Origin of the sequence: Microbacterium sp. NPDC096154 (assembly GCF_040302945.1) — a bacterium.
GTDB lineage: Bacteria > Actinomycetota > Actinomycetes > Actinomycetales > Microbacteriaceae > Microbacterium.
Map to the genome: position 1 here is coordinate 172141 of NZ_JBEOSM010000005.1, position 55213 is coordinate 227353.

Here is a 55213-nt window from a genome sequence, read left to right on the forward strand (position 1 = left end):
CTCGAACCTCCCGCGCCGACCACTCTTCAGTGCGTCACCATCGGCGGCGTCGACTGGATCGTCGACGAGACCGACACGCCGAACCTGCGACTGACCACTTACGGCCGCCAGCCCGCCGCGCAGGCGTACGTCGACACCACCGTCATCTCAGCCGACCAGGTGCTCGGTGCCCTCGCCGGAGCCGTCCACCAACTTCCCACGACGGGAGCGTGCACCGCTCCGGACAGCGACACACCACAAGGGGAGGACGCTCCGTGAAGCCCCAGAGCCTGCGTCTTGCAGGACCGGCGATCCTGCTCCTGGCAGCAATGCTCGCAGTCGTCGTCGCCCTGGTCATCGGCGGGGGTGCCTCACCGCGCCTGACCAGCGACCCGGGTGCGCTCGTAAGGTGGGGGCTGCCGGCGGCGAAGCTGCTCGTCAACCTCGCTGCCGCGGCGATGGTCGGCGCTCTCGTGCTCGCGCTGTTCGGGTTGCGGGCCGGCGAACGCGAGTTCGACACGGCGCTGGATACGGCATCGATCGGCGCGGCCGTGCTGACCGTGGCGAGCGGAATCACCGGGTTTCTGACGTTCCTGTCGTCGTTCAATCCGCAGTTCTCAATCGAGGCGGAGTTCGGTCAGCAGCTGGGCCGGTTCCTCACCGAAACCGAACTCGGACGGGTCTGGCTGATCACCACGACCGCCGCGGCAACGATCACCATGCTCGCGTTCGCGGTGCGGGGTTGGGCGGCGACCTTGCTGACCGGCGTCCTTTCGGTTGCGACACTGGTGCCGATGGCCACTCAGGGGCACTCCGGCAGCCTCGCCAACCACGACGCCGCGGTGATGGCTCTCGTACTGCACGTCGTCGGTGCATCCGTGTGGCTCGGCGGGCTTCTCACATTGGTATTTCTGCGCCCAATCCTCCGCGAGCACCGCGTGCGGGTGCTCGTGGAACGGTATTCGACGCTGGCGCTCGTCGCGTTCATCGTCGTGACCGTGTCCGGCATCGCCCGCACCATGACCTCGCTCAGTGGGTGGCGTGACCTGCTTAGCGCCTACGGGGCCGTACTCGCGATAAAGGTCGGGGCACTGGTGCTGCTCGGCGCCATCGGGGCGGCACATCGGCGGCGGTTCATCGCCAGAAGCGCGACCGGCAGCGGCGTGTTCTGGGTGTTCGTTCTGATCGAGTTCGCTGTCATGGGGTTGGCCAGCGGTGCCGCCGCCGCACTGGCGCGCACGCCCTCTCCCGCCGATGCCACGACACCAGCACTGACCACCGCGGCCGAGATCCTCACCGAAGCGCCCCTCCCGCCCGAGCTGACCCTGAGCCGCTGGCTCACGACCTGGGACCTCGACCTCCTCTGGGCCGTCGTCGCCGGCTTCGCGGCGTTCTTCTATGTTGCCGGAGTCCGGCGGCTGCGCGGGCGCGGTGAGGACTGGGCCTCCTGGCGCACAGGGACGTGGCTGGGCGGCCTGCTGCTGCTCATGTGGGTGACAGGCGGGCCGATCGCCGCGTACGCCGACTACCTCCACAGCATCGACATGCTCGGCCGCCTGTTGCTTGCAACCGTCGTCCCTCTGCTGCTCGTCCTCGGTGCCCCCTTGCGTCTCGCGGACGACACGATCCTGGTTCGCACCGACGACAGTCGCGGTTGCCGCGAGTGGATTCATGCGTTCACACGATCGACCGTCGCGCGCATGCTCGGTCATCCGCTCGCAGGCGTCGGTCTGTTCGTCCTGATCCTGTGGGGCACCTCGGCCACCGGAGCGCTGCGCTGGGCGCTGGCCGACCCGCTCGCGCACGAGCTGCGCGTGGTGCTGACGCTCGCGAGCGGAGTGCTCCTGATTCGGTCGCTGCGCTCGTCGACGCTGCCGCGGGCGATGCGGAGCGTGGTCGCCGGACTCGCCATCCTGACACCGCTCACACTCGGCGCCTGGGTGCTCCTGCAGCCGGGGCTCATGATCGCCGACTGGTTCGGCGCCATGGGACGCGTCTGGGGTCTTGAGCCGATGGGCGACCAACGTTTGGCGGGCGCGATCGCCGCACTCGGGGCGATCCCGATCCTCGCCGCCGCCGTGATCCTCCATCCGAGAGGACGGGTGTGACACCTGCGTACACTCCAGGGGTGAGCGTCCCCCGCCAGCACCGGAGCGCGCGCGTGGTCCGCGGTCTCGCGGCCGCGGTAGTCTCGACGCTGCTGGCGGCGACCTTTCATGGTGCCGCACAAGGCCATGCCGCCCCGCTGATGAGTATCTCGGCGGCGGTCGCGTTCGCCGTGCCGATCGCGACCGTGCTAGTCGGGCGGCGCCTGTCGCTGCCGCGATTGGCGGCAGCCGTGACCGCAAGTCAGGCGCTGTTCCACCTCATGCTCTCCACAGGGTGGGATACCGTCACCAGTCAGGTTCCCACACCGGCCGGACACGTAATGCATGGGGCGGCCATGACGATGCCGGACGCGCCGCTGAGCGCGTCGGCTCACATGGATACGCGGATGGGGTTCTCTCATGTTGTAGCTGCCGTTGTGACCACCCTGGTGCTCGCATTCGGCGAACGGCTGCTGCTCATGCTGCTGGGTATCGTCACGGGGCGCCGTGCACGGCGGTTCGCCATGTTCCTCGAAGCGGCGCGCGTGCAGCGACTGCGCACACGCTTCCACACCCCGGATCTGGCGCGGCACCTGGAAACTCTCGGAGGAGCAAGGAGGCGAGGTCCGCCCGTCCGGGCGTGACCTCCCCCTCTCATCCCGCGCCGGGAGGATGCTCCCGTGCGCCCACAGAAAGATCCAGAACCATGTCACAGACATTCACACGTACTATCCGGCGCGCGTGGCTCGCCCTCGTGGCCGCAGCAGCGGCCACTCTGCTGGCGTCCTCGCCCGCTGCAGCTCACGACAATCTGCTCGACTCGAGCCCTGCCGCGGGAGAGACCGTCACGGCCCTCGACGCGGTCACGCTCACTTTCAGCGGCGAGCTGATCGACTTCGAGCAGACCAGCTATGCGCAGGTTCAGGGGCCTGACGGTCTCTACTACGAGACATCCTGCTCGACCATCGACCTCAACATTCTCACCACCCCGGTCGCGCTCGGCGAAGCCGGCACGTACACGATCGTCTGGAACGCGGTCTCCAGCGACGGACACCCCATCTCAGAGTCGTACGACTTCCAATACGCGCCCCCGGCTGACGCGGAGCCCGCGCTCGGCTGGGACCAGCCCGCCTGCCGCAACGAGGAGACGCGCGTTCAGCCGGGCGCCGAGCCGACACCGGATCCGACGGCCACGGCCGACGATGAGGCGGCGACGCCGGATCCCGAGCCCACCGCGAGCGACGCGGCCACGCCAGCCCCCGACGCTGCCGGTGAGGGCGCGGTCGTCCTCGCCGTCGCTGGGGGCGTCTTCCTCGTCGCAGCTCTCGGGGCAATAGCTGTCTGGGCGGTTCGGGCTCGCGCACGCCGAAAGCACTAGCCCTCGTCGGCGTGAGACCGCGGCGGAGTCCACCTAGACGCGGTCTCACGCCGGACCAAGCCTCCGTCGACATTGCTTCAGTTCGAACCCGTCGGTCTAAAGCACCACGCTCGACGCAGATGATCTGCCCATCGAAGGAGCTGACGGCTGAACTCGGACATCCGCTGACCAGTGGAACGGCGCGATGAATACCCGCGAGCGTCTTTGAAGCGCGCCGGGATGCTGCCGTCGAGTCCGAGGACCAGCTACCCCGAGCCTGTGCGCTATCGCTTCTGACGACCTCAGGCGTTCAAGGGGGTGTACAGGGGCGCAGTCGGAGCGAGGGTCGCGGGTATCACCTATCGCCGGCGTGAGTAGTGGCCGCACACCGAACTGATCTAGCCGACCCGCCGGCCGACGACTCGGGACGGCACGGTGCCTCGCATGTACGCGGCGAAGGACATCGCCGGCTTGCGTGTCATGAAGGATCTCCTTGACATGGGCCTCTCGTCGCAGCAGATCCGTCGGATGGTGAAGACCCTCGAGCCGGAAACGGCTGTCGGATGTGAGCGAGAAGTGCTCGCTGCTCAGCCATCGCGGCAGCCGTCTTGTCGATGCCTTCCCTCAACGCCGAGTCGTCATGGTTGGTTGTCGGGCTAGGAGCCGTCATCGACCGCGTCGTCCACGCAGTGTCGCAGATGGAGGCGGACGACCAGCGGGGTCCCGCTCTGGCCGAGTTAGGACACCAACTCCGCGGCATGCTCACCAGATGACAGTGGCACGCAGGCGTCCCGTGTCGGCTGCCAGCTAGGAGAACTTCACTGGCGGTCCACCGCTTGTAGTCCACGGCTTGATCCGCGTGAGGGCGCGCGTGGTCCACGCCGCAGCGGGCTGCTTCTCGACGGTCACGCCGTTAGCAGCCCGCTAGCACGCTGCTCATGGCCGTTCTTCGCGCGGCAGGGCTGGAGGGTGGGCGTCCAGAGAAGCCGGCTCTCAGGACGATTTTGGGCGTGTGGAGCGGGACGCTGGTTCCCACTTCCCCGCGTTGCACGACGGTGTATGCGACGGGCCACTCGTCCTCTGTCGGCATAGCGAGGGGGGCAGGCACGGTGCGACTACCCCTCTCGCCGGCTGTCTAGCTCGACTGCTTGCTGGCCCTCTGCATCATTCCCTCGACGCCGCGACGGCGGTGCTCGAGCTGTTCCCGCCGGTTGGATTTGCGACTGGCACTGCGACGCGGGATGGCGTCGGTGCCGGTCAGGAGCGCGTCGAGGCTCTGCGTCTCACGCTCGGCTAGGAAGTTGTCGATCTTGATCAGGTTGCCTGCGGCGACTGCGAAGGTCGTGAGCAGGAACTTCGATGCGGCGCCTTGCATCCGCCGGCGGGCTGGGATGTCGAGGCCGATGTGCGCCCCGCTCTTGAGGTGCTGATTGAAGGACTCTACGACGTTGCGGCGGTTGTAGTGCTTCTGCCATTCGGCGGTTCCGTAGGCGTAGTCCTGCCGGTACTTGAGCCATTTGCCGTTGTCGGCGTCGCGGGGGACGCTGATGCTTGACTTGTTGGTGCATGCCGGTCCGGGGTGTTCAGGCGGCGAAAGCACGGGAAACAGGTTCACGTTGGCGGGCATGAACGCCTTGAGCGGGCACGTGAGGGTGGCGCCGGGACCGACGGCGGGACACATCATCGGCGTGTTGCCCTTCGCGTCTGTCTTCTCTTTAGGCCGGAACTCGTACATGGCTCGCACCTCGAAACGCTCCGTGAAGTCGGGCTTCGGCAGGACCTGTCCTCGCTTGATCGCCGCTTCCCAGGCGCGTTTCGCCTTGTACCAGTCCTTACCGAGGTTGCGGAGCTCTTCGGGAAGCGAAGGCGAGTACCAGCGACCATCGACTTGGATCATGCCCTTGTGCTGCGCCTGGACCCCGAACTGGTCTGACTTGTAATCCATGACCACACGGATCCCTTTGTCGAACAGGTATCCCTGCAGGTTCTCGACCGTCGCCCCCGGGAGGTAGAGCCGGTCAGCGACGTACTCCTCGATGATGTGTCCGCGACTGAGCACGTTCTCGAGCACCTTGCGCGCCCAAGGGCCGGTGTCCGCTCCGGGACGGTGTTGTGCGACACCGAGCGCCAGAACGGGCGTTTCCGCTGTCTTGTCGGGATCAGGGTGGATACCGACCAGCAGGTCTAGCTCGTACGCGTACTTCACCTTCGACAGCGGGAGGCTGGGGTCGTCGGCGTGGCTCTCCGTGGTCCGGGCGTAGAAGCCTGCGTCGGGCTCGCTTGAGAGCTTCTCGTGTGGGCGGAGCTTTTCCTTGCGTTCTCGTGCGACCCCTCGTCCGAATACGGGCACCGGCGTCGCGTCGTACACGGCCGTGTAGCTGCCCGGGCGGTACTGTGCGGGCAGTTCGTGGAGCGTGGCTTCGATGATCATGTTGGCGAGCTGGTGAAGCCGCTCCGCACGGACGGGCGTGTGCGGGTCCGCATCCCGGACTGCCTCGGCCGCGGCACGCTCAGCCACGGTGGGGCGGTGGCCTCCGGTTTGCGGGAAGGGGTCGATCGCTGCACGCAGTCCTTCCCATGCCCGTCGAGTGCGGTCGTACCACTGGTCCGCGGACACGCGACGCGCCACTCGGAGGCCGAGCTTTTGCTGCTGCGGTTCGCTGAGTCCGGAGTAGATGATGCTGGCGACCTGGTTCAGGTGCAACGGCCGTCCCTCCATTGCGAGGACGAGGAACAGGGTGAACACGGTGGCGGCATGGAGCGCAGCGGGGCGGCCCCCTGGCGCGCTCTTGAGGACGGTGTTGCGGTAGTCGGCGATCCACTCGTCGAAGATGTTGCGCAGGCCGGCACGGGCGACGAGGCGGATCGCGCGATCCAGACGTGCGTCAGAGACGTTCTCGCGGCGGTAATCCTGGCGGTCCACCTTCTCGCGGGGACTCGCGTCGGCGGGCGTCCACTCGAACAGCGCGTCGGCGCTCATGCCTGCACCTGCTTCGCGCCCGCGCCCCGCAGCATCCGGAGCTGTTCAGCTGCTGCCGGCGGCTCCACGAATGGCAGGAACCTCCGCAACGAATCTGCGGATGTGAGGCCGGCGGCCGCGAGGAGCACCGGGACCTGGACGCGCGCGTTGAGCTGGTTGACCATCCACGTCGCACGCAACCGCTGCGGGCTGGGACGCTCCTGTCCCTGCACGTCGTCGTAGTGTGCGTAGACCTGGTCGTAGGCGACGGGCAGGAGCCGCTTGTCGCCCGCCGCGGCCAGGAGTGCGAAGTCCGCCTCCCAGCCGAGCATTGCCGGCACGACGCGGAGACGTCCGACGCGCACGCGCATGCTGGGCAGCCCGTCAGCGTCGTCGATGATGTCCTCACCGCGTGCTTCGCTCATCTCCGCGCGGGTCAGACCGCAGGCGGCGCCGAGCGCCACGATCGCGATGCATCCGGCGCGGTAGCGGGTCGGCTGAAGGTCCGCCCACGTGCGGAATCGAGCGATCTCGGCCGACGAGTAGGGCGCCACCGGCTGCGCTGAGGTGGTCGCTCTACCCTGCTCCACACCCGTGTGAAGGCCTGCGATCGTGCGCAGCAGCTTGCGTTCGCGAGCAGCGGTGCTCTGCACGGTGCTCTTCGTCCGCACGGTGAAGGCGTAGTAGTCGATCAGCTGCGGGGCGAAAGCCTGCTCGGTGAGGGATGCGGCGTGTGTGCGATGGATCCACGCGGCGTAGGCGGCGAGGACGCTCATCGCCTGACGCACGGCGGCCGGCTTGCGTTCGCCCGCATATCGGTGGACATGGGACTTGACGAAGTCCGCGACGGCGTCCCACTCGGGCGTGGCGACGGGGCGGAAGGAGTTGATCTCGTGACTCATGGCCCGCACATGCGCGGGATGTCTTCGGGTGCCCACGGAATTGATACGGGGCGACACGAACAGGGGCAAACTGGTGGATGTCCGTGCGGTCTTCGCGCAATCCAGGTGAAACTGAGCACATGCGTGAGTCACGCGATGCGCCCCGAGAGCTGTTCCCCGACCCTGCGCTGTTTGGCAAGGGGTCGTTGCCTCGGATCGGTTTGGACGATGTGGTCGCCGACCGACGGATGCGTGCGAGATGGCGGGCTGCTCAGCTCCAGTGGGAGGTGTCCCGCGCTGTGCAGGAACGGCTGAAGGTTGCCGGCACGGCGAAGTCTGAGCTGGCCGATCGGATCGGGTGGCGGCGAGAACGCCTGTCTCGCGCCCTGACCGGGCACGCGCGGATGTCGCTGGATGACATGTTCCTGCTCCTCGAAGCGAGCGAAGCCAGTTGGATCGGGGTGTCCCAGGCTCTCGGCGCCGTGTCCCCGGGCGACAGTCTGCTGGGGCTGGAGTTCGTGAAGCGATATCTGACCGGGCAGCTGGCGCACACGACCAGCCAGATCGATCAACGCAACGAGGCCACGCGGTCGAGCATCCAGCGTCCCGGACGGACACCGACGTCGGGCTCGTCCGGGCGGGCTGGCTAGGCGCGGGCCTGCTCAAAACGGATCTCCGCCGGGCGGGGCAGATACTGCTCGTAGCGGACGAACGCGTCCAAGGAGCGCACTCCCGCAGCTGTCACGAGTTCCTGCATGGGCGTGCCCTCGACCAGCCGGTCGACGATCCACGAGGCGCGCATGCGCTGCGTCGTCACCGTGGAACCGCCCTGGGCTCGGCGTACGAGATCAACGACCGTGTTCTTTGTGTACGCCACGCCTCGGCGGAATAGGCTGTCCTCCGCGTCGGGGGCGCCCGCTGCTAGCTCCGCGAGCTCCTTCCGCCACACGGCGGCGACGGGGACGATGCGGGCTCGCTCCCCCAGCACGCGGACCGCACAGCCTTCCACGGCGACATCGCACGCCCGCACCTCGCACAGCTCTCGGGTGAGCAAGCCCGCACCGAACCCGAGAGCCAGCAGCGCCCGCAACGACGCCCGGGTCTCCGCCTTCCCCTGCAGATGCGCCCATGTGCGAAGACGTGCGCGCTCGACCTCCGAGTACGGCGTCGTTCCACTGGACGCGGCGAGCTGCGGCAGCGTTGAGGGCCGATCGACGATCCCGAGCGCCTCGCTCACGCGCAGCAGGATCGAGCGGCGCCTGCCCATGGTCGACGCCGTCGCCGGCTTCATCGCCGCCACCGACGCGCCGATCATGATCCGCGAGTACACGTGCGAGGCATCCAGCGTCGGCCCGAGATGCATCCTGACCCACCCCACGTGGTGAGCAAGCGCCGTCAGCAAGGTCTCGCGGGAGTACGCCACAAGCGGCTCGACGGCATCCACGCTGGCCACGACGAACGATTCGATGTCGGCCCACACCGCCGGATCCAGCCTCGGCACGTAATCAGCCGAGTCCGCGCCGCTGGCGCGGGAGCTGTCAGTCTTCATCCCAGGCAGGCGCGTCGACCCAGCACGTGGAGCCCTTGAACTCCACGCCTGGCAGGGCTTCCACGAGCCGTTCGGCGGCGATCAGCTCCAGCAGCGGCGTCCACCTGCTGTCCGACATGTCCTCGAGCCGCTCGTCCAGCGAGACACCGGAAATACGCGGATCCATGTTGGATGCGGCGGCCATGAAGAACAGCGCCGTCTCGCTCCACACCGCCACGGTCGCCTCGACGTGAATGGTCACCTCGACCGGCTCGAATCCGGCAGCTTCAGCTTCGCCCATGCCCTGGAGGGTAGGGACGGATTGGGGCTCGGAACTGCACCAGGTGCGCACGAGTCGGCGCCGTGCATGTGCTTGGCATGTACCGCGACCCTGCAGGCTCCTTCGCCGCTCTGCTGCTGCGCTCCCCACGCACGCTCACAGATGACGAGCGCACCTCACTCCGCTTTTACCTCGCATACGTGGCCGATCGTGGGCACCAGCTGCGACGGGAGACGCGGTGGCTGCGGCAGTTCGAGATCGCCCGCGACGCGCTCGTGCGCGATCAGGCGCTGCCATCCGCGACTGTCGCTTGGCTGAAGAATCAGCGCCGCGCGGACTCGCTCTGCGCGTTTCAGGTGCAGATGCTGGAGCAGCTTCCCGGCTGGAGGTGGTGCCCGAGGCACGGGGACTGGCATGCGCGCGCCGATGCCCTCGCCGAATACATGCGCTTGAACCGCCGAGCTCCCCGCGTACGCAGCCACGATGCCGCCGAACGGTCGCTTGCCATCTGGCTGGGCCGTCAGCTCCGGGCCATGCGGTCGGGGCGCCTGGCGCGAGAAAAAGCCGACCGACTGGTCGCAGTGCTGACCGCCGGATACGGAGCGGGGCGATCCAGTGAAAATCGCGATTGAGGACCGGGGCAGCCTGCTTCATCCTGGGACTGAGGCGGCGGCATGGACCCGGAAGAGTTCAAGGCCCGGTAGGGGCGTGAGCGTCCGACTCAGCGCGAGCGGCGCGCTGCCGCTTGGGTGGTAGTCCGCGCCAGGCTGGCGCTCCGCGACGACATGCCCGACTGGATCCGCGCGCTCGTTGCTGAAGGGCCGATAGGGATTCGCAGCTGACGCCCTAGCGCGCCCCTCGGATCCGCGTCAGGCGCCGAAGCGCTTCCGGCCGTCCTCGGCGAGCTTGCGGATCCAGTCCGGCGTCGGATCGCCAAGCTTCCTATCCGCCTCGACGCGGATCTCGGCCGCGATGTACCGAGCACGATCGCTGCGCCTGCGGCGGCGAGGAGTCGGTTCCGTAGCCCTCATGGCGGCATCCTATGGCGGTCACTCGCCTTGAACGATGCTGAAGCGGTGAGCGACGAGACCGGCACATTCCCACCCGAGATCGAAGCGATCCTGGACCGCATTCCGAAAACGTGGGCAAGTGGACCGACGTGCACCTGGGCTGGTTCTCCCTAGTCGCGGGGCTAGACAAGAAGCTCGCCCTGATCGACCCGACCTACGGGGTCCTGCAGTGCAAGTCGAAGTTCGGCGGTCTCCGGTGCTACGCCCAGCCGCACCTCGAGGACCGCAGTCTGCGGCCAGACGAAGCTCCAAGTCGCACCTCCTGCGCACGAGGAGCAGACGGCGGCCGAGTCAGCTCGAGGAAACACAGCGCGGCTGCTTGGATCTCCGGCACGGACGATCCCGGAGATCGAGGCGACGAGCCCGTGGTCACCTACGTGTACACCTGCGAGGTGTGCGACAAGACCGCGGAGCTGACGGCGGAAGCCGCATATCAAGCCGGCTGTGACATGCCGCCGATCATGGGCACGTGGGGCACCGTGTCTCCCCGGACCTGCGATGAATGCGGCATTCAGGACACCGCCTGGTTCGCGCTGGTCAGCGGAACGAAGCCAGATCAGCTGAGCGACCGCCGCAAGACCGCGATCGAGCGGATCCTCACCGGACCCGAAAGCGCCTTGCCCCGCAGACAGCCCGACCAGGCGTAGGCACAACGAGGACCTGCAGGCGTGCGGCGCTATCCCCCCTTACGGCCCTGAAGGTCGGTGATCCTGCTCGCCCAGCAACCGGGCGGTAGCGTGCGCTGTAGTATCCATGAGCGCGCAATGGCCTGCGCCTCCGACACCGTCCACAGCTCGCTGGCCTTAGGCGTCGGGACCGCCCACCAGGAGTACGGAGACGGCATCGGCTGCGGCGTGGCATCGCCATGACGCCGGCCGACCCGGTAGGCACGTCCGTGCTTCTCGTCGCCTACCTCCACGACGATGCCCACCACCGCGTCTCCGAGCACCTGAACCCAGCGCTGGAATCCGGCGCGGCTGACCACTCGCACCCATTCCGCGCCGCCGATGCCCGCGCCGCCGCCGACGCCGCCCACACGTGCAAGCTGCGCCTCCGCATCCGCCCACGGCAGGCGTGCGTGCCCGCAGGGGTTCCAGTGGACGTCGTAGAGAACTTCGGGCGCCGCGAGCCGCCGCAGCCTGGGCGCGCTCGCCGATTGCTCGATCACGGTCATGCTCTGTCCTCCTGCGCGGGACTCTAGAGAGACAGCCAGCGGCACGGGTGCACCGACTGCACACGTGACCGAGCGCTGTGCAGCCGGCGATGTCGGCGGCGGTCGGCATCATGTAGCCGTGTCGAAACTCCGCGCCCCCTTCACGTCCTCCGCGGTTCCGTATGTCACTGACCGTGTCCCGCAGAACGCGCGGGCATACATCCCGAGGGATTCCGCCGAGGTGCTAGACGTCAAGCGGGTGAATGCGTTCGTCGAGGGCACTCGCGACCAGCCGGACGTCCGCCTCGCGGTGCTCGGGGTGCTCCGCACTCACAGCATGAACGGTGCTGAGACACCAGCCGCTGTCTTCGCCATTGCGCTGGCCGCGCTGACCATGCTCGCCAGTTCGATGGGCGCGGTGTCCGTCCTCGGGTCCGCAGCCACATGGGCGTTCGGCGTTCTCGCGGTCCTAGGAAGCTTGTGGTTCGGCAACATCGCATTCGCCGCTCACGTCCGCAGGGTGACGTGCGGGGTGTGGCTGGCAGCATACGAAGACGCCCTGCGCTGACGCCGTGGCGGATCACCGCTACCAGTCAGATGTACGAATACGAGATCGAGGCCCTTGCCTCACGCGTCCTGCCGCCGCTACCTTGCCACTTGACAGTGACCGCGCGGTCCCGCCAGAAGACCGGATCCGGGGCAGGATAATCGCCGACGGGGACAACCTGGAGCATTGCATTCGGAGCGAGGATCCCCGAGCCTACGAAGTGCATCGTTGGCCACGGCTCGTCACCGGTCACCTCGATCTGCGGGTTGGTAATCGTGCGACCGCTGGCGCTGAAGAGCTTCCAGACTCTCGTCAACTCGAAGGGCGGCTCCGTCGACCACGGCACTCGCTCCATAGCCCCGACGAGCACGAAGTCGTGCCTGTTAGCGTCGGCCCGATTGCGCCAGTTGACCAGGGAATTAATGCCCGTGGCCAGCAAGGCGAGCACTGACACCACGAGGGCCGCCACAGCAAGAGGATCCGGACCAGCAATGACGTGTTCGGCGGTGCTCAGCATTGTCACGAAGCGACTCTATCGAGCGCTCGTCTCAGGATCAGGCCAGAGGGGCCAAGGGATCTCACCTGCGCGAGAGTCGGTGTGGTCACGTTCTGCCACTCACCGGAGCGACACGCGTCCGCCCGATATGCAATTTCTCCTGTTGGCCCGTCGCTCCGTGCGACGATCGGCCTACAAACGAGAAGGGCACGTAATGACGCGAACCGACAACCAGCCGACCGTCTGGGAACTCTCGTCACATACAGCTGCAAAGCACGACCTGCTTCGCCACTACCTCGGCGCTTGGTTCGCAATCCTCGGCAGTTCGACCGGACGTGTCGTCATCATCGATGGTTTTGCGGGCCCCGGCGTCTACGCAAACGGCGAGCCCGGCTCTCCCGCGATTGCCGTTCGCACTCTTTTGGACCATCGATACCTCGATCGACTGACCGGAACGGAGTTCGTGTTCGTCTTCAATGAGGAAGACCAAGAGCGTTTCACGCGGCTCACCGACGTGGTGACCCAGTTGGGGACAACGGGAGATCCCCTGCCCGGAAACGTGCGGGTGGAGCTGTCGAACCGACCCTTCGCTGAGATGGCGCAACACATCATTGAGCAGCTCAACGGAGCGCGGATGGCTCCGACCTTCGCTTTCCTGGATCCCTTTGGGATCTCCGGCGTCCCGATCGACCTGATCAGGAAGCTGTTGGCCAGCGATCGAAGCGAACTCTTCATCTACTTCCATCAGAACGGTGTCAACCGGTTCGCTACGGCGGGGAATGTCGACCACCACCTCGACTCCCTTTTCGGGACAGACGAGTACCGGCAGGCTCCCCCCGCGGGAGACCCCGACCGCGTGAGATTCTTCCACGACTTGTATGCCAGGCAGCTTCGAGACCGCGCGGGCTTCCGCTACGTGCGCAGCTTCGAGATGGTCAACGCGACCGGACACACCGGGCACTATCTCTTCTTCTGCACCCGCCACCTCACCGGCCTGAAGAAGATGAAGGCGGCGATGTGGAAGATCGCCCCGCTCGGGGACTATCGGTTCTCCGACAAGGCTGCCGGGCAAAACGTCCTCTTCGAGGAGAACCCGAACCTCCAGCCTCTTGGCGATACGCTCCGTCAGCACTTCGCAGGCAACACCGTTACTGTCGAGCAGATCAGCGACTTCGTGGCCGAACACACCCCCTACACGGACTCTCAATACAAGGGGCCGTTGAAGAAGCTCCAGCAAGAAGGTCTGATCAGTTCCGACAACCAGAGGCGGACGGGAACGTTCCCTCCGGGAACACGAGTCAGCTTCGCATCTGCGAAATAGGAGCATCGCGGCAGGCTAAGAGAGCCGGGACCCCAGCAGCCTCGGACAGCTCTACCGCCCAGGACCAGGCGGCACTGTCGTTGCGTACGTAGAAGCGGCTACGCGAGTCTCCGTTCGGGAGCCGTGTCAGCAGCCCGCACTCAATCAAGGCCTCGAAAGGTTTCTGCAAGCTGCTCATGGCAACGCCGCTCATCGAGCGGTGCACCTCGGTCAGAGTGACGATGCCGTCCTCGACAGCGAGGATTGCCAGCATTAGCTCCAGGCGGTGCATCTGCCCAAACGCCGCGCGGGAAACCTCACGCAGCCTGTCCACACCGGTCATGCTCCAATGCTACGTGAATCACGTATCACGCTGTACGTTATGTGAAACGCGTAAAGAGGTGGAACATGGCAGAAAAGACCGGTATTGAGTGGACCGAGGCGACCTGGAACCCGACGACGGGCTGCGACCGCGTGTCCCCGGGTTGCGACAACTGCTACGCGCTCACGCTTGCCAAACGGCTGAAGGCCATGGGGGCTGACAAGTACCAGGCGGATGGCGACCCTCGAACCTCGGGCCCAGGTTTTGGCCTCACGCTCCATGAGCCGGCCCTAGCGCAGCCGTACCGTTGGAGTGGTCACAGAACCGTGTTCGTTAACTCGATGAGTGACCTCTTCCACGCCCGCGTGCCGCTCGACTTCGTGAAGCGGGTGTTCGAGGTCATAGCCAACACGCCCCAACACACCTATCAGGTGCTGACGAAGCGCTCGTCCCGGCTGCCCCGGATCGCCGCGAAGCTCGACTGGCCGGAGAACCTGTGGATGGGGGTCAGCATCGAGAATGAGGATCATCTCTACCGGGTGGCTGACCTGCGCTCAGTGCCAGCGGCCGTGCGTTTCCTCTCATGCGAACCACTATTGGGCCCACTGTCATCCTTGGACCTGGAGGGCATCCACTGGGTGATCACGGGCGGCGAGTCTGGGCCCAAGGCCCGGCCGCTAGACCCTGCGTGGGTTCGCGAGATTCGTGACAATTGCGCGGCACACGATGTGCCGTTCTTTCACAAGCAGTGGGGCGGGCGCACACCCAAGGCCGGCGGCCGCGAACTCGATGGTCGCGTGTGGAGTGAAATGCCGTTCCGCGTTGCAAGCTAGCCCGGCGTTACGGGCGAGCTCCGGCCAGCTCCGCTACGAGCCCTACTCCTCGCCCCAAGCTCGCCTGCGCCTCATGGCATCCCGGTTAGTTCATGGAGAGCGCGGTCGATCGTGAGAATTGCTTCAAGTGCGGCATCTGGACGCGCCTCCTCGCCATGAATAGCCGAGTTCGCCACCTGTAGCGCATGCCGAAGCGGCCCTTGACTGCCGGCTGGCAGCAGCCCGATCCGCGTCGCCAGTGACAACATGCTGCCCGCGCCGCCGCGGCCGAGGACGATTCCCGCCTCGCTGAGACGGGACGCGAGCGCCATCTCAAGCGCTCGACGCATCCTCGCCAGCGCATTCCAGGTCTCCCCGCCCGCGAGAGCATGGACCGCAGCCGTGCCGTCGGCGGTATGCAACCCGTCCAAGACGCGCACGACCGACTCACTGTCCGAACCTGTGTCTTGAGGCTCCCCGGGGCTCTGCGACGTGCGCGCAGAGTCAATCGGTACGGCCTCTGTGCCGACGTACGCGCGGATGGCGTTGAAGGTCCGGCGAAACTCGTCACGCATCTGCGGGTCCCGCACATAGCTCGGCAAGGGAGTCTTCCCTAGCCCGCCAACCAGTGTCTCCCCGAGTTGCGCGAGCGTCGGGTTGGACAGCTGGTCCTGGACGCGGACTCGCTTCAACCGGCGCAGCTGCTCCCTCGATTCGACGGCCGAAGCCGCCCGCGACACACCGGCGGTGACGAGGGTGGAGAGCGCCAGGACGCTCGAAAGTGCGGCAATCAGTATGTCGCTCACGACTGGCCCTCAGCCCGATAGCGGCGAATAAACGTGCGCACTTCAACTAATTCCGAGAGGAGTGCCTGCGCAGCTACAAACTCGGCATGCAAGCGCCGAGCAATCCCGAATAGGACACCGCCAGCAAGAACCAGAACGCCGGCGGCCACCCACGCAATGACCAGCCATGGCCAGTTCGTGTTCTCGATCGGCTGTGTCTGGAGGATGGGCAACACTGTCGCCAGGATGGCCGCCGACCCCGCGCCCGCTGTCGCTTTTGCCGCGGTCGATGCGTGCTGGTACTTCCACTCGTAAATTGCCGTAAGGAGGGCGTGCGGATCGTCGGACTCAATCGTCGCGAGGTCGATCAGATCCGAAACGTGCACGGCTCGCCCGACGACGCCAGCAGACCACGCCCTAAGTGTCATGCGCTGACTGTATCGGCTGCCCTACTTGCCAGCGCGCAGTACCGGCGCGGCGAGAGCGATGACTACGGATCGCCTCTTCACGACAACTGCCCAAACGGCCAATGTCTCCCCGATGCCGTGCATGTGTGTTTTATGAAGGACAGAAGGTCGGCTGCAGCCCAGCGCCATGCCCACATGCCATCGGGTAAGCACGGCACCCGAACGGGCTACACGTACTGGGGTTGCCGATGCGATCGGTGCACCGCGGCCGACCGTGCGTACCGTCCGCCCCGCAAGCCCGCCAACCGCACCGTGCCTGATGACAGGCACGGCACCGTCGGCGGTTACCGCTATTGGAAGTGCCGCTGCCAACCGTGCAGCAGCGCGTGGTCTGCCCGCTCGCAGGCTCGACGGGCCGCGCGGCGCGGTCCCCTTGTCGATGGACCAACGGTGATCCGGCGCTACCGATACCGGGTTGAGGCTGGCCCCGCCGCAGAGCAGGCGCTGAACCGAATCTTCGGCGGCTGCCGCCACGTGCACAACGCCTACATCGCTGCCGCTCGCGAGGCGTATGCATCGGGCAGCCCGCACCCTTCTGAGTCGGAGGCCTCCAAACTGCTCATCACGCAAGGGCGCGCAAATCCCGATACGGCCTGGCTCAAGGAGCTCCCAACCATCGCGCTTCGGGGCGCGCTTCGGGATGCCGCACAGGCCTACGAGAACTTCTTCGCCAGCCATGCCGGCACGCGCAAGGGGGCGAAGATGGGGCACCCCCGCTTCAAGCGGCGGCACGCCCGGCAAGCAGCCCGGTTCTACGAGGCGGGGTTCAGCATCCGCGGCGGATGGCAGAACACCCAACGCGGCGGCGGCCGCCTATACCTCGCCAAGGTCGGCTTGGTGTCGGTGAACTGGGACCGCCCACTCCCTTCAAGCCCGTCCAGCGTCACCGTCATCAAAGAGGCTGACGGCACGTGGTGGGCATCGTTCGTCGTAACCGTGCCCGTCTCGGAGCCGGCGCCCCCTGCGCACCCCGACAGGGCGGCTGGCATCGACCTTGGTTTGAAGGACCTCGTCACCGTGGCCTACAGCGACGGCACGCGCGAGAAGGTCGCCGCCCCGAAGTACTACCGCACGGCCGAGCGCAAGCTCGGTCGCGCCCAGAAGAAGCTTGCCCGCGCCCGGCGCGGGAGCAAGAACCGGGAGAAGCTGCGCACCCACGTTGCCCGCATCCACTCCCGCACCGCGAACCTGCGACGCGACTTCGCCCGCCAACTCGTCGCCAGGCTGATCCGTGAGAACCAAACGATCGCCCTGGAGACACTGAACATCACGGGCATGGTCCGCAGCAGGTACGCCAAGTCCATTCACGATGCCGGCTGGGGCCTGCTCGTCCGCGAGCTCGAGACCCACGCCGCCCTACACGGTCGCACCGTGGTGCGCGCCGACAGGTTCTTCGCCTCGACGCGCACCTGCGCGATCTGCGAGACCAAGTCAGGTCCCACCACGCCGGACGTGCGCGAGTGGACGTGCACATGCGGAGCCACGCTGGACCGCGACTACAACGCAGCCACGAACCTCATGGTTCGTGCCCTCGCCCCAGGAAAGGCGGAGAGGCTAAACGCCTGTGGACGAGACATCAGACTCCGGCTCGCCGGAGCAGTCTCGGATGAAGCAGGAACCCACCGGAACGAGGTCGCCGCGTGAGCAGCCACCTCGTAGACGGAGCGCCCGCAACCGCGGGCGTGGATACTGTTCGTCTGCGCTCAGGGGATCCCGGGAGGATTTCCGCAGGGACGCGAGAGGATCGACGCGAATCGGCCCTCGAAACGCCCGCGGAATCACGCGGATCTCAGAGAACCGCGAACAGCCGTCCACCACCTCATCACCGCGTTCCGGCACGGGTCGTCTCGGAGGTCGGCGCATGCACGCGAACCGACGCCCAGACGCGGCGTCTCTCCTCTCCGGGCGCACGCGAGACGTCAGCGGCCCGAGCGCCCCCGCATGTACTCGTTCAGGCCGCTCGCGAAGACGCCGGCACCGAGACAGCCCGTCAGGATCCACCAGCTGCCCCACCAGCCCGCGAGACCGAGGGCGAGGGACACGACGACGGCGAACAGCCCGATGGCCAGCGACGCACCCGCGCTCGCTCGTCTCACCGATCACTCCCCGGCCAGGGCGGCGAGCACCTCGGCGGCGCTGCGCTCCTCGCGCAGCTCGCCGACACCGAGCCCCGCGTTGATCGACATGCCCCGGGGGTCGTCGGCCGCGTTCGCCGCCGCGAGCTCCCGGCCGGCGACCTCGCTGTCGAACTCCTCCGACCACCGGCGGGTGAAGTCGTTCGCCAGCACGCGCTCCGGGATGTCGGCCGGCCAGGCGTAGCCTGCCGCCCGGTCGAACACCGAGGTCAGCACGGTGTCCTCCGGGCCCGCTTCGATCAGCGCACGGCGCTGCGCGGGTGACGACAGCGCCTCGCGGCACGCGGTGAACGCCGTGCCCACCCAGGCGCCGCTGGCGCCGCGCTCCCGCACGCGCCGCACGTCGGCGGCGGTCGCGATCGCGCCGGCGGCAAGCACCGGGCGGGCGGTCGCAGCGAGCACCGCGTCGAGCAGCTCGTCTCGATCGACCAGATGGCGACCGTGCCCGCCGGCCTCTCGCCCGCGCGCCACGATCACGTCGGCGCCGGCGGCGTGCGCGCGCGCGGCGCCCTCCGCATCGAAGATCTGCGCCGCCGTCAGGACGCCGCGCTCATGCGCGCGGGCGATCCACCCGAAGTCGTCTCCGAAGCTCACCGACAGCAGCACCGGCTTCGCGTCGAGCGCCAGGTCGAGCAGTCCCGGCTCGCGCCGCACCACCCAGTCGACCAGGCCGATCCCCACCCGCACGCCGTTCGGCACGAGGGGCAGCTGTCGCTGCAGCGAGGCGACGCTGCCCGAGCTGCCCATGCCGATCATGCCGAGGCCCCCGGCGCCTGAGACCGCGGCCGCAAGCGCGCCGCCCGCCACACCGCCCATCGGCGCGTTCAGGATGGGGATGCGGACGTCGAACGGAAGCGCGCGGGAGGTCACCATGAGGCGATCCTCTCAAGCCGTCCGCCGATACGCTCGTGCCATGCCCTCCGACGCGCGCGACGACGAGGTCGATCTGCTGATCGACGCGTGGTCGCGGCGCCTCCCGGACGTGGATCTCACTCCCCTCGACGTGATGTCACGGCTGCGCCGCGCGGCCAACCGCCTGTCGCGGCTGCGGGCAGAGGCGTTCCGGGAGGCGGGGCTCGCGGCATGGGAGTTCGATGTGCTCGCGGCGCTGCGCCGTGAGGAGCCGCCGCACGAGCTCACGCCGATGCAGCTCGTGTCGGCGACCATGATCAGCAGCGCCGCCGTGACCCACCGCATCGACAACCTCGTCGCCCGCGGCCTGGTCGAGCGCCTGCCGAACCCCCGCGATGGGCGGGGCGTGCTCGTGCGCCTGCGCGCCGAGGGGGCGACGCTGGCCGATGCGGCGATGACCGCCCTCGTGCGACGCGAGGCCGACGCGCTGCGGCGCCTCGGCAGAGCCGACCAGGACGCCCTCGCACGTACGCTGCGACTGCTCACCGAGCCGGAGTGACCCCGCGGGATGCCCCGCCCGCCCCTCCGCGGCTCAGGCGTTGCCGGTGACGAGGCGCGCGACCGCGGCGGCGTCATCCGGCGCCTCGGTGCCGCGCCACGCGATGTGCAGGTCGGGGCGCACCAGCAGCAGACCCTCGCCGTAGACGGCGACGGCGTCGTCGCTGTCGGGCTGGATCACGCGGAACGGCGCGCCGATCCCCGCGAACGCCTCTGCGAGGCCGGCGGCATCGACCGCGCGCCCCGTGGTGTCGATCAGCGCGTACTCCCAGCCGATCTCGTCCTGCAGCGCACGGCCGTCGCGCAGCCACACGTTGGGCAGGCGCGCGCCCACCTCGGTCGACGGCACGTACTCGAACACGACCTCCTGATCGGCCGACTCCGGCGTGACGTCGTAGGCGAGCGTCGGCGACCCCTGGTAGCGGTAGCCGAGCTCGATGCCGTACAGATCGTTGCTCCACCGCTGCTCGCGCTCGGCCACCTCGATGAGGTCGGCGCGGGACTTCTCGCCGGCCGCGGTGTCGTCGGCGATCTCGGGGCGCCACATGGCGCGCCACGCGCGGCGCCCCATGGCGGCGCGCCGTGAGGCCGCGATGTTGCGACGGCCGGTCGGGCGGCGCTCCGCCTCGTACGAGTCGAGCAGCGCGTCGCCGCCCCATCCGTTCAGCACGGCGGCGAGCTTCCAGCCGAGGTCGACGGCGTCGCCCGCGCCGGTGTTCATGCCGAGCCCGCCCGTGGGGATGACCAGGTGCGCCGCATCGCCGGCGATGAACACGCGTCCGTCCCGATAGCGATCGGCCAGCATCAGGCGCTGGCGCCAGCCGCCGACGTAGAGGGTCTCGTACTCGATCGGGAAGCCGATGATCTTCTCGAACAGCGGCGCCATCTCGTCGTCGCTCGCGACCGTCGCGTGCAGCGAGAAGTGCTTCTTGTCGTCCTGCACGATCAGGAACGAGTTCTTGTCGTCGGCGATGTGGTAGTGCCGGCCCTTGCCGATCGGGATGCGGTCGAGCAGGTCCTCGCTGTAGAACAGCGCCTGGCGCATCTCGAGCAGCGAGTCGCCCTCGAGCCGGAAGCCCAGCTTGTCGCGCACGGTCGACGAACCGCCATCGCAGCCCACGAGGTAATCGGCCTCGATCTCGTACGCGACGCCGGACGCGTCACGCAGCGCGACCGTCGCACCCGCGTCGTCCTGTCGGAAGTCGGTCACCTCTCGGTCGAACTCGATCGAGACGTTCGGATGACGCAGAGCCATGTCGCGCAGCAGCGGCTCCAGCGTGTACTGCGAGATGAGCTGATACGGCACCGCCGCCGTGCTGGCGTCGCGCGTCGCGCGGTACTGCGCGGTGAGCTCGTTCACGGAGTCGTACTTGTGCACGACGAGCGGCGGGCGAGCGACGTCCTCCAGGCAGATGAACACGTCCATCGGCATGTCGGTGTCGAGACCGGCGGCGCGGATCTCTCCCTCCACGCCGAGCCGGCGGAAGTTCTCCATGGTGCGAGCGTTGCAGCGCTCCATCTTCGGGAGCTTGCCGAACCCCGGCCGCTTGTCGAAAAGGCGCACATCGATCCCCGCCTGCCCCAGACTGAGGGCGAGCGTCAGGCCGACGGGGCCGGCACCGGCGATGACGACCTGGGTACGGGGGAGCTGCTGGATGCTCGTCATGAATGTTCTCGCTTCGTCGGGGGAACTTGAGCGTCATCGCGGACGTTTATCGCCCTGTGATAACGTTCTTTCAGATTTCGAGAGGAACATAGCATGGGCAGAGACGGTCGCGACACGAACGCGGACGAGGAGCGCCGCGCACCGGGGTCCAGCAGCGCCCGCAAGGTGCTCCAGCTGCTGTTCGCGTTCGATGAGAACCGCACGTCGGCCACGGTCGCCGAGCTCGCCGCGCTGGGCGAGATCCCCCTGCCCACGGCGTACCGCCACGTGGCACTGCTGAAGGACCTGGGCCTGCTCGAAGAAGGGCGGGGCGGCCAGTACCGCCCCACGATGAAGGTGCTGCCGCTCGCTCAGGCCGCGCGCCTGTCGAACTCGCTGGCAGACCTCGCCCGGCCGCTAATCGCCGAGGCGTCCGCAGCCTTCGACGAGACGGTCATGCTCAAGCGCTACACCGGCGACGGCGTCATCTGCGTAGAGGTCAAGGAGACCGACCAGGCCATGCGCTTCACGTTCCAGCGCGGCCGCGTGACGCCGCTGGGCCGCGGCGGGTCGGGCAAGATGGCGCTCGCCATGCTGCCGGCCGAGACCCGTCGGCTATGGCTGCGGTCGCACGGTGACGCGGCGCTCGAGGCCGAGTGCGCGCTCATCGCCGAACGCGGCTACGCCATCAGCGAGAGCGAGATCGACCGGGGCGTCTGGGCCTGCAGCGTGCCCGCCACCACCGACTCGACCCGTCCGATAGTGCTCACGGTGGCGGGCCCCGACGTGCGCTTCGACGAGGCGACCCGCGCCGCCGCACCGCAGCTGCTCAAGCGGTACGCGGATCGCATCGCGGCGCTCGTGGCGGCGTACGACATCTGACCCCGGCTTGACAATCGGCTCCCAGGGCTGTCACGGTGATGGCGCACCTCAAGAACTGATTATCGGATAGTGATAATCATCGATCCGCCTACCGCAATGACGCGAAAGGGACGCCATGTCGCGCACCACCTACTTCCGTGCCACAGCCGCCGCCGCAGCAGCGCTCTTCACGATCGGAGGCCTGGCCGGATGCGCCGCCTCCGAGCAGTCCGCCGGGTCGCCGGAGGGCGACTTCGAGATCATCTACACGGCGGGCGCCAAGCTCGTCACCGACTGGGACGTGTACGTCGCCGAGGATCAGGGCTTCTTCGAGGACCACGGCGTCCACGTCGAGAACGTTTCCACGGACACCGCCGAGGGGGCCACTCAGCTCCTGGTCACCGGAGAGGCGCACATCGGGCGCGGTCTGCCGCCCATGATCCAGGCCACCGTCAAGAGCAACGGCGGCGTGAAGCTGCTCGACGTCGCCGACACGCTCATCCACCCGCCGTTCTTCATGAGCGTGCGCGAGGGCATCTCGAGCCTGGATGACCTGGTCGGCAAGAACATCGGCACCTCGTCGCACACCGACTCCACGACCGTCGTCACCCACGGGCTGCTCGACCGTGCGGGCATCGACGCCGCGGACGTCGAGATCGTCACCGCCGGCGGCACGGCCTCGCGGTTCGCGGGCCTCGAGAGCGGCGCGCTCGACGCGTCGGCGCTGCTGCCTCCGATCAACTACACGGCCGAGGAGAACGGCTTCGCCTCGCTGGGCTACCTGCCCGACCTGGCCGAGGACGGCTTCCCGTTCGCCTTCGCGGGCGTCATCGTCAACCCCGACTGGGCCGAGGCCAACCGCGAAGCGCTCGTCGCGTACCTGAAGGCCCGCGGCGACGCGCTCGAGTTCCTCGCCGACCCCGCCAACCGCGACGAGGCCATCCGGATCCTCGCCGAGGCCACCGACACCGAGGTCGAGATCGCGGAGCGCACCTATGACGATCTGCACATCGGCACCGACAAGTCGGCGTTCAACTCGCAGATCGGCGTTCACCCCGAGGCGTCCGAGGGCGTGCTGATCGGGCTGCAGAAGGCCGGCCTCGCCCCCGAGGACCTGACGATCGACGGCCTCGTCGACGACAGCTACGCCGCCGAAGCGCGCGGCTGAGTCGCCCCCGACACGAAACGGAGTCCGGTATGACCCTGACCCAGGCATTGCCCCGTATCCGACCACGTCGCAAGGGCCTCGGCGCCGCGCGCAGCACCGTCCTCGGGGTCGGCTCGATCGTCGTCGTGCTGATCCTGTGGGAGCTGGCCGGTCGATTCTGGGCCAACCCCCTGTTCCTGCCGCCGCTGTCGGCGATCTGGACGCGGTTCCTCGAGTTCGCCGCCGGCGGCCAGCTCGCGACCGACATCGCCGCATCCGCCCAGTCGTACCTCGGAGGTCTCGCCTTCGCGATCCTCATCGGCGGATCGGTCGGCATCGCCATGGCCTCCTCGAAGACCATCCGCGACGTGCTGAACCCGTGGGTGTCCGTGCTCAACGCCACGCCCACCATTGCGCTCGCGCCGATCTTCATCCTGATCTTCGGGCTCGGCATCGAGTCGAAGGTGGCCGTGTGCACGCTCGTGATGATCTTCCCGATCCTCGTCAACACATACACGGGCTTCGCCAACACCGACGAGAACCTCGTCGAGACGATCCGCGCCTTCGGCGCCTCGCACGTGCAGAGCTACCTCAAGGTGAAGCTGCCCATGGCGCTCCCCTACCTGTTCGCCGCACTGCGGCTCGCGGCGGCGCACGGTCTCGTGGGAGTCGTGGTCTCGGAGCTGTTCGGCGCCAAGGCCGGCGTCGGCCTGCTGATCCTGAACTCGGCGCACACCTTCGACAGCCGCGGACTCTTCGCGGGCATCCTGATGCTCGCCATCGCGGGCGTCGTCATCACGTACACCCTCATCGCCCTCGAGCGGCGGCTGTTCCGCTGGCGCCGCTCGGAGAACGGAGAATGACATGAGCTCTGCGACCACCACCTCCGTCTCGGGCGACATCGCGATCGACAAGGTCAGCAAGGTCTTCCGCGCCGACACGTCCGACCCGGTCGTCGCGCTCGACGGCATCGATCTGCACATCCGAGAGGGCGAGTTCGTCAGCATCGTCGGCGCGTCCGGATCGGGCAAGAGCACGCTGCTGCGCATCGTCGACGGCCTCACCGCCCCGACCGAGGGCACCGTGAAGATCGGCGGCCAGCAGATCACCAAGCCGGGGCAGGACCGCGGCTTCGTCTTCCAGCAGGATCGCCTCTTCCCCTGGCGCACCATCATCGACAACGTCGTGCTCGGTCTCGAGCTGCGCGGCATGAAGCGGCGCGAGGCGCGGCCGCGCGCCCAGGAGCTGCTCGGCATCATGGGGCTGGCGAAGTTCGCTCACAGCTACCCCAGCGAGCTCTCGGGCGGCATGCGCCAGCGCGCGAACCTCGCCCGCGCCTACGCGATCGAGCCGCAGATCCTGATCATGGACGAGCCGTATGCGGCGCTCGACGGGCAGACGCGCGAGATGATGCAGCAGTTCCTGCTCGAGACGTGGGACCGCCACCGCCGCACGGTGCTGTTCGTCACGCACCAGATCGATGAGGCGGTCTATCTCTCCGACCGCGTGGTGGTGTTCACGTCCCGGCCGGGCCGTGTCAAGGAGACGATCGACATCGATCTGCCCCGCCCCCGCACGCTGAGCGTGAAGCGCACGCCCGAGTTCGGGCGCCTGGTCGACCGCATCTGGTCGTCGATCGAAGAGGAAGTCAAGGCGTCGATGTCGCTGGAGATGGAGATGGGTCGCTGATGCTCACACACCAAGAAGGACGCGCGCTCGTCGCGGAGGCCGGACGGATCCTCAGCGGCCTGGGCCTGATCGACTACCTCGGCCACGCGAGCCTGCGGGTCGAGGGCGGCGCGATCATCAAGCCGAAGCACTCGCCCACCATCCGTGACGCGTCGCGGCTCGGCCCCGAGCACATGGTGCACGTCGACCTCGACGGCCAGCTGCTCGAAGGACAGGATCCGCCGCCCTCGGAGGTCTTCATCCACACCGAGATCTACCGCGCGCGGCCCGACGTGGGCGCCGTCGTCCACACGCACCAGAAGGCGGCGACGATGCTCGGCGTGCTGGATGCGCCGATCCTGCCGATCCTGCACATCCCCGCCTCGTACGTGGAGCGCGTGGAGATGTGGCCGCACGCCCACCTCGTGGCGGACCGTGAGCTGGGCAGCGATCTCGCCCGCGCCCTCGGCGACGCATCGTTCTGCCACCTGCAGGGGCACGGGATCGTGTCGGTCGCGCCGACGCTGCAGGAGGCGGTCGTGGGCGCCGTGATGGTCGAGGAGCTGGCGGTCGCCAACCTCGAGGCCCTGCGCGCGGGGCTCGCACCGCGCGTGATCCCCGACGACGAGCTGGCCGATCTGCGCCGCCTGCGCGGGGGCATCGAGGGCCGCTGGCAGTACCTGCGAGAGCAGTTCGGATGACCGCGGGATCCCCCGTCCCGCACCTCACCAATCAAGGAGTACGCATGACAGAGTTCGACCCCCAGGCGCCGTTGACCACCGGCGGTCAGCACGGCTACCTGCGCATCGCCACCGAGGAGGCGTGGGCGACGCAGGAGCTCATGGACGAGTGGCGCCGCATGATCGAGGCGGGCGAGGGCGGCACGGGCTTCCACAGCCTGATCGGCCACTACGTCACGAGCGACTCGGACCGTGCCCGGTTCGTGCGCGAGCACCTCGTCGACAGCGGCGAGCGGCGCATCGCGCACATGGACGCCGCCGGCGTCGACCACGCGATCCTCGCTCTGACCTCCCCCGGCACGCAGGCGTTCGGAGCGGATGTCGGCACCCGCATCGCCCGCAATGCCAACGACGAGCTGGCCGAGGCGATCAAGAAGCACCCCACGCGCTTCTCGGGCCTGGCCGCCGTGTCGTTCGAGGACGTGCCCGCCGCCGTGGCCGAGCTCGAGCGCGCCGTCAACGAGCTGGGTCTGAAGGGCCTGATCGTCAACTCGCACATCCGCGGCCGCTACCTCTCCGAGCAGGAGTTCTGGCCGATCCTCGAGGCCGTCGAGGCGCTGGACGTGCCGCTGTACCTGCACCCGAACACGCCGAACGACTCGATGATCGGCACGCTGTACGAGGCGGGCCTGGACGGGTCGGTGTTCGGCTTCCAGGTCGAGACGTCGATGCACGCGCTGAAGATGATCACCTCCGGCGTGTTCGACCGCTTCCCCAAGCTGCGCATGGTGCTGGGTCACATGGGCGAGGCGCTGCCGTTCTGGCTCTACCGCCTCGACTACATGCACGGCGGCATGGTCAAGGCCGGCCGCTACCCCGCGATCAAGCCCCTGCAGCGCACGATCAGCGAGTACGTGCGCGAGAACATCTGGATCACCACCAGCGGCATGCCCGCCCCGGAGCCGATCCTGTTCAGCCGCAAGGTGCTCGGCGACGATCGCGTCATGTACGCCATGGACTACCCGTACAACTACGAGCCCGACGAGGTGCGCATGCAGGACGCGCTGCCGCTGTCGCTGCCGGAGAAGAAGGCCTTCTTCCAGGACATCGCGCTCGACGTGTTCGACCTCGACGAGAACGTCATCCGCGGCGCCTGAGCGTCATCGGCGCCTGAGCGTCATCCGGAAGAGCCGGCTGGATCGAGGATTCCAGCCGGCTCTTTCGCGTGCACGCCCGCCGTCGGGACGCGCTCAGCGCAGGGCGTGCTCGATGCGGCGAGCGGCCTGCTCGAGCGCCGCGGCGAGCGCCGGGGCGTCGAGGTCGTGGGTCAGGTAGACCACCGCGAGCGCGGCCGGCGCGTGCGACGCGGTCGTCACCGGCACCGCGATCGACGAGAGGCCGACGAAGACCTCGTCGTGGCTGGTCTCGAAGCGGGCCGGCGGGAAGCCGACCGGGTCGAGCTGCGAGCGGATGACGCGGCCCGGCGCCCCGCGATCGATGGGGTGCCTGCTGCCCGGCCGCTGCGCCACCGTGGCGTCGGCGCGCTGCGGCTCGACGCTCGCGAGCGTCACGGCCTCGGTGCCGTCGTAGGTGACGAGGAAGGCCGTCATGCCGAGGTCGTTCGCGAGCCGCACGAGCTCGGGCGTCGCGGCGGAGCGCAGGTCGCGGGCCACGTTGCGCGCCAGCGCCACGACACGGGCCCCCACCTCGAGCCCGCCGTCGGCGGCGCGGGCGACGAAGCCCAGCTGTTCGAGCGTGCGCACGAGCCGGTAGGCCATGGATCGATGGATGCCGAGCTCGTCGGCGAGCTCCGGCACCGTGAGCGGCGAATCGGCCTCGCCGATGAGCGCAAGGGCCGTGAGGCCTCGCGCCAGCGTCTGCGACCCCGCTTCGGCCATGCCTGCTCCTTCTTGCCGGACGCGCGCGATCACGCTAGCGTTGTTCCGATAGTTGGCTCAGCGTATCAACTATAGAGACGGAATCAAGAGCGACGCCATGCGCGCCACGTATTCGAGGAGGAGTACGGTGCAGATCCATCACCGGGGCTACCAGGCAGACGACCCGCGCATCAAGCCGGCGGCCGGTCATGGCATCGACCGCTCGGCCGAGATCCCCGACGAGATGGACGTGCTGATCGTCGGCACCGGCCCCGCCGCGGCCGTCGTCACGGCGCAGCTGTCGCGCTTCCCCTCGATCAACGTGCGAGCCATCGAGAAGCGTGACGGCCGGCTCGCCGTCGGCCAGGCCGACGGCATCCAGGCCCGCTCGGTCGAGACGTTCCAGGCGTTCGGCTTCGCGAACGAGGTCATCGACGAGGCGTACCGCAACGTCGAGATGTGCTTCTGGAAGCCCGACAAGGACGACCCCAGCCGCATCGTGCGCGCCTCGCGCGCACCCGACGACGCCACCGGGATGAGCGAGTTCCCGCACATCTACGTGAACCAGTCGCGCATCCTCGACTACTTCCTGCGCGACGCCCAGCGCGCACCGGGCCGGGTCGTGCCCGACTACGGCGTCGAGTTCCTCGGGTGCGAGATCGACCCGGATGCCGAATACGCCGTGTCGGCGCGCATCCGCTACTGCGCCGGACCGCGCGCGGGCGAGGAGCGCGTCGTGCGCGCCAAGTACCTCGTGGGCGGCGACGGCGCGCGCAGCACCGTGCGTGCCGCTCTCGGGCACCGCCTCCAGGGCGCCGCAGCGCTGCACGCGTGGGGCGTCATGGACGTCATGGCCAACACCGATTTCCCCGACATCCAGGTGAAGTGCTCGATCCAGTCGCACGACGCCGGGAACATCCTGCTCATCCCCCGCGAGGGCGAGTACCTCGTGCGCATGTACGTCGACCTGGGCGAGACGGATGAGCACGACGCCGGCAAGGTGCGGCAGACGCCGATCGAGGACATGATCGCCCGGGCGAACCGCATCCTGCACCCCTACACGCTCGACGTGCGCGCCGTGACCTGGTGGTCGGTGTACGAGGTCGCGCACCGCATCACCGACGGGTTCGACGACGTGCCCGCCGACCAGATCGGCACCCGCCACCCGCACGCATTCATCATGGGCGACGCCTGCCACACCCACTCGGCCAAGGCCGGGCAGGGCATGAACGTGTCGATCCAGGACGGCTTCAACCTCGGATGGAAGCTCGCCGCCGTGCTCGAGGGGCGCGCGCCGGAGGCGCTGCTCGACACCTACGCCGCCGAGCGCAAGGTCGTGGCGCAGGATCTGATCGACTTCGACCGCGAGTGGTCGAGCATCATGGCCCGCCCGGTCGACTCGTGGGAGGACCCGGCGGCGCTCGAGAAGTACTACGTCAAGACCATCGAGTTCCCCGCGGGGTTCATGACGCAGTACACCGAGAACCTCATCACGCTGGGCACCGAGCACCAGGATCTCGCGCCCGGTTTCCCGGTGGGCAAGCGCTTCAAGTCGGCGGAGGTCATCCGGCGCGCCGACAACCGCTGGCGCCACCTCGGCCACACGCACGAGGCCGACGGCCGCTGGCGCGTGTACGTGTTCGCCGACGCGGCGGCTCCCGCTCTCAGCGGCACCCCCACCGCCGACTTCGCCGACTGGTGGCAGAACGACCCGGCCTCGCCGCGCGTGCGGTACACGCCCGCCGACGGCGACACCGACGCCGTGTTCGACACGCGGGTGATCTACCAGCAGGACTACACCGAGGTCGAGCCGTACGACGTGCCCGACGCGTTCAAGCCCGTGAAGGTGCCCTACGGGCTGGTCGACATCAACCAGATCTTCGCGAGCGGACACGGCCGCGACATCCACCGCGACCGCGAGATCAGCCGCGACGGCGCCATCGTGGTGGTCCGTCCCGACCAGTACGTCGCCGGAGTGCTGCCGCTGACGGCCCGCGACGAGCTCACCGAGTTCTTCGCGCGTCACATGATCGCGCCGACCGGCGACGCCCCCGCCGCGGAGGCGCTGGTCACCATCGCGGAGAAGACGACACTGTAGGGGCGCTTCGCCCTGTCAAGCCCGTGTCGACCTGAGGAGGCCCTGCGTAACGTCGGGATCCGACCGAAGGAGGCGCGACGTGAACGATCAGCGACCCGCGAGACAGGGCCGTTCCACACATGTGCCGCCCGCACAGGACGGCGACCCCACCCGGATGCGCAACCAGCCTGCGCTGCGCACGCCCAAGCGCTGGATCTGGATCGTGCCCGCGCTGCTGCTGGCTGCCGCGGCGATCACGGCGTTCATCCTGTGCATGCCGATCAACCTCGCGCTCGCGTGGATCGGCATCGCGTTCGTCGTGGCGAGCTCGATCGCGCTGGTGACGACGGCCTTCCTGGTCCCCAACGACCGCACGCGCAACCTCACCATGGCCGGCCTGATGGTGATCATGGCCGCGATGTCGCTCATCCTGCTGCTGGCGATCCTGTGGGCCGCCCAGCTGCCGCGCGCGTGACCTGGACGCCCGTGGCCTAGGCGGTCGGCTCGGCCATCGGCTCCGGGGCCGACCCGGCCCGAGGGCGTGCGCGGGACGTCCATACGGCGCCCGCGCTCGCGCAGACGACGAGCCCCAGGCCCACAACCTCGAGCCACGACAGCTCCTGCCCGAGCAGCACCCAGCCGGCGACCGCCGCGGTGGCCGGGGCGAGGCTCATCAGGATGCCGAACGCGGCTTCGGTGAGGCGGCGCAGCGCGATCAGCTCGAACGCGTACGGGATGGTCGACGACAGCACCGCGACCGCCAGGCCCAGCGCGAGGAAGTCGGGGCGCAGCAGCACCGGCCCCGCCGCCACGAGGCCGAACGGCAGCGACAGCACGGCCCCGATCGCCATCGCGAGCGCGAGTCCCTCGAGCTTCGGGAAGTCGCGGCCGACGCGCGCCTGACCGCGGATGTAGAACGCCCAGCTCACCGCCGCGCCCAGCGCGCAGACGACGCCCACCGCGTCGAGACGATCCCATCCGCCGCCGCCCAGCGCGAGCACGCCGGCGAGCGCGACACCCGCCCACACCCACGCCGACCGCGTGCCGGCGACCAGGATCGACAGCGTCAGCGGTCCCAGCACCTCGATGGTCACGGTCACGCCCAGCGCGAGGCGCTCGAGCGCCACGTAGAAGAAGCCGTTCATGACGGCGAGCGCGACCCCGAGCCGCGCCACCGACCACCAGGCCCCTCGCGACCGGCCCCGCAGGCGAGGCCGCGCGATCGCGAGCAGGATGAGCGCCGAGAACACCAGCCGCAGCATCACCATGCCGAGCGGGCCGGTGTGCGGGAACAGCAGCACCGCGATGGCCGCCCCCACCTCCTGGCACGCGAGTCCCGCCGCGACGAGACCGACCGCGAACCCGGAGGAGCCGCGCGCGCCGGTCACGCGGCCGAGCACATCACTCGAGCCGACACGTCACTCGATCGGGCAGACCGCACGGTCCGCGATGCGCTGGTGGTAGTCCTCCGCCGACCACGGCAGGCCGTACTCCGGCGCCGTCTCACCCTCTCGCGCCGGCACCTTCGAGACGATCGCGGCGAGCTCCTTCGCGAGATAGCCCACGAGCGACTCTGGCGCCGCCGAGTTGTTCAGCACCACGGCGACGGTGAGCCCGTTCTCGATGTCGGCGTAGGCGCTGGTGAGGTAGCCCGGGATCGAGCCCTGCTGCCCCACCATGGATCCGGCGATGAAGGTGCCGCCGGCGTACTGGTACCACGAGTCCGAGGTGGTGCTGACGGGCTTGGCTCCGCTCCAGCGCTCGGCCAGCTGGCCGCCCTCCCCGGCTCGAGCCGCGAGCGCCTCGGTGTAGACGCCCAGCTCGGAGATGGTCGACACGGCGCCCGAGTCGGTGTAGCCGAAGCTCGCCGAGAGGGTCGTGTAGTCGCGGGGAGCCACGCAGCCGGCCTCGCGATCGGCCTCGTCGGAGTAGTACCCGGGCAGCGCCGGCTCCCCGGGCGCCGCGGCCTTCCGCCCCGGCAGGGCGGTCGCCTCGAGCGCGAGCGGGGAGGTCACGTACTCGCGGAAGAGGGCCGCGGGCGTCTCGCTCGCGGCGTTCTGCAGCGCAAGGCCCAGCAGGAGGTAGCCCGTGTCGGAGTCGGTGAACGCCACGCCCGGCTGCGAGCGATCCTTGCCGAGGCCCGCCGCCGCCACCTCACGCGCGTTCCACTCGCGCTCCGGCGTGCGCAGCACATTGCCGAGCAGGGTGTTCGCCGAGCGACCGAGGCCCGAGGTGTTGTCGCACAGCTGCTTCAGCGTCACGTCGCCGAGATCGGGGGTGCTGGGCACCCACTTCGACACGGGATCGTCGAGCTCGACCAGATCGTCCTCGACCATGCCGTAGAGCACGTCGCAGGTCATCGGACGCGTCATCGATGCGATGCGGAAGGCCATGTCGGTCGTCACCGGCTCATCCGTGTCGTGCCCCGTGGTGCCCAGGCCCGTGACCCACGCGCCCGCCCACGGCACCCAGACGCCCACGATCGCGCCGGACGACCCGGTGGCGGCCATCGCGTGCTCGACGGCTCCCCGCAGCTGCTCGACCGTGTCGCCGGGCAGGTCTCCGGTGACCTGCTCGGGCGTGCGGGCCTCGCTGGGCGTCCCTGTGCAGCCACTGAGCGCGACGGCGACCGCCGCCGCTCCGGCGAGCGCCGTCATCGCACGGCGCCAACGACCCGTCACCCGCATGAGACCCCCGATCGCACTTCCCCCGAGTCTATGGCGTGGCCGCCGCAGAACCCGCCTCGGCCTGCCGCTGCTCCCAGACCGCCTTCATGAACCGGCGCACATCCTGATCCACCCGGATGTCGCTCGGACGCAGGGGGCGCGAGAGATACAGCCCGTCGAGCGACGTGAGACGACTCAGCGCCACGTAGGTCTGACCGGGAGCGAACGCCCCGGCCCCCAGGTCGACGATCGCGCGGTCATACGTCTTGCCCTGCGACTTGTGGATGGTGACCGCCCACGCCAGCCGCAGCGGGAACTGCGTGAACTCGGCCACGACCTCGCGCGTGAGCTTGCGCCCGATCGGGTCGTACGCGTACCGGTACTTCTCCCACACCGCCGGCTCCACCTCGAACTCCTCGCCGTCGACCTCGACGCGCACCCCCTCGCCCAGGATGCGCGTCACCGTGCCGATCGTGCCGTTCACCCAGCGCGGGGGCTCCCCCGGCGAACCGGTGTCATTGCGCAGGAACATCACCTGCGCGCCCACCTTCAGCTTCAGCTCCTCGTCGGCCGGGTACACGTCGCCGCGGCCGAAGTCGCCGTTCACCTCGGCGCGGGCCGTCTGCTCGCGGCCGGGCAGCTGGGCGAGGTGCTTGGCGTTGATGGCGTTGACCCGGTCGTTGCGTGTCGCGAGCGTGATGATCGGATGCTCCGGGTCATCCGGCGGCGTCCGCGCGCCCGTCGCGTTCAGGATGTCGGCGATCTCCTTGGTGACCCGGCCGTAGCGCACCGCGTTGAGCATGGCCTTGAACCCGTCGTCGGCCTGGCGGTGGATCTGCGTGAGCTCGCGGATGTGCAGGTGCGCGCCGTGCCGCCCCAGCTCGATCAGTCCGTCGCCCTCGGGCTCGCGCCCCGCCCACACGTGCGCGTCGAAGAACCAGAACGAGCGGTAGTGGTCGTGGATGTAGCGCGCCTCGTCGCCGCGCGGCGGCACCGGCGCGAGCTGGTACGGGTCGCCGAACATCACGACCTGCACGCCGCCGAACGCCTCGCCCCGGCGGCCCCTGGCCTGCCGCAGCGAGCGGTCGATCGCGTCCATGAGGTCGGCGTTGACCATCGAGATCTCGTCGATCACGAGCGTGTCGATGGCGTTGAGCAGCTTGCGCGTGGCGTCGTTCTGCTCGATGTCGCTGTCGGCGATGAGACCGATCGGCAGCTTGAACAGCGAGTGGATCGTCTGCCCCTCGACGTTGAGCGCCGCGACGCCGGTGGGCGCGCACACCGCGATCTGCTTCTTCGTGTTCCACGCGAGGTGGTTGAGCAGGGTCGACTTGCCGGTGCCCGCGCGGCCGGTGACGAACACATGCTCGCGCGTGTCCTCGATGAGCCGGAAGAGCTCCTCCTGTTCGGCGGACAGCGTGGGCATGCCCTCCATCCTCCCATCCCGCCGTATCGGCACGCGCCGGATCAGGATGGCGCGCGCCCGCCGCGCCCAGGATCATCCGGAGCGGGCTTTCGTAGACTGGCGAAATGGATCAGGCCACCGCGAGCGACGCGCCGACGGCGGCGATCCGCGACAGCGGTGCGGCCCCCGCCCCGCGTGACGCGTCGTCGCGGCAGCTGCGGCGCGACCTGGTGCTGCTCGGACTGATCGGCGTGCTGCTGGCCGCCGCCATCTGGGCGGGCTTCGCCTCGCTGCACCGCCAGTTCTGGGGCCCGAGCGCGTTCGTCGAGCGCTACATCGGCATGCTCGCCGACGGCGACGCCGCCTCCGCCCTCGCGGTACCGGGCGTCACGCTCGACAGCGCCGACCTCGAGGCCGCACAGCTGCCGGGCACCTCGTCGGACGCCCTGCTGCGCAGCGCGGCCCTGACGTTCGACCTGACCGATGTCGAGATCGCCGAGGAGCGCGAGGTCGACGGTGCGGTCGAGGTGACGGCGTCCTACCGGGTGGACGGCACGGCGGGCGAGAGCACGTTCCGCGTGGTGCGCGACGGCACCGAGGGGCTCGTGCCGCGGTGGGCGTTCGAGAGCAGCCCTCTCGCCGCCATCCAGGTGACGGTGCGCGGCTCGATGCAGTTCTCGGTCAACGACTTCGAGATCGACAAGCGCCAGGTGTCGCCCGACGGCGCCGCGGCCGACCCGCTGGATCCGGTGTCGCTGCTCGTGTTCTCGCCCGGCCTGTACAGCGTGGGCGTCGACACCGCGGTGGCGGAGGCCGACGAGACGCATGTCCTGGCCGACGCCGGCCTGCACAGCGTGCCTCTCGACATCCAGGCCCAGCCGACACAGGCCTTCGCCGACGTGGTGCAGGACAAGGTCGAGTCGTTCCTGGCCAGCTGCGCGGAGCAGCAGGTGCTGCAGCCCACCGGATGCCCGTTCGGCCTGATGCCCGCCGACCGGCTCTGGGACAGCCTGCCCCAGTGGAGCATCGTCCGCGAGCCCGACATCCAGATCGTGCCGCAGGGCGCGTACTGGGGGATCGCGCCCGCGACCGGCACCGCGCACCTCGAGGCGCAGATGGTGCAGATCAGCAACGGCGTGGTGTACCAGCTCAGCGAGGACGTGCCGTTCGTGATCGACGGGACCGTCGACATCCTGCCCGACGGCACGGCCTCGATTCTGGTCGGCAGCCCGGCGCTGCGCTGACGCCCGCCGCGCTGCGCCGACGCCCGCCCCGGCCCGCGCGGCCCGGGCGACCCGCGCGGCGCGGCGCCAGGCGACCCGGCGCCCGAGGCGTTGACTAGCGCCCGGCGCATTGACTGCTGTCGGCGACGCTAGCGACCGCGCCCGACGCTAGTCGAAGCCCGCACCCCACGCGCGCCCGCGGCGCTGACGCACGCCCACGCGCGCCCGCGGCAACCGCGCTCGGCGTCCGCCCACCCACGCCCGCCCGCCCCGGCGCCGGGCCCATCCGGCCCTCGGGCGACCCGGCGCCAGGGTGGCCCGGCGCCAGGGCGACCCGGCGTCCGGGGCGTTGACTAGCGCCCGGCGCATTGACTGCTGTCGGCGACGCTAGCGACCGCGCCCGGCGCTAGTCGAAGCCCGACACGGGACCACGGCCTCAGCGCCCGGCGGCGGCGTCGCGCTCGGCGATGCGGGCGAGGCGGGCGTTGTAGGCCTCGAGCTCGGCGTCGTCGGTGCGATCGGCGTGGCGGTCGGCGCGACGCTGCTGACGCTCGTCGCTGCGGCTCCACTGGATCGCCACGACGATCGCGGTGATGAGCGTCGGGATCTCTCCGACCGACCACGCGATGCCCGCGCCGATGTACTGGTCCTCGAGCGGGGTGGGACCCCACGTGCGGCCCATCGCGCCGAACCACTCGGCCACCATCAGCCCCGACTGCATCATGAGCGCGACGCCGAAGAACGCGTGGATGGCGGCGGCCGCGATGAGCGTCACCAGGCGCGCCGAATGGGGCATCCGGTACGGAATGGGATCGATGCCCACGAGCGTGGTGACGAACAGGAAGCCCGAGATGAGGAAGTGCGTGACCATCCACACGTGCCCGAGGTGGTCGTACAGCGACCACCGGAACAGGTCGGTGAAGTAGAACACCCACAGCGACCCGACGTAGATGCCCGCCGCGACCAGCGGATGGGTGATGACGCGCGCGAACGGGCTGTGCACGGCCCACATGATCCACTCGCGGCCGCCGCGCGTGCCGTCGTCGCGCTTCTCGACGGCGCGCAGGGCGAGCGTGATGGGCGCGCCGGGCACCAGCAGCAGCGGGATGGCCATGGTCAGCAGCATGTGACCGAGCATGTGCACGCTGAACAGGTAGTCGCCGTACGCGTTGGCCGGGCCGCTGGTCACCCAGACCAGAAGCAGCATGCCCAGCACCCACAGCACCGTGCGGTAGAGCGGCCAGCGGTCGCCGCGACGGCGCAGCCGCACGACGCCCGCGATGTAGAAGAAGACGCCGAAGCCGGCGACGAACGCCCACAGCAGGTCGACATCCCACGCCGTGAACCAGCGCTCGAGCGTGAGCTCCGGCGGCAGCGGCTCGTCGGTGAGGATCTCGGCCGGCGTCGACGAATACGGCACCTCGGTGAAGGGAGGAGCCGTGCGGGCGAGGGCGGCGGCCGCGCCCGACGCGACGCCCATGAAGGCCAGCTCCACGGCGATCAGCGTCCAGAACGAGCGGACGGCGCCGGCGGCCGTCGCGACGCGGCCGATCAGCCGCTGCCGGTACCAGGCTCCGAGGAGGCCCATGCATACCAGGGCGACGACCTTGAGGCACAGGATGCCGCCGTACGGCGAGGCGAGCTGGCCCCAGTCGCTGATCGACGCGAGCGAGCGCGCGAAGCCCGACAGCGCCACGACGACGAACGCGACCAGCGCGAGCGAGGAGTATCGCGCCAGAACGCGCGGCAGCCCGCGCTCGGGCAGCACCGGACGCAGCGCCACCAGCAGCACGAGGCCGCCGAGCCAGACGGCGGCGCCCACGACGTGCAGGCTCATGGCCGTGACCGTGGCGTTGTGGCTGGCCAGCTCGCCCGAGTGCCCCTGCGTGGCCATGGGGATGAGCGACGCGAGAGCCAGGATCGCGGTGAACAGCGTCGCGAGCCACGACCGGATCGCGAACGCCAGGATGGTCACGACCGCCGCGGCGATCGTGGTGATGAGCCAGGTGCGCCCCAGTTCGACCTCGGTGAGGAAGGTGCCCAGCTGGGCACCGAACTCCGGACCGGCCGACAGCTGCGGGTTGAACGAGTCGAGGAACGTCAGGAAGCCGACCGCGCCGGAGGAGACCGTGAACACCGCCGCGCCGATCGAGGCGACGTCGAGAGCGCCGTCGAACTCGCGCTCCCCCGCCTTGAGCGCGAACAGCGCGAGCACGAGCGAGCCGGCCATGACCGCCGCGGAGAGGTTGACGACGAGTTTCGCCAGCGGCAGCCCCCAGCGCACGAACGGGCCGGGATCGCCCGCCGCGAGCGGGTCGGCGGCGCCGCCGTAGGCGAGGGCCCCGAGCGCTGTGAGCACCGCCGCGGCGACCAGGATGACGGGCCCTGCGGCCCGCAGCGCGCGCGGATTCACCCGTCCAGCCTAGGCGCTGGTGCCCGGGCCCCGGCTGGGAGCGGACGTCGTCGAGCGGCGGCATCACGCCGCGGCATCACGCCGCGGGGCCCCGCGCGAAGATGGTGGGGCGAGAAATGTCAACCCCGGTGACCGGTGCGGCGACGGCCCCTAGCGTGACGGCCATGAGTATGGGAACCGGAGTAGTGCTCTTCGTGCTGGGTGCCATCCTGGCGTTCGGCTTGGAACTGGACATCCCGGCGGTCAATGACGACTTCATCGGCTACCTGCTGATGGGGGCCGGGCTGGTCGTGTTCATCATCGGCCTGGTGCTGATGACCCGCCGCCGCTCGGCGGTCGAGCGCACCCGCACGGTGGGTGATGCCGGCACGTCGCAGCACGTGACGGAGCGTCGCACCGACGTCGACCCCTACTGATCCCTCCGACACGGAAGCCCGACGCGGCAGCCTCTGAACAGAGGCCCCGGACACAGAAGAAGGGGATGCCTCCTCGTGGAGGCATCCCCTTCTTCTGTGTCGCTGCTTACTTGGCGGCGGCCTTGAGCTTCGAGCCCGCGGTCACCTTGACGCGCTTGCCGGCCGGGATCTTGATCTCGGCGCCGGTCTGGGGGTTGCGGCCCGTGCGGGCGGCCGTCTCGACCTGCTCGAAGGCGATCCAGCCGGGGATCGAGACCTTCGCGCCCTTGGCGACGGACTCGGAAACCGTGGTGAACAGGGCGTCGAGAACGCCCGAGACGGCGGCCTGGCTCTGACCGGTCGCGCTGGCGATGCTCGCGACGAGCTCGGTCTTGGTGATGGACTTGTCGGCCATGTCATCCTCCAGCGGCGCACCGGGTGCGCCGCAACGTGATCAATGGACCGGAGACGGATGCCCCCGGGCGATCGTTCGACCGCGCCTCGAATGTATCAACCAGGCCCGGAATTCCGCGGATTCTTGCGGTTCTTCGGGCGATTCGGGCGGCGTGTCGGCCTCGCGTGTGACGAATGTGACGGATGTGACCCGTTTCAGTCGTGCAGTTGGCGCAACGCGGCCACCACGTCGGCGTGCCAGCGGCGGGCCGAGGCGAGCACTCCGGTGAAGATCGAGGTGTCGTGCGTCACCCCCAGGTACTGCACGACGCTGGCGTCGACGCCGGCCTCGCGCAGGGCGGCGCCGTACGCCTCGCCGTCGCCGCGCAGGGGGTCGTACTGCGCGGTCAGGATGACCGTGGGCGGCAGTCCCGCCAGCGACTCCGTCCGGATGGGCGACGCGTACGGCTCCCGGGCCTGCCGTCGGTGCCGCAGATAGGTGCGCGCGACGGACCTCAGCTCGCGCGCCACGATGAAGCTGGGGATGCCCAGGGCGCGCGTCGCCCGCAGGTCGATGTGGCGGCCGGTCAGGTCGACCACGGGCACCTCGAGCAGCTGCAGCCGCAGCGGCGGCCCGGAGCGGTCGCGGTTGACGAGCGCCACGGCGGCGGCGATGTTGCCGCCGGCAGAGTTGCCCGCGACCCCGACGCGGCCCGCGTCGATGCCGAGGTCGTCAGCGTGCGCGACGACCCACTCCAGCGCCGCCTGCCCCTGCTCCACGGGCGTGGGGTAGGGATACTCGGGCGCGAGGGCGTAGTCGACCGCGATCATCGCGACGCCCGCATCGGCGGCCCGCCGCCGGTTGGCGGCATCCGTGGTCGGATAGTCGATGCCGCCGATGCGGAACGCGCCTCCGAAGAACGCCAGCGCCGCGGGCACCGGCTCATCCGGTCGCCCGCCGATCGTCGGATAGTAGATGCGCAGGCGCACGTCGGGCTGCCCTGGTACGGGAACCACATGCTCGACCGTGTGCACCCGAGGGCCCGGCGTGCCCACCTTGCGCAGCTCCTCGCGATCCCAGGAGAGCGCGATACGGCGATGCTCAGCGCGACGCTTGCTCGGGCGAGGACGGTGCTCGACCGCCTTGCGCGCCACCTCGGCCTGGGCAGCCGCCCGGGCACGCCCCTTCTCGGCGGCCGGCGCGGTCTTCACGGCGCCCTCCTCGGCGGGCCGCATGAACCACGGCCACCCGAGTTGGCGCTTCAGGCCTTCGAGGGCCTGCGTGATCATGTACCTCCGCTGACGCTGCAGGCGGTCGGCGAAGAACGGATCGAGCGGCATGGTCCGATCCTAGGAACGCGCCGCCGTCCGCGGAACGCCGAGGCCGCGGCCCCCGCCCGCTGCGGCGGTCACCGCGCCTCTTCCACCGCCGGACGACGCGCCAGCACCAGGATGGCCACCGCCCCCACCGCGAGCAGCACCGCCGCGGTGGAATAGAGCGCCACGTTGCTCCATCCCGCGTCGAGCAGTGCCCCCGCCGCGATGGGCGCCAGGATGGCCCCCGCGCGGCCGACGCCGAGGGCCGCGCCCACGCCGGTGGCGCGCACCGCCGTGGCGTAGCGCGTGGGCGCCACCGTGTACAGGCCGGCGACGCAGCCATTGACGAGCAGCCCGACCAGCACGCCCAGCACGAGTGCGAGCGCGAGCACGGCGGTCGACAGCACGAACACCACGATGAAGATCGCGGTGAGCACGAGGAACGCCAGCAGCAGCCGCTCCCGCTGCACGCGCGCCGCCAGGGCCCCGTAGAGCACCGAGCCGACGGCACCGCCGAGGGCGAGCGCCATGCCGACCACCACGCCCTGGTCGACGGTCATGCCGGCCTCCACCATGAGGCGCGGTGTCCACGAGTTCACGAAGTAGAACGCGAACATCACGGTGAAGAACGCCACCCACAGCAGCACGGTCGCGGTGAGCGTGCCACGTGAGAAGACGCCGCCCAGCCCGGCCTTGCGCGCGGATCGCGACGTCTCGTCGTGCGCCTCCGCCGGGGCCCCGGCGCCGTCGAAGCCCACCTTGGCGGCGATGCGTCGCAGTGCCTGGTCGGCACGGGCGCCGCCGCGCAGCTGCAGGAAGTGCACCGACTCGGGCAGCAGGAAGATCAGCGCGGCCAGCAGCACGGTGCTCGCGATGGCGCCGGCGAGGAACACGCCGCGCCAGCCCACGCTCTCCTGCAGGCCCACGGCGGCCAGACCGCCGAGCGTGGCGCCCACGCCGTAGCCGGCCGTGTAGATCCCGATCGCCAGACCGCGCCAGCGCTTCGACGAGTACTCCGCGGTGATGACCGTGATGCTCGTCAGGATGCCGCCGACGCCGAGGCCGGTGAGCACCCGCCATACGCCGAGCTGCACCACATCCTGCGCGGTCGCGGCGAGATACATGCCGGCGGTCGCGAGCGCGACCGACGAAAGCACCGTGATGCGACGGCCGATGATGTCGGCGACGCGGCCGAGCGCCACCGACCCCAGAGCCATGCCGACCAGCGTGGCGCTGATCACCACTCCCAGCACGGTGCCGCTGAGGCCGAACTCCTCTTCGACGCGGGCCGACACGAACGACATCGCGGCGACGTCGAAGCCGTCGAGCGCGTTCATGAGCACGGCGGCCGCGACGATCGTCCACTGGTAGGCGGACATCGGTGCGCGCTCGAGGTGGTCTCGCAGGCCCGCGGCGGACAGGGGGCGAGGGGTGGTCTCCGTCATATCTGGGCAGCCTTCGTCGGTCACTCGGATGGAACGCGGCAGTGCGTCGACGTCACTATACCTATGTGCATAGCCTCTGGGTATAGGTATCGAGAGATCTTCGGCCGACAATGCGGAAGGGGCGAGGATCCGGATGGATCCTCGCCCCTTCAGACGCAGGTGCTTACCAGCTCGACTTGGTCACGCCGGGCAGCTCGCCACGGTGCGCCATGTCGCGGAAGCGGACGCGCGAGATGCCGAACTTCGTGAGGACACCGCGGGGACGGCCGTCGATGACGTCGCGCGAGCGCACGCGCACCGGCGAAGCGTTGCGGGGCAGCTTCTGCAGGCCCACGCGAGCGGCCTCGCGCTCCTCGTCGGTCGCGTTGGGGTCGATGAGCTGCTTCTTGAGGGTCGCGCGCTTCTCGGCGTAGCGGGCGACGATCTCCTTGCGCTGCTCGTTGCGAGCGATCTTGCTCTTCTTGGCCATGATTAACGCTCCTCGCGGAAGTCGACGTGCTTGCGGACCACCGGGTCGTACTTCTTGAGCACGAGGCGGTCGGGGGTGTTGCGGCGGTTCTTCTTGGTCACGTAGGTGTAACCCGTGCCCGCCGTCGAACGCAGCTTGATGATCGGACGGATGTCCTGAGCCTTCTTGGCCATTAGAGCTTCACACCCTTCGCGATCAGGTCCTTGACGACCGACTCGATGCCGCGGGCGTCGATGACCTTGATGCCCTTAGCCGACACGTTCAGCGTGATCTTGCGACCCAGCGAGGGAACGAAGTAGGTCTTCTTCTGCACGTTCGGGTCGAAGCGTCGCTTCGTCCGGCGGTGCGAGTGCGAGATGTTGTGACCGAAGCCGGGAACGGCACCGGTCACCTGGCACACAGCAGCCATGGTGATTCTCCTTCAATACCGTGGAGTCGGACGACTCCACCCAAGGTCTCTTGTCTGCACACGCCCCGCCGACCCTTGCGGGCTGTGTTCGAGGGGGGATGTACGAACTGCGCACAGGAGTGCACGCAGACAATCGCCTAGCCTAGCACACTCGGGCGTGTCGCTCACTTCGGCGTCCGCGCGCGAGGGGCACCATCCCTCCGGCTAGAGAGCCCCTCGGCCGGGGCGGAACGGCGAGACGGTCGGGTCGCCCGGGATCCAGAACCGCCACGGGTAGGCCGACGTGCCCGCGATCCCCGCGACCCCGACCCGCGGTCCCGTGGCGACATCCATCAGGGGCTCGTCGAGCAGGTGCAGCCGCGCGACCGCGCCGGCGAGCGGCTCGCCCGTGATCGCGTCGATGCCGTCGTGCAGCGCGTGGCGCAGCCCCACGGCGTCGCCCAGCCGCCCGGGCCCCCGCGCGAGGTCGCGATCCGTGCGTGCCACGCCCTTCGCCTCCCGTCGCCGACGCGCGACGTCGGCCCCACGCACGATCTCACCGGCGCGCAGCAGGATGCCGTCGCCGCGGCCGACGGGACCGCACACGACGTTGACGCACGAATGGATGCCGTGGCTCAGATAGACGTACAGGTGCCCGGCCTCGCCCCACATCGTGGCGTTGCGCGCGGTGGGCCCCATGCGCGCGTGCGATCCGGGATCCGCGACCTCGCCCGACCCCCGCCCGTGGTACGCCTCGACCTCGGTGATGCGCACCGCCACGTCGCCGTCGGGCAGCGATGTCTCGAGCAGGCCGCCGAGCAGCCGTGGCGCGACGTCGACGGGCAGGCCCGAGAGCTCTTCGCGGCGGGCGGGGCGATGCGGCATCCCACCAGTCTGCCCCGGCACAGGACGAGCGGCACACGACGACGGGCACACGACGACGGGCACACGACGACGGGCACACGACGACGGGCACACGACGACGGGCACACGACGACGGGCACACGACGACGGGGCGGGATCCGGATGACCGGATCCCGCCCCGTGCGGGAGAGCCCACGTCGGTGCGGGCCGTCAGAGCGTCGCTCAGATGGGGAGCTCAGGGAGCCCGGGCAGCGGAATGCCCAGGCCGCCGAGGAGACCGGCGAGCAGATCGAGAACAGGCGAGAGAAGGCCGAGAAGGTCCATCTGTCTTTCCTTTCAGAGGCGGCGGGCCCGTCCCGCCGATCTGCCCCCGAGGTTAGGGAATGCCGCCAGAGGGCCACAGACGTCACGTATGCCCTGGCGGTCGACGGACCCCGGTCGCCGTCTCACCACGGACCGGTCGTGCACCAGCTGATGTCGAAGCCCTGCAGCACCGAGACCGCCTCGCCGGTGTCGGTCTCGACGATGTGCGTCTCGAGCTCGCGCGGCACGGGCTGGGTGCCGAGATCGTACGGGTTGTCGATGATGTCGGGCGCGACCAGGGCAGCCACGTACCGGCCGCTCGGCGACACGCATGCCTGCAGCAGCGCATCCTGCGGCCCGACCTCGAACAGCTCACGGGTCGCGCCGTCCTCGGCGACGTGCGCCAGCACCTGCCGGCCCGGCGTGGCCGCATCGATCATCTCCTGGAACCGGCGCACGGTGCCCGCGCGCCCCTCGGCCCCCTCCGGCACCGGCACCACGGCCCCCGGCACGCCCAGATCGCGATCGGGCTCGACCAGCGCCGACTCCTCACCCGTGGTCAGGTCGATCTGCCGGATGCCCTGCTCGACCCGCTCGACGATCGCCGTGTACGTGCCGCGGGCGATCGCGTCGATCGTGAGGGCGCCGCCGAACAGCGTCGGGTCGGCGTCGCTCGTCGGATCCGTCAGGATGAGCTCGCCGGCGAAGTCGATCATCAGCAGCGACGACGAATCGGGCACGAAGCGCCAGCGGTCGACGCTGACGGCCTCCCCGCCGACCTCGATCGGCTTCGGCTCGGCCGACGGCTCGCGCAGCCGCGACGTGAACAGCACGCTCGCGTACCCCTGCCCGCCCGGGTCGGAGTACGTGTACCCGACCAGGTCGCCGCGCTGCGACACCTGCAGCGACTGCACGATGCCCTCGCCCGGCAGGGCGACATCCTGCACGTCCGATCCGTCGCGGTCCATCACGTGCAGCGCCGACACGTCGCCCTCGGACGTCGCCACGACGAGCCGGGTCGACGTGGCCCGGAAGTCCTCGATCACCGGATGCGCGTAGACCGGCACGGCGTTCTCGCCGTCGAGCGTCGACCGGAAGATCGTGTCGTCGCCCTGTGGATCGCGCTGCAGCAGGAAGACCTCGGCGGGCGGCGTGCGGAACGTCGCCTCCAGTGTGGCCGCGGGGCCGCCGCCGACCGACTGGGCCCCCTCGACCCGCACGGTGTATTCGGTGTCGTCGTCGAGTGGCACGGTGAACCGCACGCCCACGCTGCGCCCCACGGCGTCGAGCGTGAACGGCGCCGACGGCGTCACGGTGACCTGGTCGGGATCGATCTGCGACAGGGCCTGGTTCGCGGTCAGGATGACCCGCGAGCCCGCCACCTCGACGGCCACCGCCGGGTCGACCTGCACCTCGCTCACGCGCGGCCCCTGCGCCAGGCTCACGGCCGCGCCCGCTCCGCCCAGCACCGCCAGCCCCGCCAGCACGCCGAGCAGCGCGACCGCGAATCTCCGCAGGCTCGCGCGATCGCGGCCCCGGCGGTCACGCACGCGCGAGACGTCAGTACTCATACGGGTCATCCGGCGGGGCGACGGGCGAGATGCCGCTCGGCTCGATCACGAGGGCGCCCGAGGCGTCGGTCGTCACGACGCCTTCGACCTCGATCCACCCGCCGACGTCGAGCGCATCCTGCCAGTCGGGCGACACGACCGGCAGGGAGGCCGGCTGCGCGTCGATCACGCAGTGGGTGATGACCAGGCGGCCGAGGCGGAGGGTCTGGTCGTCGGTCTCGTCGGGCGTCACGAAGCCCGTCAGTGTGACGCGCGTGCCCTCGTAGGCGTCGGGGCTCGTGGCGGTCGAGAACACCGACGCCCAGTCGCCCACGCCGAAGTCGCTCGTGTCGGTCGACGCCAGCAGCACCTCGTCGGCGCCCGCGAACAGCGGCGCCGTGCCGGTGTCTCGCGCCATCGCGAGGTCGACCGACAGCGACGCCGGCGGCAGGACGAGCGCCGCCACCGCCACCGCGGACGCGAGCGTGCCGCCGGTCGCGGCGGCGATCGCGCCGAGCGGCAGGGCGCGGTGCGGCTCCGCCCGCTTCGCCCGCTCCGCGCGCGCGACGGACCGAGCCGGCTCAGGCGTCTCGTGCCCGTGGTCGTGCCCGTGGTCGTGCCCGTGGTCGGCTTCGGCGCCGAGCGGCAGCAGGAACGACGCGACCGCTCCCACGAGCGCGAGCACGGCCATCCCGACCGCGAACCACGCCTGATCCGGGTTGATGTAGAGCGCGAGGCGGCCGGTCGCGGCCAGGCCGAGCGTCACGACCGCGAGCACGGCGGCCAGGCCCGCGCCGAGCCAGCGCGTGCCCACCGAGCCCCAGGAGTTAGACAACCAGGTTCACCCCGATCCCGATCCCGAAGGCCGCGAGCAGCACGACCGCGACGATGCCCGCGAGCGTGCGCGTGGTGAAGGTCGTGCGCATCAGGGCGAGCATCTTCACGTCGACGAGCGGCCCCACCAGCAGGAACACGACAAGAGACCCGGGCGAGAACGTCGAGGCGAACGACAGCGCGAAGAACGCGTCGACATTCGAGCAGATCGCCACGGTCATGGCCAGGGCCGTCATCGCCACGATCGAGAGCACCGGATTCGACCCGATCGCCAGCAGGGCATCACGCGGCACGATCACCTGCACGGCCCCCGCGATGGCGGAACCGATGATCAGCGCCGGCATCACGGCGCGCAGCTCGACCACGAACTGCGCGATGCTGCGGCGGCCGCGCCCGCCCGTCTCGTGCGCGACGACCTCGCACGTGTCGAGGAACCGGCCCGTGAGCAGCGATGCCGGGTCTGGGTGGCGGCTGTAGATCCAGCCGATCAGGTTGGCGATCAGCCAGCCGCCGACGATCCGCGCGATCAGGATGCCGCCGTCCCATCCGAACGCCGCGTGCGTCGTGATGATGACGATGGGGTTCACGATGGGCGCCGCCACCAGGAACGTCAGCGTCTCCGCCGGCGAGACGCCGCGCATCAGCAGCCCGCGCGCGAAGGGCACGTTGCCGCACTCGCACACCGGGATGAGCATCCCGAGCAGCGACAGCACCGCGCGCCGGGCCCATGCCCGCCGGGGCATGAACCGCTCGATCACACCCGCCGGCAGCCAGACCTGCACCGCGATCGACAGGATGACGCCGAGCATCACGAAGGGCAGCGACTCGATGAGCACGCTCAGGGCGAGCGTCAGCCCATCCTGCACGCGCGTCGGAAGAGCCTGCGGGAACAGGGCCGGCGCGAAGACGTCGAGCGCCACGAGCACCGCGACTGCGGCCACGCCGACGGCGAGTCCCGCGATCAGCCGGGACCCCGGACGCCGCACGGTCGTTGCGGTCTGCGTCATGCCTTCTCAGCCGCGCAGGCCTCGCACAGGCCGAAGATGTCGACCACGTGCTCGGCGTCGCGGAAGCCGTGCTTCGCCGCGGTCTCGCGCGCCCACTGCTCGACGGCCGTGGCCTCGATCTCGACGGCGAGCCCGCAGGAGCGGCAGATCAGGTGATGGTGGTGCCCCTCCATCGAGCAGGCGCGGTAGAGCGCCTCGCCCTCGGGGCTCTGGAGCGAGTCGGCCTCGCCCGAGGCCGCCAGGCCGGCCAGCGCGCGGTAGACCGTGGCCAGGCCGATGCCGGTGTTCTCGTCGCGCAGCGCCGCGTGCAGGCTCTGCGCGCTCACGAAGCCGCGCGCATCGGCGAGCGCGTCACGCACGCGCTCCCGCTGCCACGTGTTGCGTTGCACCATGCCGGCGAGTCTAGCCAGCGAGGCTCGGCGCGACCTGGGCGCCCTCGCCGTGCAGCGCGCGGTCGCGTCGCCATGCGATCACGCGGCACACCACGTAGATCAGGAAGGAGATCGTGGTGATGTACGGGCTCACCGGCAGCGTGCCCGCGATCGCGAGCAGGATGCCGCCGACCGCCGAGACGAAGCCGAACACGGCCGCCAGCAGCGGCACCGCGAGAGGGCCGTGGCTCACGCGCATGGCCGCCGCGGCCGGCGTCACGAGCAGCGCCATGACGAGCAGGGCGCCGATGATGTGCACCGCCACCGCCACGATGAGCCCGAGCAGCAGCATGAACACGAGGCTCACGAACCCCGTGGGCACGCCGCGTGCGGCGGCCGACTGTGCGTCGAGCGAGTCGAAGCGCAGGGGGTTCCACACCACCAGCAGGCCGACCAGCACCACCAGCGAGATGCCGATGAGCCATCCGAGATCGGGGCTCGACACCGACACGATCTGACCCGTCAGCAGGCTGAACCGGTTGGCGCTGCGCCCCTCGTAGAGCGACAGGAACAGGATGCCGAGGCCCAGTCCGAACGGCATGAGCACGCCGACGATCGAGTTGCGGTCGCGCGCGCGGGCGCCCAGCAGGCCGATCAGCGCGGCCGCGGCCAACGCGCCGGCGAGCGACCCGACGACCACGCTTCCGCCGAACAGCAGCGCCGCAGCGGCGCCCGCGAACGACAGCTCGCTCACGCCGTGCACCGCGAACGCCATGTCGCGCTGCATGATGAACACGCCGATCAGGCCGCCCACGATGCCCAGCGCCGCGCCGGCGATGACGGAGTTCGCCACCAGCTGCAGCAGGGCGCCGTAGTCGTCGAACGAGAAGACGTCGCTCCAGTCGAGCGCGGGCACCATCACAGGATCGCCTCCGCCTCGTGATCGTGCGCGTGATGCGGCTCAGCGTCCGGGATGCCGACGACCACGAGCCTGCCGCCCGCGTGCAGCACGTGCACCGGAGCGCCGTAGAGGTCGGTCAGCACCTCGGAGCGCAGCACCTCGTCGGGCGTGCCCAGCGTGAACCGGCCGCCCGCGATGTACAGGATGCGGTCGACCTGATCCAGGATCGGGTTCACATCGTGCGTCACGAACAGCACGGCCGCATCCTGCTCGCGTCGCTCGCGTTCGATGATCGCGGTGACGGCCTGCTGGTTGGCGAGGTCGAGGCTCGACAGCGGCTCGTCGCAGAGCAGCAGCGCGGGCTCGTCGGCCAGCGCCTGGGCGACGCGCAGGCGCTGCTGCTCGCCGCCGCTGAGAAGCCCGACGGGCCGATCGGCGTACGCCGAGGCTCCCACGCCGGCGAGCAGCTCGTCGACACGGGCGCGATCGCCGCGCCGCGGGATCGGCAGGCCGAAGCGGGGGCCCTGGATGCCGAGGGCCACCAGGTCGCGGGCGCGCAGGCTCGTGCCCGGGGGCAGGGGTCGCTGCTGCGGGATGTACCCGATGCGGCGGTCGCCGCGGCGCGCCGGTGCGCCGCCGACGCGGATGTCGCCCGCGCTCAGCTGCTGCAGCCCCAGGATGGCCCGCAGCAGCGTGGTCTTGCCCGACCCGCTCGGCCCGAGCACGGCGACGAACTCCCCCGCCCGCACCGTGAGGTCGAGCCCCGCCCACAGCTCGCGCCCGCGCAGCCGCAGCGCGGCGCCCGAGATCTCGAGCACAGGCGTGGAGGGCATGTCGTCCAGTCTAAGCGGCTAGTGATAATCGTTCTCGCCCTGCGGGGCAGCTTCCTGTACACACCAATATTCGTGTGCACTGGGCACCCGGGGCACGCCAGCCGAGCGCACACGCACATTGGTGTGCACGCGAGACCCGGGGCGCGCCAGCCGAGTGCACACGCACATTGGTGTGCACCCGAAACCCGGGCCCGCCAGCCGAGTGCACACGCACATTGGTGTGCACCCGAGACCCGGGGCACGCCAGCCGAGCGCACACGCACATTGGTGTGCACCCGAAACCCGGGCCCGCCAGCCGAGCGCACACGCACATTGGTGTGCACTCGAGACCCGGGGCCCGCCAGCCGAGTGCACACGCACGTTGGTGTGCACTCGGGCGGGAGCGTCAGCCTGCGAGCGCGGCCTCGAGCGCGTCGACATTGGCGGTCATCCACTGGACGTAGGTCTGATCGCCCGTCAGCAGCTCGCTCAGCTCGACGACCGGCACGCCCTGGGCCTCGGCCGTCGAGATCACCCGCTCGGTCTCGCCGCCACCCGTCTGAGCGTTCGCCAGGACGACCGCGACATCACCCGATTCCAGCACGCGCGTCGCGTCGAGCAGCGTCGCGGGAGCGACATCCTGCCCCTCCTCCACCGACTCGGCGAAGCCCTCGGGCGTCACATCCTTCAGTCCCACGGGTACAGCCAGATAGCCGCCGATCGGCTCGGTGAGGAACACCCCCTCGCCCTCGTGGTCGGGAGCCAGGGCCTCGAGTCGCGCCTCGATGCCCTCCAGCTCGGCGACGAGCGCGTCGCGGTTCGCCGCGAGCTCGGCCGGATCGACGAGGTCGGGCAGCTCGTGCCCGATCTCCTCGGCGAGGGCCTCGACCACGTGGATCATGGTGTGCGCGTCGTACCAGACGTGCTCGTTGAAGCCCTCGATGTGGTCGTGGCCCTCGTGACCCTCGCCTTCGGCGTGGTCGTGCTCCTCCTCATCCGCGTGCGCCTCTTCACCCTCGTGCTCGTGCCCGGCGTTGCCCGGGAAGTCATGCGCGTACTCGACCGCCGTGATCACGGCGGCGCCCTCCCCGACGAGCTCCTCCATGAACGGGTCATAGCCACCGCCGTTCAGGATGACGAGGTCGGCGTCCTGCACCGCGAGCCGGTCGCGGGCGCTCGCCTCGTACGCGTGCGGATCCTGGGTGGCGTCGTCGATCACCGCCGCCACGTCGGTCGCGTCGCCGACCAGGGCCTGCGCGAGCGAGGCGTACACGTTGGTCGACGCCACGATCGGCGCCGCATCCGCAGAGCCACCGTCGGCTTCACCGGCACCACCGGCGCAGCCCGCGAGAGCGAGGCCGGAGGCGGCGAGAACGGACACGGGCAGCAGTCGACGGGGGATCATGTCCCCGACTCTACACGTAAATGAGAATCGTTCTCAACTCGCAGGCGACGCGACGGTGAGCCGTCCGCCGCGCGCTCAGTCGAGCAGCAGCGCGGGCTCCTCCAGCACGGCCGCGACGTCGGCGAGGAAGCGGCTGATGCCGTCGCCGTCGACCACGCGGTGGTCGAACGAGCCCGAAACCGTGGTCACCCAGCGGGGGCGCACCTCGCCGTCCACGACCCAGGGCTTCTGCCGGATGGCGCCCATCGCGACGATCGCCGACTCTCCGGGGTTGATGATCGGGGTGCCGGCGTCCATCCCGAACACGCCGATGTTGGTGATCGTGATGGTGCCGCCCTGCTGGTCGGCCGGCGTGGTCTTGCCTTCGCGCGCGGTCACGGTGAGGCGCTCGAGCGCCCGGGCGAGGTCGCGCATCGACAGGTCCTGCGCGTCCTTGATGTTGGGCACGAGCAGGCCGCGCGGGGTGGCCGCCGCGATGCCGAGGTTCACGTAGTGGCGCACGTGGATCTTGGCGCCCTCGTCGCCGTCGCCATCGACCCATGCCGAGTTGATCATGGGCGTGCGGCGCACGGCCCACAGCACGGCGCGGGCGACGATCAGCAGGGGCGAGATCTTCACGTCGGCGAAGTCGGGCGAGGCCTTCAGCCGCTTGACGAACTCCATCGTGCGCGTGGCGTCGACATCGGTCCACACCGACACATGGGGCGCCGAGTACGCCGAGCCGACCATGGCGGTGGCGGTGGCCTTGCGCACGCCCTTGACCGGGATGGCCTCGATGCGCGCGTCGTCGGGCGCCGGCGCGTGGGGCTTGGGCGGAACGGGGATCTCCTCCTCGCGCACCGCGGGGCGCTCCGGGGTCGAGATGTTGCGGAACACGCTGGCCTGCTCGGCGTGCTTGACGACGTCGTCGCGCGTCACCTCTCCGGCGGCGCCGGACGGACGCACCTCCGACAGGTCGACCCCCAGGTCGCGCGCCAGCTTGCGGATCGGCGGCTTCGCGATCACGCCCACGGCCGAGGCGACCGGCTTCTCGGGCTTCTTGCGGCGGCGCGTCTTGGCCTCGCCTCCCGTGCCGTAGCCGACCAGCACCGACCCGCCCGCCTCGGGCTCCGCGTGCTGCCCGGGGCCGGTGGGCTCGTGCGCATCCGTCGCGGCGTCGGCAGCGGCATCCGCCCCGACGACCGTGATGATCGGGGCGCCCACGTTCACCGTGTCACCCTCCGAGACCAGCAGCTCGCCGACCGTGCCCGCGAACGGGGACGGCAGCTCGACCAGCGACTTGGCGGTCTCGATCTCGGCGATCACGTCGTCGACCGCGACCGAGTCGCCGGGGGCGACGTGCCACGAGACGATCTCGGCCTCGGTCAGGCCTTCGCCGACGTCGGGGAGGTGGAAGGTCTGCATGATCCGATCCTTAACTTCCGGGGGTCAGTAGGCCAGGGCGCGATCGACCGCTTCGAGCACGCGGTCGGCGTCGGGCAGGTACACGCCCTCGAGCTTGGCCGCGGGGAACGGCACGTCGAAGCCCGAGACCCGCAGCACGGGCGCCTCGAGCGAGTAGAACGCGCGCTCGGCGATCGTGGCCGCGATCTCGCTGCCGACGCTGGTGTTGCCTGGTGCCTCCTGCGCGACCACGACGCGTCCGGTCGAGCGCACCGAGTCGAGGATCGGGCCGTAGTCGATCGGCGAGAGCGAGCGCAGGTCGACGACCTCGCAGCTCGTCCCCTCGGCCTCGGCCAGCGCCGCCGCCTGCAGCAGCGTCGTGACCATCGCACCGTGGCCCACCAGCGTCACATCGGTGCCCTTGCGCACGATCCGGCTGGCATGCAGCGGCAGCGCGCGGGCCGACGTGTCGACCTCGCCCTTGTGCCAGTACTTCGACTTGGGCTCGAGGAAGATCACCGGGTCCTTCGACGAGATCGCATCCTGGATCATCCAGTACGCGTCGTTCGGCGTCGACGGGCTGACCACGCGCAGTCCGGCGGTGTGCGTGAAGTACGCCTCGGGACTCTCCTGGTGGTGCTCGACGGCGCCGATGTGCCCGCCGTACGGGATCCGGATGACCACGGGCAGCGAGATCGCTCCCTCGTGCCGATTGGTCAGCTTGGCGAGCTGCGTGGTGATCTGGTCGAACGCGGGGAACACGAACCCGTCGAACTGGATCTCGACCACGGGGCGGAAGCCGCTCATCGCGAGGCCGATCGCCGTTCCGACGAGGCCCGACTCGGCCAGCGGCGTGTCGAGCACGCGGCGATCGCCGAACTCGGCCTGCAGGCCCTCGGTCACGCGGAACACTCCGCCGAGGCGGCCGATGTCCTCGCCCATCAGCAGCACGCGGTCGCTGTCGGCCATGGCCGCGCGCAGGCCCGCGTTCATCGCCTTGGCGAAGGTCATCGTCTGCAGGGCAGGCTCGGCGGGTGCCCCGGTCTGGGCCTGGGTCTGGGTCTCGGTCACGCTCATGCGCCCTCCTCGAACGACGCCTCGTAGTCGGCGAGCCAGCGACGCTGCTCGTCCATGAGGGGATGCGGCTCCGAGTACACGTGCGCGAACATCGAGTCGCGCGACGGAGCCTCCAGCTGCGTGGTGCGGGTGCGGGCATCCGCCGCGACCGCTGCCGCCTCGGCGTCGACGTCGGCGAAGAACGCCTCCGAGGCGCCGCGACCCTCGAGGTACGCGCGCATCCGGGCGATCGGATCGCGCGCGATCCACGACTGCTCCTCGTCGCTCGTGCGGTACTTCGTGGGGTCGTCGCTCGTGGTGTGGGCGCCCATCCGGTACGTGACGGCCTCGATCGCGCGCGGACCGGCGCCGCCGCGCGCCTCGTCGAGCGCGAGCTTCGAGACCGCGTAGCTGGCGAGCACGTCGTTGCCGTCGACCCGGATGCTCGGCATGCCGTAGCCCCGGGCCCGGTCGGCCAGCGGCACGGGCGACTGGGTCGACACGGGCACGGAGATGGCCCAGTGGTTGTTCTGCAGGAAGAACACCTGCGGCGTCTGGTAGCTCACCGCGAACACCATGGCCTCGTGCACGTCGCCCTGGCTGGACGCCCCGTCGCCGTAGTAGACGACCACGGCCTCATCCTTGTCGAGGTCGCCCGAACCGTGTCGTCCGTCGAACGCGATGCCCATGGCGTAGCCCGTGGCGTGCAGCGTCTGCGAGCCGAGCACGAGGGTGTAGATGTGCGTGTTGCCGTTCTTGGGATCCGTCGGGTCCCAGCCGCCATGGCTCGTGCCGCGCATCAGCTTGATGATGTCGACGGGGTCGACACCGCGGATCCGGCACACGACGTGCTCGCGGTACGACGGGAAGATGTGGTCCTGAGCGCGGGCGGCACGAGCCGAGCCGACCTGCGCAGCCTCCTGGCCCAGCGACGGCGGCCACAGCGCGAGCTGCCCCTGGCGCTGCAGCAGCGTGGCCTGGCGGTCGAACGCGCGGATGACCGTCATGTCGCGATAGAACTGCTCGAGCTCGGCGTCGCTCAGCGCCTCGACGATCGGCAGATACCGCTCGGCCGCCTCGGACGCGGCGATGGTGCCGTCGGCCGACAGGATGCGCACGGTCGTGTCGATCTCAGGATCTTGCGGGAAGGCGCCTGGCGAAGTCACCACTCCACGCTATCCGTGGGGCGGCGTCCGACCGAGGGAAGACTCGACACAACGGATCGGCGGATTGCTAGGACGATCCCCACAGTCGCATGCGCCGCCACCCATGCTCGGGCGGCGGCGGGTCAGGTCAGGCGCGCAGCGACCGGGCGATGCCGAGCACCTTCTCGACCGACTCGTGCTCGCCGATCGAGATGCGCACACCCTCGGGGAACGGCCGCACGATGATGCCCGCCGCGTCGAAGGCCGCGGCGACCGTCGTCGCGTCGAGCTGCTCGGACGCGGGTAGCCAGACGAAGTTGCCCTGCGCATCCGGCACGTCCCATCCGGCGTCGCGCAGCCCCTCGACCAGCGCCGAGCGCCGCGCGACGAGCTCGTCGACCCGCTCGTCGAGCGCGACCTGGTGCGCCAGGCTGGCGACCGCGGCAGCTACGGCCGTCGCCGTGACCGACAGCGGCGTGACGGTGCTGCGACCGGCGTCGAGCACCCTCGGGTGGCCGATCGCGTAGCCGACGCGCAGCGCCGCAAGACCGTATGCCTTCGAGAACGTGCGCAGCACGACCACGTTCGGGTGCTTCTCGAACACGCGCTCGGCCAGGCCGTCGACCGCGCTGTCATCCCGCACGAACTCGGCGTACGCCTCGTCGAGCAGGATCAGCACGTCGGCCGGCACCTTCGCCACGAAGGCGGCGAACTCGGCACTCGTGATGATCGGGCCGGTCGGGTTGTTGGGGGTGCACAGCAGGATGACCCGCGTGCGCGCGGTGACGGCGGCGGCCATCGCGTCGAGGTCATGGCGGCCGTCGGGCAGGTTGGGCACCTGCACGCTGCTCGCGCCGGCGATGAGCGCCAGGCCCGGGTAGGCCTCGAACGAGCGCCACGAGTAGAGCACCTCGTCGCCCACCGACGCGGCCGCCTGGATGAAGGCCTGCAGCAGCGACACGCTGCCGGCGCCGACCAGCACGGCCTCCGGGTCGACCCCGTACTTTGCGCCGAGCGCCTCACGCAGGGCGGCCGCCGTCGCATCGGGGTACCGGTTGAAATCAGCGGCGGCCCGCGCCGCCTCGACCACGCCGGGCAGCGGCTCGAACGGGTTCTCGTTGCTCGACAGCTTGAAGCCGTTCGGGTCGGCCGGGCGGCCCTGCTTGTAGGGCGGGAGGGCGGCGATCTCGGGGCGGATGCGCGGCAGAACCGGCTCGTGCGACGTCATAGTGGTCAGTCTATTGAGCGTCACTCGCGCGTCCCTCCCGCTCACACCCCGTTGCGAGCGAAGCGTGCGTGGAGCGCAGCGACTGCCGACCGCCTCGAATACGCGACCTTCCCTTCCCGGATGGAGCGCCAGCGACAGCCCGCGATCGAGAGTGCCCGCGCGAAGCGTGGGCGCGAGCGATCGCGCACTCACGTTGCACTACCCCGCGACGCGAGGAAGCGAACTGCCCTTGTCGACGGCCTCCCACAGGCCGGCCAGGTAGCTGGCGCCGAGGGCGCGGTCGAACAGGCCGTAGCCCGGGCGCCCGGTCTCGCCCCAGATCATGCGCCCGTGATCCGGACGGATGAAGCCGTCGAAGCCCGCGTCGTGGAAGGCCTTCACGATGTCGTACAGGTCGAGCGAGCCCTCCGACGACAGGTGAGCCGACTCGTAGAACCGCCCCGTGTCCTGCCAGCGGATGTTGCGGATGTGCGCGAACGGCACGCGACCCTCGCCGGCGAACTCCTTCACGATGTCGACGACGCTGTTGTCGGGGTTGGCCCCGAGGCTGCCGGTGCACAGCGTGAGGCCGTTGTTCGGGCTGTCGACCGCGTCGACGATCCAGCGCAGGTCGTCGCGGTTCGACACCACGCGCGGCAGGCCGAACAGCGGATGCGGCGGGTCGTCCGGGTGGATCGCCATCGAGATGCCGACCTCCTCGCAGACGGGGATGATCGC

General features: G+C 69.8%; 58 protein-coding genes and 1 pseudogene (2 of these 59 running past the window's edge). 23 read left to right on the forward strand and 36 right to left on the reverse strand.

Features of this window, described 5'->3' with window-relative positions:
* From ABTW64_RS09035 to ABTW64_RS09055, 5 genes and pseudogenes are all read left to right on the forward strand, one after another.
* Positions 1-258: the 3' portion of a DUF3515 family protein gene (locus ABTW64_RS09035; protein WP_350621477.1), read on the forward strand. The gene continues 228 nt to the left of window position 1, outside the view; the window shows 258 of its 486 coding nt (coding positions 229-486); the start codon falls outside the window, past its left edge; it ends in the stop codon at positions 256-258.
* Positions 255-2087, forward strand: a complete 1833-nt coding sequence (locus tag ABTW64_RS09040; RefSeq protein ID WP_350621479.1) for a bifunctional copper resistance protein CopD/cytochrome c oxidase assembly protein — start codon at positions 255-257, stop codon at positions 2085-2087. The genes ABTW64_RS09035 and ABTW64_RS09040 overlap by 4 nt, the downstream gene beginning before the upstream one ends.
* A 20-nt stretch (positions 2088-2107) precedes the next feature.
* Positions 2108-2710 carry a hypothetical protein gene (locus ABTW64_RS09045; protein ID WP_350621481.1) on the forward strand — a complete coding sequence of 201 codons (603 nt, stop codon included), beginning with the start codon at positions 2108-2110 and terminating at the stop codon, positions 2708-2710.
* Between the two features lie 62 nt (positions 2711-2772).
* Complete coding sequence (locus ABTW64_RS09050) at positions 2773-3444, forward strand: copper resistance CopC family protein (RefSeq protein WP_350621484.1); 672 nt, start codon at positions 2773-2775, stop codon at positions 3442-3444.
* 405 nt (positions 3445-3849) lie between these two features.
* Positions 3850-4083, forward strand: a pseudogene (locus ABTW64_RS09055) (MerR family transcriptional regulator); the annotation flags it as partial.
* A gap of 475 nt (positions 4084-4558) precedes the next feature.
* On the opposite strand, the gene ABTW64_RS09060 reads toward ABTW64_RS09055, so the two are convergent.
* Together ABTW64_RS09060 and ABTW64_RS09065 are read right to left on the reverse strand one after the other, a co-directional pair.
* Complete coding sequence (locus tag ABTW64_RS09060; protein ID WP_350621486.1) at positions 4559-6403, reverse strand: hypothetical protein; 1845 nt, start codon at positions 6401-6403, stop codon at positions 4559-4561.
* A complete protein-coding gene (locus ABTW64_RS09065) occupies positions 6400-7284 on the reverse strand; it encodes a hypothetical protein (protein ID WP_350621488.1) in 885 nt (294 codons plus the stop codon). Before ABTW64_RS09065 ends, ABTW64_RS09060 begins: the two co-directional genes overlap by 4 nt.
* Positions 7285-7403: 119 nt before the next feature.
* Here ABTW64_RS09065 and ABTW64_RS09070 point away from each other — a divergent pair, with 119 nt between their 5' ends.
* Positions 7404-7913: a hypothetical protein gene (locus tag ABTW64_RS09070; protein ID WP_350621490.1), complete on the forward strand. Its 510-nt coding sequence runs from the start codon at positions 7404-7406 to the stop codon at positions 7911-7913.
* Here ABTW64_RS09070 and ABTW64_RS09075 read toward each other — a convergent pair.
* Complete coding sequence (locus tag ABTW64_RS09075) at positions 7910-8812, reverse strand: site-specific integrase (protein WP_350621492.1); 903 nt, start codon at positions 8810-8812, stop codon at positions 7910-7912. The genes ABTW64_RS09070 and ABTW64_RS09075 overlap by 4 nt on opposite strands.
* Complete coding sequence (locus ABTW64_RS09080) at positions 8802-9092, reverse strand: hypothetical protein (RefSeq protein ID WP_350621494.1); 291 nt, start codon at positions 9090-9092, stop codon at positions 8802-8804. The genes ABTW64_RS09075 and ABTW64_RS09080 overlap by 11 nt, the downstream gene beginning before the upstream one ends.
* A 77-nt stretch (positions 9093-9169) precedes the next feature.
* On the opposite strand from ABTW64_RS09080, the gene ABTW64_RS09085 reads away from it, so the two are divergent.
* Positions 9170-9703: a hypothetical protein gene (locus tag ABTW64_RS09085; RefSeq protein ID WP_350621496.1), complete on the forward strand. Its 534-nt coding sequence runs from the start codon at positions 9170-9172 to the stop codon at positions 9701-9703.
* 803 nt (positions 9704-10506) lie between these two features.
* Positions 10507-10788: a hypothetical protein gene (locus ABTW64_RS09090; protein WP_350621498.1), complete on the forward strand. Its 282-nt coding sequence runs from the start codon at positions 10507-10509 to the stop codon at positions 10786-10788.
* A 29-nt stretch (positions 10789-10817) separates the two neighbouring features.
* Here the strand turns inward: ABTW64_RS09090 and ABTW64_RS09095 are convergent, their stop codons facing one another.
* The gene (locus ABTW64_RS09095) at positions 10818-11315 is read right to left on the reverse strand and encodes a hypothetical protein (protein ID WP_350621501.1); all 498 of its coding nucleotides are present in this window, start codon (positions 11313-11315) and stop codon (positions 10818-10820) included.
* Positions 11316-11433: 118 nt separating this feature from the next.
* On the opposite strand from ABTW64_RS09095, the gene ABTW64_RS09100 reads away from it, so the two are divergent.
* Positions 11434-11862, forward strand: coding sequence for a hypothetical protein (locus ABTW64_RS09100; protein ID WP_350621503.1), 429 nt, complete (start codon positions 11434-11436; stop codon positions 11860-11862).
* Between the two features lie 25 nt (positions 11863-11887).
* Here the strand turns inward: ABTW64_RS09100 and ABTW64_RS09105 are convergent, their stop codons facing one another.
* The gene (locus ABTW64_RS09105; protein ID WP_350621505.1) at positions 11888-12364 is read right to left on the reverse strand and encodes a hypothetical protein; all 477 of its coding nucleotides are present in this window, start codon (positions 12362-12364) and stop codon (positions 11888-11890) included.
* A gap of 187 nt (positions 12365-12551) precedes the next feature.
* On the opposite strand from ABTW64_RS09105, the gene ABTW64_RS09110 reads away from it, so the two are divergent.
* Positions 12552-13658 (forward strand): three-Cys-motif partner protein TcmP, encoded by a 1107-nt coding sequence (locus tag ABTW64_RS09110; protein ID WP_350621507.1) that lies wholly within the window; start codon positions 12552-12554, stop codon positions 13656-13658.
* On the opposite strand, the gene ABTW64_RS09115 is transcribed toward ABTW64_RS09110, so the two are convergent.
* Complete coding sequence (locus ABTW64_RS09115) at positions 13636-13980, reverse strand: hypothetical protein (RefSeq protein WP_350621508.1); 345 nt, start codon at positions 13978-13980, stop codon at positions 13636-13638. The genes ABTW64_RS09110 and ABTW64_RS09115 overlap by 23 nt on opposite strands.
* Positions 13981-14045: 65 nt before the next feature.
* On the opposite strand from ABTW64_RS09115, the gene ABTW64_RS09120 reads away from it, so the two are divergent.
* Positions 14046-14792: a DUF5131 family protein gene (locus ABTW64_RS09120; RefSeq protein ID WP_350621509.1), complete on the forward strand. Its 747-nt coding sequence runs from the start codon at positions 14046-14048 to the stop codon at positions 14790-14792.
* A 71-nt stretch (positions 14793-14863) separates the two neighbouring features.
* Here ABTW64_RS09120 and ABTW64_RS09125 read toward each other — a convergent pair whose 3' ends face one another.
* Together ABTW64_RS09125 and ABTW64_RS09130 are read right to left on the reverse strand one after the other, a co-directional pair.
* Entirely contained in the window at positions 14864-15577 is a 714-nt protein-coding gene (locus ABTW64_RS09125; RefSeq protein WP_350621510.1) for a type 1 glutamine amidotransferase family protein, read from the reverse strand.
* Positions 15574-15984 (reverse strand): hypothetical protein, encoded by a 411-nt coding sequence (locus tag ABTW64_RS09130; protein ID WP_350621512.1) that lies wholly within the window; start codon positions 15982-15984, stop codon positions 15574-15576. The genes ABTW64_RS09125 and ABTW64_RS09130 overlap by 4 nt, the downstream gene beginning before the upstream one ends.
* 429 nt (positions 15985-16413) lie before the next feature.
* Between ABTW64_RS09130 and ABTW64_RS09135 the strand changes: the two genes are divergently transcribed.
* A complete protein-coding gene (locus tag ABTW64_RS09135) occupies positions 16414-17667 on the forward strand; it encodes an RNA-guided endonuclease InsQ/TnpB family protein (protein WP_350621514.1) in 1254 nt (417 codons plus the stop codon).
* A gap of 275 nt (positions 17668-17942) precedes the next feature.
* On the opposite strand, the gene ABTW64_RS09140 is transcribed toward ABTW64_RS09135, so the two are convergent.
* Positions 17943-18119 carry a hypothetical protein gene (locus ABTW64_RS09140; protein WP_350621516.1) on the reverse strand — a complete coding sequence of 59 codons (177 nt, stop codon included), beginning with the start codon at positions 18117-18119 and terminating at the stop codon, positions 17943-17945.
* Between the two features lie 3 nt (positions 18120-18122).
* Positions 18123-19031: an NAD(P)H-dependent flavin oxidoreductase gene (locus tag ABTW64_RS09145; protein ID WP_350621517.1), complete on the reverse strand. Its 909-nt coding sequence runs from the start codon at positions 19029-19031 to the stop codon at positions 18123-18125.
* Between the two features lie 40 nt (positions 19032-19071).
* Between ABTW64_RS09145 and ABTW64_RS09150 the strand changes: the two genes are divergently transcribed.
* Positions 19072-19569 (forward strand): MarR family winged helix-turn-helix transcriptional regulator, encoded by a 498-nt coding sequence (locus ABTW64_RS09150; protein WP_350621519.1) that lies wholly within the window; start codon positions 19072-19074, stop codon positions 19567-19569.
* 33 nt (positions 19570-19602) lie between these two features.
* Here ABTW64_RS09150 and ABTW64_RS09155 read toward each other — a convergent pair whose 3' ends face one another.
* A complete protein-coding gene (locus ABTW64_RS09155; RefSeq protein WP_350621521.1) occupies positions 19603-21234 on the reverse strand; it encodes an FAD-dependent monooxygenase in 1632 nt (543 codons plus the stop codon).
* Positions 21235-21327: 93 nt separating this feature from the next.
* Between ABTW64_RS09155 and ABTW64_RS09160 the strand changes: the two genes are divergently transcribed.
* From ABTW64_RS09160 to ABTW64_RS09185, 6 genes are all read left to right on the forward strand, one after another.
* Positions 21328-22095, forward strand: coding sequence for an IclR family transcriptional regulator (locus ABTW64_RS09160; RefSeq protein WP_350621523.1), 768 nt, complete (start codon positions 21328-21330; stop codon positions 22093-22095).
* 115 nt (positions 22096-22210) lie between these two features.
* On the forward strand, positions 22211-23242 hold the full coding sequence (locus ABTW64_RS09165) for an ABC transporter substrate-binding protein (protein ID WP_350621526.1): 1032 nt from the start codon (positions 22211-22213) through the stop codon (positions 23240-23242).
* Positions 23243-23271: 29 nt separating this feature from the next.
* On the forward strand, positions 23272-24084 hold the full coding sequence (locus ABTW64_RS09170; protein WP_350621528.1) for an ABC transporter permease: 813 nt from the start codon (positions 23272-23274) through the stop codon (positions 24082-24084).
* 1 nt (position 24085) lies between these two features.
* Positions 24086-24910 carry an ABC transporter ATP-binding protein gene (locus ABTW64_RS09175; RefSeq protein ID WP_350621530.1) on the forward strand — a complete coding sequence of 275 codons (825 nt, stop codon included), beginning with the start codon at positions 24086-24088 and terminating at the stop codon, positions 24908-24910.
* Positions 24910-25590 (forward strand): class II aldolase/adducin family protein, encoded by a 681-nt coding sequence (locus ABTW64_RS09180; RefSeq protein WP_350621532.1) that lies wholly within the window; start codon positions 24910-24912, stop codon positions 25588-25590. The genes ABTW64_RS09175 and ABTW64_RS09180 overlap by 1 nt, the downstream gene beginning before the upstream one ends.
* 44 nt (positions 25591-25634) lie before the next feature.
* The gene (locus tag ABTW64_RS09185) at positions 25635-26726 is read left to right on the forward strand and encodes an amidohydrolase family protein (protein WP_350621535.1); all 1092 of its coding nucleotides are present in this window, start codon (positions 25635-25637) and stop codon (positions 26724-26726) included.
* A gap of 93 nt (positions 26727-26819) precedes the next feature.
* Here the strand turns inward: ABTW64_RS09185 and ABTW64_RS09190 are convergent, their stop codons facing one another.
* A complete protein-coding gene (locus tag ABTW64_RS09190; protein WP_350621537.1) occupies positions 26820-27467 on the reverse strand; it encodes an IclR family transcriptional regulator in 648 nt (215 codons plus the stop codon).
* A gap of 127 nt (positions 27468-27594) precedes the next feature.
* Here ABTW64_RS09190 and ABTW64_RS09195 point away from each other — a divergent pair, with 127 nt between their 5' ends.
* Together ABTW64_RS09195 and ABTW64_RS09200 are read left to right on the forward strand one after the other, a co-directional pair.
* A complete protein-coding gene (locus ABTW64_RS09195; protein WP_350621539.1) occupies positions 27595-29544 on the forward strand; it encodes an FAD-dependent monooxygenase in 1950 nt (649 codons plus the stop codon).
* A gap of 79 nt (positions 29545-29623) precedes the next feature.
* A complete protein-coding gene (locus ABTW64_RS09200; protein WP_350621541.1) occupies positions 29624-29998 on the forward strand; it encodes a hypothetical protein in 375 nt (124 codons plus the stop codon).
* Positions 29999-30014: 16 nt separating this feature from the next.
* Here ABTW64_RS09200 and ABTW64_RS09205 read toward each other — a convergent pair whose 3' ends face one another.
* Genes ABTW64_RS09205 through ABTW64_RS09215 form a run of 3 tightly spaced genes read right to left on the reverse strand, consistent with a single transcriptional unit; the run spans position 30015 to position 33615 of the window.
* Complete coding sequence (locus ABTW64_RS09205; RefSeq protein WP_350621543.1) at positions 30015-30911, reverse strand: EamA family transporter; 897 nt, start codon at positions 30909-30911, stop codon at positions 30015-30017.
* A 30-nt stretch (positions 30912-30941) separates the two neighbouring features.
* Positions 30942-32180 (reverse strand): serine hydrolase domain-containing protein, encoded by a 1239-nt coding sequence (locus ABTW64_RS09210; RefSeq protein WP_350621545.1) that lies wholly within the window; start codon positions 32178-32180, stop codon positions 30942-30944.
* A 58-nt stretch (positions 32181-32238) separates the two neighbouring features.
* The gene (locus ABTW64_RS09215; protein ID WP_502892317.1) at positions 32239-33615 is read right to left on the reverse strand and encodes an ATP-dependent DNA helicase; all 1377 of its coding nucleotides are present in this window, start codon (positions 33613-33615) and stop codon (positions 32239-32241) included.
* 104 nt (positions 33616-33719) lie between these two features.
* Here ABTW64_RS09215 and ABTW64_RS09220 point away from each other — a divergent pair, with 104 nt between their 5' ends.
* Positions 33720-34838: a hypothetical protein gene (locus ABTW64_RS09220; protein ID WP_350621549.1), complete on the forward strand. Its 1119-nt coding sequence runs from the start codon at positions 33720-33722 to the stop codon at positions 34836-34838.
* A gap of 415 nt (positions 34839-35253) precedes the next feature.
* On the opposite strand, the gene ABTW64_RS09225 is transcribed toward ABTW64_RS09220, so the two are convergent.
* Positions 35254-37230 carry a bifunctional copper resistance protein CopD/cytochrome c oxidase assembly protein gene (locus ABTW64_RS09225; protein WP_350621551.1) on the reverse strand — a complete coding sequence of 659 codons (1977 nt, stop codon included), beginning with the start codon at positions 37228-37230 and terminating at the stop codon, positions 35254-35256.
* Positions 37231-37394: 164 nt separating this feature from the next.
* Between ABTW64_RS09225 and ABTW64_RS09230 the strand changes: the two genes are divergently transcribed.
* On the forward strand, positions 37395-37646 hold the full coding sequence (locus tag ABTW64_RS09230) for a DUF6458 family protein (protein ID WP_350621553.1): 252 nt from the start codon (positions 37395-37397) through the stop codon (positions 37644-37646).
* A 106-nt stretch (positions 37647-37752) separates the two neighbouring features.
* On the opposite strand, the gene ABTW64_RS09235 is transcribed toward ABTW64_RS09230, so the two are convergent.
* The 19 genes from ABTW64_RS09235 to uxuA form a co-directional block, all read right to left on the reverse strand.
* Positions 37753-38040 (reverse strand): HU family DNA-binding protein, encoded by a 288-nt coding sequence (locus tag ABTW64_RS09235; protein WP_221858146.1) that lies wholly within the window; start codon positions 38038-38040, stop codon positions 37753-37755.
* Between the two features lie 194 nt (positions 38041-38234).
* Positions 38235-39359, reverse strand: a complete 1125-nt coding sequence (locus tag ABTW64_RS09240; RefSeq protein WP_350621556.1) for an alpha/beta hydrolase — start codon at positions 39357-39359, stop codon at positions 38235-38237.
* 68 nt (positions 39360-39427) lie between these two features.
* Positions 39428-40780: an MFS transporter gene (locus ABTW64_RS09245; protein ID WP_350621559.1), complete on the reverse strand. Its 1353-nt coding sequence runs from the start codon at positions 40778-40780 to the stop codon at positions 39428-39430.
* 163 nt (positions 40781-40943) lie between these two features.
* On the reverse strand, positions 40944-41249 hold the full coding sequence (rpsN, locus tag ABTW64_RS09250; RefSeq protein WP_350621561.1) for a 30S ribosomal protein S14: 306 nt from the start codon (positions 41247-41249) through the stop codon (positions 40944-40946).
* A 2-nt stretch (positions 41250-41251) separates the two neighbouring features.
* Positions 41252-41422 carry a 50S ribosomal protein L33 gene (gene rpmG / locus ABTW64_RS09255; protein ID WP_055987916.1) on the reverse strand — a complete coding sequence of 57 codons (171 nt, stop codon included), beginning with the start codon at positions 41420-41422 and terminating at the stop codon, positions 41252-41254.
* Positions 41422-41658 (reverse strand): 50S ribosomal protein L28, encoded by a 237-nt coding sequence (gene rpmB / locus ABTW64_RS09260; protein WP_055987914.1) that lies wholly within the window; start codon positions 41656-41658, stop codon positions 41422-41424. The genes rpmG and rpmB overlap by 1 nt, the downstream gene beginning before the upstream one ends.
* Before the next feature lie 204 nt (positions 41659-41862).
* Positions 41863-42522: a DNA-3-methyladenine glycosylase gene (locus tag ABTW64_RS09265; RefSeq protein WP_350621564.1), complete on the reverse strand. Its 660-nt coding sequence runs from the start codon at positions 42520-42522 to the stop codon at positions 41863-41865.
* 425 nt (positions 42523-42947) lie between these two features.
* Positions 42948-44375, reverse strand: coding sequence for a hypothetical protein (locus ABTW64_RS09270; protein WP_350621566.1), 1428 nt, complete (start codon positions 44373-44375; stop codon positions 42948-42950).
* Positions 44365-45189 (reverse strand): TIGR03943 family putative permease subunit, encoded by an 825-nt coding sequence (locus ABTW64_RS09275; RefSeq protein WP_350621569.1) that lies wholly within the window; start codon positions 45187-45189, stop codon positions 44365-44367. Before ABTW64_RS09275 ends, ABTW64_RS09270 begins: the two co-directional genes overlap by 11 nt.
* A complete protein-coding gene (locus tag ABTW64_RS09280; RefSeq protein WP_350621571.1) occupies positions 45182-46195 on the reverse strand; it encodes a permease in 1014 nt (337 codons plus the stop codon). The genes ABTW64_RS09275 and ABTW64_RS09280 overlap by 8 nt, the downstream gene beginning before the upstream one ends.
* Entirely contained in the window at positions 46192-46587 is a 396-nt protein-coding gene (locus ABTW64_RS09285) for a Fur family transcriptional regulator (RefSeq protein WP_350621573.1), read from the reverse strand. The genes ABTW64_RS09280 and ABTW64_RS09285 overlap by 4 nt, the downstream gene beginning before the upstream one ends.
* Before the next feature lie 10 nt (positions 46588-46597).
* Positions 46598-47485 (reverse strand): metal ABC transporter permease, encoded by an 888-nt coding sequence (locus ABTW64_RS09290; protein ID WP_350621575.1) that lies wholly within the window; start codon positions 47483-47485, stop codon positions 46598-46600.
* Positions 47485-48300 carry a metal ABC transporter ATP-binding protein gene (locus ABTW64_RS09295; RefSeq protein WP_350621578.1) on the reverse strand — a complete coding sequence of 272 codons (816 nt, stop codon included), beginning with the start codon at positions 48298-48300 and terminating at the stop codon, positions 47485-47487. The genes ABTW64_RS09290 and ABTW64_RS09295 overlap by 1 nt, the downstream gene beginning before the upstream one ends.
* 385 nt (positions 48301-48685) lie before the next feature.
* Entirely contained in the window at positions 48686-49684 is a 999-nt protein-coding gene (locus ABTW64_RS09300) for a metal ABC transporter solute-binding protein, Zn/Mn family (RefSeq protein ID WP_350621581.1), read from the reverse strand.
* 75 nt (positions 49685-49759) lie between these two features.
* Positions 49760-51088 carry a dihydrolipoamide acetyltransferase family protein gene (locus ABTW64_RS09305; protein WP_350621584.1) on the reverse strand — a complete coding sequence of 443 codons (1329 nt, stop codon included), beginning with the start codon at positions 51086-51088 and terminating at the stop codon, positions 49760-49762.
* A gap of 24 nt (positions 51089-51112) precedes the next feature.
* Entirely contained in the window at positions 51113-52078 is a 966-nt protein-coding gene (locus ABTW64_RS09310) for an alpha-ketoacid dehydrogenase subunit beta (protein WP_502892318.1), read from the reverse strand.
* A gap of 62 nt (positions 52079-52140) precedes the next feature.
* Complete coding sequence (locus ABTW64_RS09315) at positions 52141-53289, reverse strand: thiamine pyrophosphate-dependent dehydrogenase E1 component subunit alpha (RefSeq protein WP_350621588.1); 1149 nt, start codon at positions 53287-53289, stop codon at positions 52141-52143.
* 127 nt (positions 53290-53416) lie between these two features.
* Entirely contained in the window at positions 53417-54496 is a 1080-nt protein-coding gene (locus ABTW64_RS09320) for a histidinol-phosphate transaminase (RefSeq protein ID WP_350621590.1), read from the reverse strand.
* A gap of 198 nt (positions 54497-54694) precedes the next feature.
* A protein-coding gene (gene uxuA, locus ABTW64_RS09325; protein ID WP_350621592.1) for a mannonate dehydratase crosses the window boundary here: on the reverse strand, positions 54695-55213 show its 3' end. Its footprint extends 573 nt past the window's final position; only the last 519 of its 1092 coding nucleotides appear in the window; the start codon falls outside the window, past its right edge — the gene reads right to left on this strand; it ends in the stop codon at positions 54695-54697.

Excerpts from the sequence above, each read along its gene's own strand:
- ABTW64_RS09050 (WP_350621484.1), top strand. The coding sequence starts at position 2,773 with ATGTCACAGACATTCACACGTACTATCCGGCGCGCGTGGCTCGCCCTC.
- ABTW64_RS09060 (WP_350621486.1), bottom strand. The coding sequence starts at position 6,403 with ATGAGCGCCGACGCGCTGTTCGAGTGGACGCCCGCCGACGCGAGTCCC.
- ABTW64_RS09065 (WP_350621488.1), bottom strand. The coding sequence starts at position 7,284 with ATGAGTCACGAGATCAACTCCTTCCGCCCCGTCGCCACGCCCGAGTGG.
- ABTW64_RS09070 (WP_350621490.1), top strand. The coding sequence starts at position 7,404 with ATGCGTGAGTCACGCGATGCGCCCCGAGAGCTGTTCCCCGACCCTGCG.
- ABTW64_RS09075 (WP_350621492.1), bottom strand. The coding sequence starts at position 8,812 with ATGAAGACTGACAGCTCCCGCGCCAGCGGCGCGGACTCGGCTGATTAC.
- ABTW64_RS09080 (WP_350621494.1), bottom strand. The coding sequence starts at position 9,092 with ATGGGCGAAGCTGAAGCTGCCGGATTCGAGCCGGTCGAGGTGACCATT.
- ABTW64_RS09085 (WP_350621496.1), top strand. The coding sequence starts at position 9,170 with ATGTACCGCGACCCTGCAGGCTCCTTCGCCGCTCTGCTGCTGCGCTCC.
- ABTW64_RS09095 (WP_350621501.1), bottom strand. The coding sequence starts at position 11,315 with ATGACCGTGATCGAGCAATCGGCGAGCGCGCCCAGGCTGCGGCGGCTC.
- ABTW64_RS09110 (WP_350621507.1), top strand. The coding sequence starts at position 12,552 with ATGACGCGAACCGACAACCAGCCGACCGTCTGGGAACTCTCGTCACAT.
- ABTW64_RS09115 (WP_350621508.1), bottom strand. The coding sequence starts at position 13,980 with ATGACCGGTGTGGACAGGCTGCGTGAGGTTTCCCGCGCGGCGTTTGGG.
- ABTW64_RS09120 (WP_350621509.1), top strand. The coding sequence starts at position 14,046 with ATGGCAGAAAAGACCGGTATTGAGTGGACCGAGGCGACCTGGAACCCG.
- ABTW64_RS09130 (WP_350621512.1), bottom strand. The coding sequence starts at position 15,984 with ATGACACTTAGGGCGTGGTCTGCTGGCGTCGTCGGGCGAGCCGTGCAC.
- ABTW64_RS09145 (WP_350621517.1), bottom strand. The coding sequence starts at position 19,031 with ATGGTGACCTCCCGCGCGCTTCCGTTCGACGTCCGCATCCCCATCCTG.
- ABTW64_RS09150 (WP_350621519.1), top strand. The coding sequence starts at position 19,072 with ATGCCCTCCGACGCGCGCGACGACGAGGTCGATCTGCTGATCGACGCG.
- ABTW64_RS09155 (WP_350621521.1), bottom strand. The coding sequence starts at position 21,234 with ATGACGAGCATCCAGCAGCTCCCCCGTACCCAGGTCGTCATCGCCGGT.
- ABTW64_RS09160 (WP_350621523.1), top strand. The coding sequence starts at position 21,328 with ATGGGCAGAGACGGTCGCGACACGAACGCGGACGAGGAGCGCCGCGCA.
- ABTW64_RS09165 (WP_350621526.1), top strand. The coding sequence starts at position 22,211 with ATGTCGCGCACCACCTACTTCCGTGCCACAGCCGCCGCCGCAGCAGCG.
- ABTW64_RS09170 (WP_350621528.1), top strand. The coding sequence starts at position 23,272 with ATGACCCTGACCCAGGCATTGCCCCGTATCCGACCACGTCGCAAGGGC.
- ABTW64_RS09175 (WP_350621530.1), top strand. The coding sequence starts at position 24,086 with ATGAGCTCTGCGACCACCACCTCCGTCTCGGGCGACATCGCGATCGAC.
- ABTW64_RS09180 (WP_350621532.1), top strand. The coding sequence starts at position 24,910 with ATGCTCACACACCAAGAAGGACGCGCGCTCGTCGCGGAGGCCGGACGG.
- ABTW64_RS09185 (WP_350621535.1), top strand. The coding sequence starts at position 25,635 with ATGACAGAGTTCGACCCCCAGGCGCCGTTGACCACCGGCGGTCAGCAC.
- ABTW64_RS09190 (WP_350621537.1), bottom strand. The coding sequence starts at position 27,467 with ATGGCCGAAGCGGGGTCGCAGACGCTGGCGCGAGGCCTCACGGCCCTT.
- ABTW64_RS09210 (WP_350621545.1), bottom strand. The coding sequence starts at position 32,180 with ATGACGGCGCTCGCCGGAGCGGCGGCGGTCGCCGTCGCGCTCAGTGGC.
- ABTW64_RS09215 (WP_502892317.1), bottom strand. The coding sequence starts at position 33,615 with ATGCCCACGCTGTCCGCCGAACAGGAGGAGCTCTTCCGGCTCATCGAG.
- ABTW64_RS09220 (WP_350621549.1), top strand. The coding sequence starts at position 33,720 with ATGGATCAGGCCACCGCGAGCGACGCGCCGACGGCGGCGATCCGCGAC.
- ABTW64_RS09230 (WP_350621553.1), top strand. The coding sequence starts at position 37,395 with ATGAGTATGGGAACCGGAGTAGTGCTCTTCGTGCTGGGTGCCATCCTG.
- ABTW64_RS09235 (WP_221858146.1), bottom strand. The coding sequence starts at position 38,040 with ATGGCCGACAAGTCCATCACCAAGACCGAGCTCGTCGCGAGCATCGCC.
- ABTW64_RS09240 (WP_350621556.1), bottom strand. The coding sequence starts at position 39,359 with ATGCCGCTCGATCCGTTCTTCGCCGACCGCCTGCAGCGTCAGCGGAGG.
- ABTW64_RS09245 (WP_350621559.1), bottom strand. The coding sequence starts at position 40,780 with ATGACGGAGACCACCCCTCGCCCCCTGTCCGCCGCGGGCCTGCGAGAC.
- rpsN (WP_350621561.1), bottom strand. The coding sequence starts at position 41,249 with ATGGCCAAGAAGAGCAAGATCGCTCGCAACGAGCAGCGCAAGGAGATC.
- rpmG (WP_055987916.1), bottom strand. The coding sequence starts at position 41,422 with ATGGCCAAGAAGGCTCAGGACATCCGTCCGATCATCAAGCTGCGTTCG.
- rpmB (WP_055987914.1), bottom strand. The coding sequence starts at position 41,658 with ATGGCTGCTGTGTGCCAGGTGACCGGTGCCGTTCCCGGCTTCGGTCAC.
- ABTW64_RS09265 (WP_350621564.1), bottom strand. The coding sequence starts at position 42,522 with ATGCCGCATCGCCCCGCCCGCCGCGAAGAGCTCTCGGGCCTGCCCGTC.
- ABTW64_RS09270 (WP_350621566.1), bottom strand. The coding sequence starts at position 44,375 with ATGAGTACTGACGTCTCGCGCGTGCGTGACCGCCGGGGCCGCGATCGC.
- ABTW64_RS09280 (WP_350621571.1), bottom strand. The coding sequence starts at position 46,195 with ATGACGCAGACCGCAACGACCGTGCGGCGTCCGGGGTCCCGGCTGATC.
- ABTW64_RS09285 (WP_350621573.1), bottom strand. The coding sequence starts at position 46,587 with ATGGTGCAACGCAACACGTGGCAGCGGGAGCGCGTGCGTGACGCGCTC.
- ABTW64_RS09290 (WP_350621575.1), bottom strand. The coding sequence starts at position 47,485 with ATGGTGCCCGCGCTCGACTGGAGCGACGTCTTCTCGTTCGACGACTAC.
- ABTW64_RS09295 (WP_350621578.1), bottom strand. The coding sequence starts at position 48,300 with ATGCCCTCCACGCCTGTGCTCGAGATCTCGGGCGCCGCGCTGCGGCTG.
- ABTW64_RS09300 (WP_350621581.1), bottom strand. The coding sequence starts at position 49,684 with ATGATCCCCCGTCGACTGCTGCCCGTGTCCGTTCTCGCCGCCTCCGGC.
- ABTW64_RS09305 (WP_350621584.1), bottom strand. The coding sequence starts at position 51,088 with ATGCAGACCTTCCACCTCCCCGACGTCGGCGAAGGCCTGACCGAGGCC.
- ABTW64_RS09310 (WP_502892318.1), bottom strand. The coding sequence starts at position 52,078 with ATGACCTTCGCCAAGGCGATGAACGCGGGCCTGCGCGCGGCCATGGCC.
- ABTW64_RS09320 (WP_350621590.1), bottom strand. The coding sequence starts at position 54,496 with ATGACGTCGCACGAGCCGGTTCTGCCGCGCATCCGCCCCGAGATCGCC.